Origin of the sequence: Variovorax soli NBRC 106424 (assembly GCF_001591385.1) — a bacterium.
GTDB classification, from domain to species: domain Bacteria; phylum Pseudomonadota; class Gammaproteobacteria; order Burkholderiales; family Burkholderiaceae_C; genus Variovorax; species Variovorax soli.
Genome location: NZ_BCUU01000012.1, coordinates 1 through 55,869, shown reverse-complemented (window position 1 = coordinate 55,869; position 55,869 = coordinate 1). Strand labels below are relative to the sequence as shown.

52 protein-coding genes, 2 tRNA genes and 1 pseudogene (1 of these 55 only partly in view) are annotated in these 55,869 nt (G+C 66.2%); 28 read left to right on the top strand and 27 right to left on the bottom strand.

The window, feature by feature from the left end:
- Nucleotides 1-364 carry the 3' end of an SDR family oxidoreductase gene (locus tag VSO01S_RS06055; protein ID WP_068640900.1) on the top strand. Its footprint begins 425 nt before the window's first position, so only the last 364 of its 789 coding nucleotides appear in the window; its start codon lies off the left edge, out of view; its stop codon occupies nt 362-364.
- Nucleotides 365-431: 67 nt separating this feature from the next.
- Here VSO01S_RS06055 and VSO01S_RS06050 read toward each other — a convergent pair whose 3' ends face one another.
- A complete protein-coding gene (locus VSO01S_RS06050; protein WP_068640899.1) occupies nt 432-1,937 on the bottom strand; it encodes an alpha/beta hydrolase family protein in 1,506 nt (501 codons plus the stop codon).
- 247 nt (nt 1,938-2,184) lie between these two features.
- Between VSO01S_RS06050 and VSO01S_RS06045 the strand changes: the two genes are divergently transcribed.
- From VSO01S_RS06045 to VSO01S_RS06035, 3 genes are all read left to right on the top strand, one after another.
- The gene (locus VSO01S_RS06045; RefSeq protein ID WP_068640919.1) at nt 2,185-3,174 is read left to right on the top strand and encodes a quinone oxidoreductase family protein; all 990 of its coding nucleotides are present in this window, start codon (nt 2,185-2,187) and stop codon (nt 3,172-3,174) included.
- Nucleotides 3,175-3,208: 34 nt separating this feature from the next.
- Complete coding sequence (locus VSO01S_RS06040; protein ID WP_068640898.1) at nt 3,209-4,138, top strand: LysR family transcriptional regulator; 930 nt, start codon at nt 3,209-3,211, stop codon at nt 4,136-4,138.
- Nucleotides 4,139-4,196: 58 nt separating this feature from the next.
- Nucleotides 4,197-4,272 (top strand) — tRNA-Gly (locus VSO01S_RS06035).
- Between the two features lie 112 nt (nt 4,273-4,384).
- On the opposite strand, the gene VSO01S_RS06030 is transcribed toward VSO01S_RS06035, so the two are convergent.
- From VSO01S_RS06030 to oxc, 7 genes are all read right to left on the bottom strand, one after another.
- The gene (locus VSO01S_RS06030) at nt 4,385-5,395 is read right to left on the bottom strand and encodes a 2-dehydropantoate 2-reductase (protein ID WP_068640897.1); all 1,011 of its coding nucleotides are present in this window, start codon (nt 5,393-5,395) and stop codon (nt 4,385-4,387) included.
- Between the two features lie 25 nt (nt 5,396-5,420).
- A complete protein-coding gene (locus VSO01S_RS06025; protein WP_068640918.1) occupies nt 5,421-6,218 on the bottom strand; it encodes a fumarylacetoacetate hydrolase family protein in 798 nt (265 codons plus the stop codon).
- A gap of 84 nt (nt 6,219-6,302) precedes the next feature.
- A complete protein-coding gene (locus VSO01S_RS06020; protein WP_068640896.1) occupies nt 6,303-6,632 on the bottom strand; it encodes an HAD family hydrolase in 330 nt (109 codons plus the stop codon).
- Between the two features lie 204 nt (nt 6,633-6,836).
- Nucleotides 6,837-8,084, bottom strand: a complete 1,248-nt coding sequence (gene frc / locus VSO01S_RS06015; RefSeq protein WP_068640895.1) for a formyl-CoA transferase — start codon at nt 8,082-8,084, stop codon at nt 6,837-6,839.
- Entirely contained in the window at nt 8,081-8,557 is a 477-nt protein-coding gene (locus VSO01S_RS06010; RefSeq protein ID WP_068640894.1) for a PAS domain-containing protein, read from the bottom strand. The genes frc (VSO01S_RS06015) and VSO01S_RS06010 overlap by 4 nt, the downstream gene beginning before the upstream one ends.
- 145 nt (nt 8,558-8,702) lie before the next feature.
- A complete protein-coding gene (gene frc / locus VSO01S_RS06005; protein ID WP_068640893.1) occupies nt 8,703-9,974 on the bottom strand; it encodes a formyl-CoA transferase in 1,272 nt (423 codons plus the stop codon).
- Nucleotides 9,975-10,001: 27 nt separating this feature from the next.
- Nucleotides 10,002-11,786: an oxalyl-CoA decarboxylase gene (oxc, locus tag VSO01S_RS06000; protein WP_068640892.1), complete on the bottom strand. Its 1,785-nt coding sequence runs from the start codon at nt 11,784-11,786 to the stop codon at nt 10,002-10,004.
- 139 nt (nt 11,787-11,925) lie between these two features.
- Here oxc and VSO01S_RS05995 point away from each other — a divergent pair, with 139 nt between their 5' ends.
- Complete coding sequence (locus VSO01S_RS05995; protein WP_068640891.1) at nt 11,926-12,534, top strand: Crp/Fnr family transcriptional regulator; 609 nt, start codon at nt 11,926-11,928, stop codon at nt 12,532-12,534.
- Nucleotides 12,535-12,591: 57 nt separating this feature from the next.
- Here the strand turns inward: VSO01S_RS05995 and VSO01S_RS05990 are convergent, their stop codons facing one another.
- The 4 genes from VSO01S_RS05990 to VSO01S_RS05975 form a co-directional block, all read right to left on the bottom strand.
- Nucleotides 12,592-14,121: a tripartite tricarboxylate transporter permease gene (locus VSO01S_RS05990; RefSeq protein WP_068640890.1), complete on the bottom strand. Its 1,530-nt coding sequence runs from the start codon at nt 14,119-14,121 to the stop codon at nt 12,592-12,594.
- 21 nt (nt 14,122-14,142) lie between these two features.
- Entirely contained in the window at nt 14,143-14,652 is a 510-nt protein-coding gene (locus tag VSO01S_RS05985; RefSeq protein WP_068640889.1) for a tripartite tricarboxylate transporter TctB family protein, read from the bottom strand.
- 126 nt (nt 14,653-14,778) lie between these two features.
- Nucleotides 14,779-15,801, bottom strand: coding sequence for a Bug family tripartite tricarboxylate transporter substrate binding protein (locus VSO01S_RS05980; RefSeq protein ID WP_068640888.1), 1,023 nt, complete (start codon nt 15,799-15,801; stop codon nt 14,779-14,781).
- 191 nt (nt 15,802-15,992) lie between these two features.
- Nucleotides 15,993-16,925, bottom strand: coding sequence for a histone deacetylase family protein (locus VSO01S_RS05975; protein WP_068640887.1), 933 nt, complete (start codon nt 16,923-16,925; stop codon nt 15,993-15,995).
- A 173-nt stretch (nt 16,926-17,098) separates the two neighbouring features.
- Between VSO01S_RS05975 and VSO01S_RS05970 the strand changes: the two genes are divergently transcribed.
- Nucleotides 17,099-17,335, top strand: coding sequence for a hypothetical protein (locus VSO01S_RS05970; protein ID WP_068640886.1), 237 nt, complete (start codon nt 17,099-17,101; stop codon nt 17,333-17,335).
- Between the two features lie 100 nt (nt 17,336-17,435).
- On the opposite strand, the gene VSO01S_RS05965 is transcribed toward VSO01S_RS05970, so the two are convergent.
- Nucleotides 17,436-18,323 carry a LysR family transcriptional regulator gene (locus tag VSO01S_RS05965; RefSeq protein WP_068640885.1) on the bottom strand — a complete coding sequence of 296 codons (888 nt, stop codon included), beginning with the start codon at nt 18,321-18,323 and terminating at the stop codon, nt 17,436-17,438.
- Between the two features lie 113 nt (nt 18,324-18,436).
- Between VSO01S_RS05965 and VSO01S_RS05960 the strand changes: the two genes are divergently transcribed.
- A complete protein-coding gene (locus VSO01S_RS05960; protein ID WP_153305145.1) occupies nt 18,437-18,676 on the top strand; it encodes a hypothetical protein in 240 nt (79 codons plus the stop codon).
- A gap of 141 nt (nt 18,677-18,817) precedes the next feature.
- On the top strand, nt 18,818-19,063 hold the full coding sequence (locus VSO01S_RS05955) for a hypothetical protein (RefSeq protein ID WP_153305144.1): 246 nt from the start codon (nt 18,818-18,820) through the stop codon (nt 19,061-19,063).
- Between the two features lie 12 nt (nt 19,064-19,075).
- Here VSO01S_RS05955 and VSO01S_RS05950 read toward each other — a convergent pair whose 3' ends face one another.
- The 4 genes from VSO01S_RS05950 to VSO01S_RS05935 all read right to left on the bottom strand — a co-directional run bounded on the left by VSO01S_RS05950 (nt 19,076) and on the right by VSO01S_RS05935 (nt 25,396).
- Nucleotides 19,076-20,734 carry a Na/Pi cotransporter family protein gene (locus tag VSO01S_RS05950; RefSeq protein ID WP_068640882.1) on the bottom strand — a complete coding sequence of 553 codons (1,659 nt, stop codon included), beginning with the start codon at nt 20,732-20,734 and terminating at the stop codon, nt 19,076-19,078.
- Nucleotides 20,735-20,785: 51 nt separating this feature from the next.
- Nucleotides 20,786-21,295, bottom strand: a complete 510-nt coding sequence (lspA, locus tag VSO01S_RS05945) for a signal peptidase II (protein ID WP_068640917.1) — start codon at nt 21,293-21,295, stop codon at nt 20,786-20,788.
- Nucleotides 21,295-24,171, bottom strand: coding sequence for an isoleucine--tRNA ligase (ileS, locus tag VSO01S_RS05940; protein WP_068640881.1), 2,877 nt, complete (start codon nt 24,169-24,171; stop codon nt 21,295-21,297). The genes lspA and ileS overlap by 1 nt, the downstream gene beginning before the upstream one ends.
- 199 nt (nt 24,172-24,370) lie before the next feature.
- Nucleotides 24,371-25,396 carry a bifunctional riboflavin kinase/FAD synthetase gene (locus VSO01S_RS05935; protein ID WP_068640880.1) on the bottom strand — a complete coding sequence of 342 codons (1,026 nt, stop codon included), beginning with the start codon at nt 25,394-25,396 and terminating at the stop codon, nt 24,371-24,373.
- Nucleotides 25,397-25,536: 140 nt separating this feature from the next.
- Here VSO01S_RS05935 and VSO01S_RS05930 point away from each other — a divergent pair, with 140 nt between their 5' ends.
- Nucleotides 25,537-26,094 carry an HNH endonuclease gene (locus VSO01S_RS05930; protein ID WP_068640916.1) on the top strand — a complete coding sequence of 186 codons (558 nt, stop codon included), beginning with the start codon at nt 25,537-25,539 and terminating at the stop codon, nt 26,092-26,094.
- A 174-nt stretch (nt 26,095-26,268) separates the two neighbouring features.
- Here the strand turns inward: VSO01S_RS05930 and VSO01S_RS05925 are convergent, their stop codons facing one another.
- A complete protein-coding gene (locus tag VSO01S_RS05925) occupies nt 26,269-27,384 on the bottom strand; it encodes an acyl-CoA dehydrogenase family protein (protein ID WP_068640879.1) in 1,116 nt (371 codons plus the stop codon).
- Nucleotides 27,385-27,396: 12 nt separating this feature from the next.
- The gene (locus VSO01S_RS05920) at nt 27,397-28,578 is read right to left on the bottom strand and encodes an acyl-CoA dehydrogenase family protein (RefSeq protein WP_068640878.1); all 1,182 of its coding nucleotides are present in this window, start codon (nt 28,576-28,578) and stop codon (nt 27,397-27,399) included.
- An 86-nt stretch (nt 28,579-28,664) separates the two neighbouring features.
- Between VSO01S_RS05920 and purN the strand changes: the two genes are divergently transcribed.
- The 4 genes from purN to VSO01S_RS05900 all read left to right on the top strand — a co-directional run bounded on the left by purN (nt 28,665) and on the right by VSO01S_RS05900 (nt 33,907).
- The gene (gene purN / locus VSO01S_RS05915; RefSeq protein WP_068640877.1) at nt 28,665-29,258 is read left to right on the top strand and encodes a phosphoribosylglycinamide formyltransferase; all 594 of its coding nucleotides are present in this window, start codon (nt 28,665-28,667) and stop codon (nt 29,256-29,258) included.
- Nucleotides 29,259-29,366: 108 nt separating this feature from the next.
- Nucleotides 29,367-31,223: a M48 family metallopeptidase gene (locus tag VSO01S_RS05910; RefSeq protein ID WP_068640876.1), complete on the top strand. Its 1,857-nt coding sequence runs from the start codon at nt 29,367-29,369 to the stop codon at nt 31,221-31,223.
- A 58-nt stretch (nt 31,224-31,281) separates the two neighbouring features.
- On the top strand, nt 31,282-32,553 hold the full coding sequence (locus tag VSO01S_RS05905) for an RsmB/NOP family class I SAM-dependent RNA methyltransferase (RefSeq protein WP_068640875.1): 1,272 nt from the start codon (nt 31,282-31,284) through the stop codon (nt 32,551-32,553).
- Nucleotides 32,554-32,692: 139 nt separating this feature from the next.
- On the top strand, nt 32,693-33,907 hold the full coding sequence (locus VSO01S_RS05900) for a DesA family fatty acid desaturase (protein ID WP_068640874.1): 1,215 nt from the start codon (nt 32,693-32,695) through the stop codon (nt 33,905-33,907).
- Between the two features lie 182 nt (nt 33,908-34,089).
- Here the strand turns inward: VSO01S_RS05900 and rpmG are convergent, their stop codons facing one another.
- The 3 genes from rpmG to trxB form a co-directional block, all read right to left on the bottom strand.
- The gene (gene rpmG, locus VSO01S_RS05895; RefSeq protein WP_007830291.1) at nt 34,090-34,263 is read right to left on the bottom strand and encodes a 50S ribosomal protein L33; all 174 of its coding nucleotides are present in this window, start codon (nt 34,261-34,263) and stop codon (nt 34,090-34,092) included.
- 11 nt (nt 34,264-34,274) lie between these two features.
- Nucleotides 34,275-34,508 (bottom strand): 50S ribosomal protein L28, encoded by a 234-nt coding sequence (gene rpmB, locus VSO01S_RS05890; protein ID WP_068640873.1) that lies wholly within the window; start codon nt 34,506-34,508, stop codon nt 34,275-34,277.
- A 184-nt stretch (nt 34,509-34,692) separates the two neighbouring features.
- Nucleotides 34,693-35,643, bottom strand: coding sequence for a thioredoxin-disulfide reductase (gene trxB / locus VSO01S_RS05885; protein ID WP_068640872.1), 951 nt, complete (start codon nt 35,641-35,643; stop codon nt 34,693-34,695).
- A gap of 173 nt (nt 35,644-35,816) precedes the next feature.
- Between trxB and VSO01S_RS05880 the strand changes: the two genes are divergently transcribed.
- The 8 genes from VSO01S_RS05880 (at nt 35,817) to VSO01S_RS05845 (ending at nt 44,850) form a co-directional block, all read left to right on the top strand.
- Nucleotides 35,817-36,491 carry a Crp/Fnr family transcriptional regulator gene (locus tag VSO01S_RS05880; protein WP_068640871.1) on the top strand — a complete coding sequence of 225 codons (675 nt, stop codon included), beginning with the start codon at nt 35,817-35,819 and terminating at the stop codon, nt 36,489-36,491.
- Nucleotides 36,492-36,609: 118 nt separating this feature from the next.
- Nucleotides 36,610-39,003 (top strand): DNA translocase FtsK, encoded by a 2,394-nt coding sequence (locus VSO01S_RS05875; protein WP_068640870.1) that lies wholly within the window; start codon nt 36,610-36,612, stop codon nt 39,001-39,003.
- 36 nt (nt 39,004-39,039) lie between these two features.
- A complete protein-coding gene (gene lolA, locus VSO01S_RS05870; protein WP_068640869.1) occupies nt 39,040-39,675 on the top strand; it encodes an outer membrane lipoprotein periplasmic chaperone LolA in 636 nt (211 codons plus the stop codon).
- Nucleotides 39,676-39,684: 9 nt separating this feature from the next.
- Nucleotides 39,685-40,983 carry a replication-associated recombination protein A gene (locus VSO01S_RS05865; protein ID WP_068640868.1) on the top strand — a complete coding sequence of 433 codons (1,299 nt, stop codon included), beginning with the start codon at nt 39,685-39,687 and terminating at the stop codon, nt 40,981-40,983.
- A gap of 226 nt (nt 40,984-41,209) precedes the next feature.
- Nucleotides 41,210-42,139 carry a branched-chain amino acid ABC transporter permease gene (locus tag VSO01S_RS05860; RefSeq protein WP_068640867.1) on the top strand — a complete coding sequence of 310 codons (930 nt, stop codon included), beginning with the start codon at nt 41,210-41,212 and terminating at the stop codon, nt 42,137-42,139.
- Nucleotides 42,140-42,153: 14 nt separating this feature from the next.
- Entirely contained in the window at nt 42,154-43,344 is a 1,191-nt protein-coding gene (locus VSO01S_RS05855) for a branched-chain amino acid ABC transporter permease (RefSeq protein ID WP_068640866.1), read from the top strand.
- 14 nt (nt 43,345-43,358) lie between these two features.
- Nucleotides 43,359-44,129, top strand: a complete 771-nt coding sequence (locus VSO01S_RS05850) for an ABC transporter ATP-binding protein (RefSeq protein ID WP_068640865.1) — start codon at nt 43,359-43,361, stop codon at nt 44,127-44,129.
- Nucleotide 44,130: 1 nt separating this feature from the next.
- Nucleotides 44,131-44,850 carry an ABC transporter ATP-binding protein gene (locus VSO01S_RS05845; protein WP_068640864.1) on the top strand — a complete coding sequence of 240 codons (720 nt, stop codon included), beginning with the start codon at nt 44,131-44,133 and terminating at the stop codon, nt 44,848-44,850.
- Nucleotides 44,851-44,899: 49 nt separating this feature from the next.
- On the opposite strand, the gene VSO01S_RS05840 is transcribed toward VSO01S_RS05845, so the two are convergent.
- Both VSO01S_RS05840 and VSO01S_RS05835 read right to left on the bottom strand, forming a co-directional pair.
- The gene (locus VSO01S_RS05840; protein ID WP_068640863.1) at nt 44,900-45,874 is read right to left on the bottom strand and encodes a Bug family tripartite tricarboxylate transporter substrate binding protein; all 975 of its coding nucleotides are present in this window, start codon (nt 45,872-45,874) and stop codon (nt 44,900-44,902) included.
- A 52-nt stretch (nt 45,875-45,926) separates the two neighbouring features.
- A complete protein-coding gene (locus VSO01S_RS05835; protein WP_068640862.1) occupies nt 45,927-46,988 on the bottom strand; it encodes a CDP-6-deoxy-delta-3,4-glucoseen reductase in 1,062 nt (353 codons plus the stop codon).
- Between the two features lie 32 nt (nt 46,989-47,020).
- Between VSO01S_RS05835 and VSO01S_RS05830 the strand changes: the two genes are divergently transcribed.
- Nucleotides 47,021-47,950: an NAD-dependent epimerase/dehydratase family protein gene (locus tag VSO01S_RS05830; protein WP_068640861.1), complete on the top strand. Its 930-nt coding sequence runs from the start codon at nt 47,021-47,023 to the stop codon at nt 47,948-47,950.
- 11 nt (nt 47,951-47,961) lie between these two features.
- On the opposite strand, the gene VSO01S_RS05825 is transcribed toward VSO01S_RS05830, so the two are convergent.
- Nucleotides 47,962-48,046, bottom strand: a tRNA-Leu gene (locus VSO01S_RS05825).
- Between the two features lie 43 nt (nt 48,047-48,089).
- On the opposite strand from VSO01S_RS05825, the gene cysM reads away from it, so the two are divergent.
- The 4 genes from cysM to VSO01S_RS05805 all read left to right on the top strand — a co-directional run bounded on the left by cysM (nt 48,090) and on the right by VSO01S_RS05805 (nt 50,932).
- A complete protein-coding gene (cysM, locus tag VSO01S_RS05820) occupies nt 48,090-48,992 on the top strand; it encodes a cysteine synthase CysM (protein WP_068640860.1) in 903 nt (300 codons plus the stop codon).
- Between the two features lie 8 nt (nt 48,993-49,000).
- Nucleotides 49,001-49,579, top strand: coding sequence for an NUDIX domain-containing protein (locus tag VSO01S_RS05815; protein ID WP_068640859.1), 579 nt, complete (start codon nt 49,001-49,003; stop codon nt 49,577-49,579).
- A complete protein-coding gene (locus tag VSO01S_RS05810; protein WP_068640858.1) occupies nt 49,569-49,796 on the top strand; it encodes a sulfurtransferase TusA family protein in 228 nt (75 codons plus the stop codon). Before VSO01S_RS05815 ends, VSO01S_RS05810 begins: the two co-directional genes overlap by 11 nt.
- A gap of 146 nt (nt 49,797-49,942) precedes the next feature.
- Nucleotides 49,943-50,932 (top strand): SGNH/GDSL hydrolase family protein, encoded by a 990-nt coding sequence (locus VSO01S_RS05805; protein WP_068640857.1) that lies wholly within the window; start codon nt 49,943-49,945, stop codon nt 50,930-50,932.
- Here the strand turns inward: VSO01S_RS05805 and galU are convergent.
- Together galU and VSO01S_RS05795 are read right to left on the bottom strand one after the other, a co-directional pair.
- The gene (gene galU, locus VSO01S_RS05800; RefSeq protein WP_068640856.1) at nt 50,913-51,809 is read right to left on the bottom strand and encodes a UTP--glucose-1-phosphate uridylyltransferase GalU; all 897 of its coding nucleotides are present in this window, start codon (nt 51,807-51,809) and stop codon (nt 50,913-50,915) included. The two genes, VSO01S_RS05805 and galU, sit on opposite strands and share 20 nt — an antisense overlap.
- Nucleotides 51,810-51,869: 60 nt before the next feature.
- Nucleotides 51,870-54,740 carry a valine--tRNA ligase gene (locus VSO01S_RS05795; RefSeq protein WP_068640855.1) on the bottom strand — a complete coding sequence of 957 codons (2,871 nt, stop codon included), beginning with the start codon at nt 54,738-54,740 and terminating at the stop codon, nt 51,870-51,872.
- Nucleotides 54,741-54,856: 116 nt separating this feature from the next.
- On the opposite strand from VSO01S_RS05795, the gene yaaA reads away from it, so the two are divergent.
- Together yaaA and VSO01S_RS05785 are read left to right on the top strand one after the other, a co-directional pair.
- On the top strand, nt 54,857-55,675 hold the full coding sequence (yaaA, locus tag VSO01S_RS05790; protein WP_068640854.1) for a peroxide stress protein YaaA: 819 nt from the start codon (nt 54,857-54,859) through the stop codon (nt 55,673-55,675).
- Nucleotides 55,672-55,869: pseudogene (locus VSO01S_RS05785) on the top strand (hypothetical protein); the annotation flags it as partial. The gene yaaA and the pseudogene VSO01S_RS05785, both read left to right, overlap by 4 nt.

The following is a 55,869-nucleotide window of genomic DNA, read 5'->3' as shown; positions in this document are numbered from 1 at the left end:
CAGCTCGGTGAAGTCGCCCATCGACATCCTGGGCCTGTCCAACGGTGCGCGCAGCGGCCTCACCGGCTTTGTCGCGGGCGTGGCGCGCAGCAGTATTGCGGCCAAGGGCGTCACCATCAACAACCTGCTGCCCGGCAAGTTCGACACCGACCGCCTGGGCGGCACCATCAGCGCCGCGGCCAAGAAGAGCGGCAAGTCGGTCGACGAGGTGCGGCGCGTGCAGCAGGCGCAGATTCCGGCGGGCCGCTACGGAACGGCCGAGGAATTCGGCGCCATCTGCGCCTTCCTGTGCAGCGTGCAGGCGGGTTACCTGACGGGCCAGAACATCCTGCCGGACGGCGGGGCGTACCCTGGGACGTACTGATTCGATTCCAGTCTTCAAGGAAAAAGGGCCGGTCCTGGAACCGGCCCTTTCGTTTTCCGCGGGTGCGTTACGGGGCAGGGCACGCCTTGACCGAGGCCAGCAGGGCGCGCACGCCCTTGATCTGGTCGGTATCGTCCGGGCTGGCGGGAGCCACCTCGGAGAAGGTGCAGCCGTAGCCGTCGGCGGCCACTGTCGCGGGCGTCAGCACGTCGTCGCCGGCGGGCTTCACGTTGTTCTCCGCCCAGTTGATCATGTCGTCGAAGGCCCGGACCTGCTCGGCGATGGTGAAGTCGCAGTGCGTGATGCCGCGGATGGCCCGCTGCACCAGCATGCCGTCGCTGCCCTTGGCTTGCGCGCGCTTGCGGTAGATCTGCTCCATGCCGAAGGGCACGAACAGGTCGCCCAGGGTGTGCAGCGTCACCACCGGTACGCTGAACTCGCCGTTGACCTGCGGAATCCAGCGCAGGCCATCGGTGCGCAGGCGGTTGGCGTCCGGCGCGGCCGTGAGCTTCTGCACGATGGCATTGAGCTGCGCCGAAGAGGGCGCATCGCCGGTGTTGTAGACGATGCTGCTGGTGTCCAGCACGTTCTTGTTGAGGATGCCGTCCACCGTGCCGTCGCCGCCGAAGGCCAGTTGCATGGGCGCCAGGAAGGACTGCCCCTTGCCGAATCCGACGTCGAACAAGGGCCGCGGGCCGCCGGTGAGGTTCATGATCACGCCGGCATAGGCCAGGCCGAGCTGGCCGACAGGTGTGATCGAGCCATCCTGGCCGACCGTCATCAGCTGCGGAACGACATTCGCCTGGATGTTCTTCCACTCCGTCATGGCGGAGCCGGCATAGCCCGTCAGCGCCTGAGCGGCAAGTTGCGCGCCCGCGAAGTAGTCGAACAGCTGGGTGTCGCCCATCACACCGCACATGGGCACGGCGCCCGCATAGCTCACCTTGTGGTTGGCGGTGGCCAGCGTCTCCTTTTCCACCGCTGCGCCGGCGATGTGGCCGCCCATCGAGTGACCGATGATGAAGGTCTTGGTCGGCGCGGCCAGCGTGCGGCCGTTCTTCTTGGCGATATCGCCGAAGGCCAGCGCCAGGGCATTGGTGTCCTCGACGCCGGCGCGCACGTCGTAGTAGTTCTTGCTGTAGCTCGAAGCCGCCCAGGCATAGCCCTTCTGGATCAGGTGCCGGCGGATGGAAGGATCGGAAATGCCCAGCGTGCTGCCCTGGCCGGCGTAGCCGTGTGCGTACATCACCAGCTTGCCGTTCCAGTTCTGCGGCACTTCCACGTGATAGGCCGCGCCGTCGAGCATGCCGGCCCAGCGGCTGGTGGTGCTCATGTCCACCGTGTCGGACGGGGCGGAAGCCATAGCGTCGAAGGTGGTGGCCTGGGCGTCCTGGGGCGACGGCGCAAAGCTGCGGTCGTCTTGTGCGCGCTTTTCTTCAGGGGCCGGGGCGGGCGCCGGGGCTGGCGCAGGTGCCGGCGCGGGAGCGGGAGCAGGCGGCGGGGAACTACCTCCTCCGCACGCGGCGAGCGAGAGCAGGGCAGCGGCCATCCAGGCGTGGCGGGTCATTTGCATCAGTTGAGTCTCCGGGCGTTGTTGTGTTCTTGAAGAAAGCGCAAAGGCAGATCGGGAGCTCCTGCGAGCGCCGCATCCGCGGGGCCGAGCGTAGAGGTCGCAGGCCGCGGCCCCGGGCTGGGCTTTCCCGGATCCGGTATCGCCTATGTGACATCGCAGGTTCCGGCTGCTTGTGGCCCGCCGCCTGCGCGTGCTCGGCCTTCGTGGCAACATCCGGCGGTTTGCAAGCACTTTCCGAGGATCGATGATGAAGAGCAGAGCCATCCGCATCGACCGCAATGGCGGTCCTGAAGAACTGAAGCTGGTCGAGGTCGAGGTGGGCGAGCCCGGCCCGGGCGAGATCCGCATCCGCCACCATGCGGTGGGGCTGAACTTCATCGACACTTACCAGCGCAGCGGGCTCTACCCCTTTGCCATGCCCCTGCAACTGGGCATGGAAGCCGCCGGCGTGGTCGAGGCGGTGGGCGAGGGCGTGACGCACCTGAAGGCGGGCGATCGCGCTGCTTATGCCAGCCAGCCGCCCGGTGCCTACTGCGATCTGCGCGTGATGCCGGCCAGGAACGTGTGCAAGCTGCCTGATGCCATCTCCTTCGAGACGGGCGCGGCCATGATGCTCAAGGGCCTCACGGCGCAGTACCTGCTGAAGAAAACGCTGCCGGCCGAGGGCCTGCAGCCGGGCGACCACATCCTGTTCCACGCGGCCGCGGGCGGCGTGGGCCTCATCGCCTGCCAGTGGGCCAAGGCGCTGGGCCTGAAGCTGATCGGCACGGCCGGCACCGATGCCAAGTGCCAGCTGGCGCTGGACCATGGCGCGGCCCACTGCATCAACTACACCAAGGACAACTTTGCGCAGCGCGTGAAGGAGATCACCGGCGGCAAGGGCGTGAAGGTGGCCTACGACTCGGTGGGCAAGGACACCTGGGAAGGCTCGCTAGACTGCCTGCGCCCCTTCGGCCTGCTGGCGGTGTTTGGCAACGGCTCGGGGCCGGTGCCGCCGGTGAACATGGGGCTGCTGGCGTCCAAGGGGTCGCTGTACATGACGCGGCCCACGCTGTTCACCCACATGGCCACGCGCGAAAGCACGCAGGCCATGGCCGACGACCTGTTCGCGGTGGTGCAAAACGGCGCGGTGAAGATCCCGATCGACCAGCGCTACGCCCTGGCCGACGTGCAGCAGGCGCACCGTGACCTGGAGGCGCGCAAGACCACAGGCTGCACCATCCTGACTCTGCAATGAGACCGCGCTGCCCGCGCAGGGGGGTGGGCCCCCGGTGAAGAACGCCACCCTGCGCCAGCTGAAGGTGTTCGAGGCGGTGGCGCGCCACCTGAGCTTCTCGCGGGCGGCCGAAGAGTTGCACCTCACGCAGCCGGCCGTTTCCACGCAGGTGAGCAAGCTCGAGGAGCATGCGGGCAACGCGCTGTTCGAGCAGTTCGGCAAGAAGGTCTACCTGACGGCCGCGGGTGCGGAGCTCCTCACCATCAGCCGCAGCATCATCGGGCAGTTCGAAGCGGCCGAAGCCGCGATGACGCAGTTTCGGGGCGTGACGGGCGGGCGCCTGAACGTGGGCGTGATCAGCGCGGGCGACTACTTCCTGCCGCGCCTGCTGGTCGAGTTCGCCGGCCGCAACAAGGGCGTGACGCTCAACTTCACGGTGCACAACCGGGCCGAGCTTCTCGCGTGCATCAGCGAAAACCAGACCGACCTGGCGGTGATGGTGCGTCCGCCCACCGACATGGACACCGTGGCGCAGGCCTTCGCACCCCACCCGTATGTGATCGTGGCCGCGCCGCAGCACCCGCTGGTGGGGCGCAAGAAGATTCCGATGGCGCGCATCATGAAGGAGCCCTTCGTGCTGCGTGAAAAAGGCTCCGACACGCAGCATGCGCTGGAAGACGCTTTCGGCGAGCACTTGCCGCAGCTGCGCATGGCCATGGAGATCCGCAGCACCGAGACCATCAAGCAGGCGGTGATCGCCGGCATGGGCCTGGGCTTTTTGTCGGCACACACGCTCAGCCTGGAACTGCGCACGGGCACGCTGGCGGTGCTGGATGTGCAGGGCTTTCCGCTCATGCGCAACTGGTACGTGGTGCACCGGCGCACCAAGCGGCTGCCGCCGGTGGCGCAGGCCTTCAAGGACTTCCTGCTGTCCGATGGCGAAGCGTTGATCCAGAAGATCGTGCCGCTCGGGCCGGTGCGCTGACAAATTCGAAGGGCTCCGTCCGGAGAGCCCTTTTTTTTGTCATATAATCGATGTCTTCGCGGGAATAGCTCAGTTGGTAGAGCGCAACCTTGCCAAGGTTGAGGTCGCGAGTTCGAGTCTCGTTTCCCGCTCCAAGTTCTTCTTTCATTGCAAGCAAGAAGCAAAAAAGCCACCTTCGGGTGGCTTTTTTGTTTTCTGCCCTTCAGGGGCGCGCGGCCCCAGGTTCGAGGGGGCGTTTCGGGGGCTTCAGCCCGCAGACTGCATGCGCACACCGGCGCCGGCTTCTTCCATGCCGCGTGCCAGCAGCTTCACGAGTGCATACACCGTGTCGATGTGCGGCGTGGGCGTTTCGGTCAGCCGTGCCAGCTCGGCCACCGAACCCACCAGCGCATCGATCTCGGGGGCGCGGCCGGCTTCGACGTCCTGAAGCATCGATGTCTTGTGCTTGCCCACCTTCTCGGCGCCGGCAATGCGTTTTTCCAGCGGCACGCGGAACTCGATGCCCAGCTTGTTGGCGGCCGTCTGCGCCTCGCGCATCATGTTGGCGGCCAGTTCGCGCGACAGCGGGTACTGGCAGATGTCCACCAGCGTGGCATGCGACAGCGCGCTGATCGGGTTGAAGGTCAGGTTGCCCCACAGCTTGAGCCAGATCTCGGCGCGGATGTTGTCCAGCACCGGCGACTTGAAGCCGGCGCGGGTCAGCGCATCGGCCACGCGCTGGACGCGCTCGGTCGTGCTGCCGTCGAGTTCGCCCAGCGGGAAGCGCTCGCCCTCGATGTGCTGCACCACGCCCGGCGCCACCAGTTCGGACGCGGGGTAGACCACGCAGCCGAGGATGCGCGAGGCCGGGATGCCCGCCGCCACGGCGCCGTCGGGGTCGACGCTGCGCACCGTGTGGCCTTCCAGCGTGCCGCCATGCTTCTGGAAGTACCAGAAGGGAATGCCGTTCTGCATGGTGACCACCACCGTATCGGGGCCGAAGAGCCGGGGCAGGTCCTTGAGCACCGCCTCCAGCTGGTGGGCCTTCATGGCCAGGATCACCACGTCCTGCGGACCCGCTTCTTCATAGCGGTCGGTGGCCTTGACCTGCCGCGCGACTTCTTCCTGGCCTTCGGCGCTGATCAGCTTGAAGCCGTTGGCGCGTATGGTTTCCAGGTTCTTGCCGCGGACGATGAAAGTGACGTCCTCGCCAGCCAGGGCGAGCTTTGCGCCCACCAGGCCGCCGATGGCGCCGGCGCCGATCACTGCAATCTTCATGAGAGTCTTCCCGGGAGTTTTGAAATCAGGTCGGTGCGCTGCCGTACGGGTTGGACAGGCGGCCGATGCCGGCAATGTCCACCTCCACATGACTGCCCGGCTTCATCGAGCCCACGCCGATGGATGTGCCGCACAGGATCACGTCGCCGGGGTAGAGCGTCATGTCCATGGAGATGAGGCTCACCAGCTGCGCCACCGAAAATCGCATGTCGCTCACGGGATAGTTCTGGCGGACCTGGCCGTCCAGCAGCGTCGTGACCGTGAGCGTGGCCGGATCGAGGCCGGTGGCGACCACCGGGCCCATCGGGCAGAAAGTGTCGAAGCCCTTGGCCCTCACCCACTGGGCGAAGGATGCGTCGCGGTTGAGGATGTCGGCCACCGTGACGTCGTTGGCGCAGGTGTAGCCGAACACATGGTCCAGCGCGTCCGCTTCGCTCACCGCGGTGGCGGTCTTGCCGATGACGATGCCCAGTTCGCCCTCGAACACCACCTTGCCGCCGCTGATCGGCGGGCGGATGGCGAGGCCGGGCGCGAGGTAGGAGTTGGGTGTCTTCACCAGATACAGCGGCTCGGCCGGCACCGCCAGCTGCAGCTTCTCGCCCAGCGCCTTGAAGTTGTTCCACAGCGCGATCACCTTGGTCGGCTGCGTGGGCGTGAGCAGTTCGATCTCGGCCACCGTGAAGATGGACCCGGTGGGCGAGCATTCGCCGAACATGTCGCCGTGCCACTCGTGCACCGTGTTGCCGTGCAGAACGCCGAAGCCGGTCTTGCCCGCGTGGCGAAAGCGCAGCCAGCGGCGCTGCGGCGCGGGAGGCGCGTCCACCGGTTGGTAGGCGCGGGCCGGCGCGGGGCCGGGGCTGGTGTTGTTGTCGATTCGCACGGTGTGTCCCTTCAGGCTGCGGGTTGCTCAGATGCCGAGTTCGCGTCCCAGCGTTTCGGCCCAGTTGAATGGCGCGGTGGCCAGGGGGCCGGACTGCGCCATGCGGCGCTTGTGCTCGGCCGTCTTTTCCAGGATGACGCCGCCCAGGAAGTCGACGTCGTAGGCGCGCAGCAGATGCGGCTGCTGCGACTCGAGGTAGTAGCGCACGCGTGCCGGTGCATCGGCACGTTCGCGCAGCAGCGCGACGTAGGTATCGCAGTCCCAGTACCAGCGAAGGCCCAGTTCATTGAATGCGGCGTTGAAGGCATTGCGATCGAGTTCTTCGTCGAGGTATTGGGTGGGCAGATCGTTGACCATGACCAGATTCCTTGTACTTGTGCCGCGGGTTGAGGATGAAAGGCGGAAAGCGGCGGCACTGGGTGAATCTTGGGCGGCTCGATCAATAAATAACAGTCAAAGTATTTAATTCAGATCATCAATGATCAGTTATGCATTTCGGCGAGCGGCTCTCCTGGGCCGCGCACGGCGGCCTTGGGATTGCAGCCGCTCGCGCGGCGGCGTTCAGACCACTTTGAGTTCGCGCAGCGCCGCGACTTCGTCGGCGCTGTAGCCCAGCTGGCCCAGCACCTCGTCGGTGTGCTCGCCCAGCAGGGGCGAGCGGGTCACCTCGGTCGGGCTGTCGCTCAGCTTGATCGGATTGCCCACCGTCAGGTACTTGCCGCGGGTGGGGTGGTCCACCTCCACCAGCGTGCCGGTGGCGCGCAGCGATTCGTCTTCGGCAATCTCCTTCATCGACAGGATCGGCCCGCAGGGAATGTCGTATTGGTTGAGGATGTCCATGGCCTCGAACTTGGTCTTGGTCATGGTCCACTGCTCGATGCGCTTGAAGATGGGCTTGAGGTGCAGCAGGCGGGCCTGCGGCGTGGCGTAGGCCTCGTCCTCGATCCAGCCTTCCTCGCCGATCACTCGGCAGATGGCGGGCCAGGCGGCCCCCTGGGTGATGAAGTAGATGTAGGCGTTGGGGTCGGTCTCCCAGCCCTTGCACTTGAGGATGGAGCCCGGCTGGCCGCCGCCCGATGCATTGCCGGCGCGCGGTACCGCGTCGCCGAACTTGCCGTCGGGATATTGCGGGTACTCGTGCATGGTGCCGGTGCGGTCCAGGCGCTGCTGGTCGCGCAGCTTCACGCGGCACAGGTTGAGCACCGCGTCCTGCATGGGCGCGAGCACCTTCTGGCCGCGGTTGGTCATGGTGCGCTGGTACAGCGCCGCGACGATGCCCAGCGCCAGGTGCAGGCCGGTGCCGCTGTCGCCGATCTGCGCGCCGGTCACCATCGGAATGCCGTCTTCCATGCCGGTGGTCGACGCCGCGCCGCCGGCGCACTGCGCCACGTTCTCGTAGACCTTGCAGTCCTCGTACTTGCCCGGGCCGAAGCCCTTGACCGAGGCCACGATCATGCGCGGGTTGAGCTCGTGGATGTGTTCCCACGTGATGCCCATGCGGTCGAGCGCGCCGGGCGCGAAATTCTCGACCAGCACGTCGCAGGTCTTGATCAGGCGGTCCAGCACCTTGCGCCCTTCGGGCTTCTTGGTGTCCAGCGTGATGGACCGCTTGTTGTGGTTGAGCATGGTGAAGTAGAGGCTGTCCACGCCGGGTATGTCCCGCAGTTGGCTGCGGGTGGCGTCGCCCTCACCGGCGCGTTCCACCTTGATCACATCGGCGCCGAACCAGGCCAGCAGTTGCGTGCAGGTCGGTCCGGACTGGACGTGCGTGAAATCGAGGATGCGAACACCCTCCAAAGCCTTGCTCATCGAGCATCTCCTGTGGAATTGATCATCCGTTCAGCCTCTGCGAGCCGGGCCCGCAGCTTGCGCTCCTCCTGGAAGCGCTCGGTTTCGTCGCGAACCATGGCGACGATGGCGTTGACCTTGCCGTCGCTGCCCTTGAGCAGCGACACGGTGAATGCGATGGAAATGGTGTGCCCGTCCTTGTGCAACGACGGTACCTTCAGCAAGGTGGTGCCGTAGCGGGTGATGCCCGTTTCCATCGTCTTTTCATATCCGTCCCAGTGGCGCTGGCGCTGCCGCTCGGGAATGATGAGATCGAGCGAGCGGCCCATGGCCTCTTCGCGCGAGAAACCAAAGATGCGTTCGCAGGCCGCGTTCCACAGGATGATGTTGCCGCGCGCATCGCACACGCAGATCCCGTCGCCTGCACCCTCCACCAGTTGCCCGAGGTCGATGGCCGGGGCATTCGTCTTGTTGTTGTCGTTCGTGTCGCTCATGTCTGTCTCCGTGGGGCAAAAGAAAGGCCGGTGCGCACGAAAGCTCGCCGCCCTCGCGCCACCGGCCACATTTCACCGCAAGTCCCTCTCGGGTTAACCCGCGCGGCCGGCCCTGCCGGGCCGCCGGGGGCCCGGCGGGTTCAGGTCAGACGACCTTGCTCTCGTGCATCTTGGCGATCTGGTCCTTGCTGTAGCCCAGTTCGGCCAGCACTTCGTCGGTGTGCTCGCCCAGCAGGGGCGAAGCGGTGATCTCGGGCTTGAGATCCGAGAACTTGATCGGGCTGCCGATCGTGAAGTAGCTGCCGCGCTCCTTGTGCTGCACTTCGACGATCGAGCCGCTCTTGCGCAGCGACTCGTCGCGCAGCAGCTCGGCCATCGACAGCACCGGGGCGCAGGGAATGTCGTACTTGCGGAAGATGTCCACCGCCTCGAACTTGGTCTTGTCCTTGATGAAATCCTCGATGGTGGCGAAGATCTGCTCGATGTGCGGCTGGCGTGCCTTGGCCGTGGTGTAGTCCGGGTCGGTCTTCCACTCGGGCTTGCCCAGCGCGTCGCAGATGGGTTCCCAGGCGTGGCCTTGCACCGTGAAGTAGATGTAGGCGTTGGGGTCGGTCTCCCAGCCCTTGCACTTCAGGATCCAGCCCGGCTGGCCGCCGCCGCCGGCATTGCCGCCGCGCGGCGTGACCTTGCTGGCGAAGGCTTCCATCTCGTGCGGGTACTGGGGGTACTCCTCGAGGTAGCCCACGCGCTCCAGGCGCTGCTGGTCGCGCATCTTCACGCGGCACAGGTTCAGCACGGCGTCCTGCATGGAGCAGGCCACCTTCTGGCCCTTGCCGGTCTTCTCGCGGCCGATGATGGCCGTCAGGATGCCGATGGCCAGGTGCATGCCGGTGTTGGAGTCGCCGAGGGCTGCAGCCGAGATGGTGGGCTCGGAGTTCTCGCCCTTCCACCAGCCGGTGGTCGAGGCTGCGCCGCCGGCACACTGCGCCACGTTCTCGTAGACCTTCAGGTCTTCGTAGTGGTGGCCTTCGGAGAAGCCCTTGACCGATGCGTGGATCAGGCGCGGGTTCAGCTCCTGGATGCGGGCCCACGAGAAGCCCATGCGGTCGAGTGCGCCGGGGCCGAAGTTCTCCACCAGCACGTCCGATTCCTTCACCAGCTTCTCCAGCACGGCCTTGCCTTCGGCCGTCTTGGTGTCCAGCGTGATGGAGCGCTTGTTGCTGTTGAGCATGGTGAAGTACAGCGCGTCCACGTTGGGAATGTCGCGCAGCTGCGAGCGCGTGACGTCGCCGGCGCCGGGGCGCTCGACCTTGATCACGTCGGCGCCGAACCAGGCCAGCATCTGGGTACAGGCCGGGCCGGCCTGCACGTGCGTGAAGTCGATGATCTTGATGCCGTCGAGAGGTTTGTTGCTCATGTTCGTTCTCCTTGAACTTTGCCTGGGTTACTTCTTCTTGGCCGTGGCCGGGTTGAGACTGGTGATGCGACCGCTTTCGGTGCCGGCGGTCTCGTCGATGACTGCGTTGATGAGGGTGGGGCGGCCGGAGGCGACGGCTTCGGCCAGCGCCTTCTGCAGTTCGTCGGCGGTGGTGGCATGCACGCCCACGCCGCCGAAGGCTTCCATCAGCTTGTCGTAGCGTGCGTTCTTCACGAACACGGTGGGCGCCACGTCAGGCGTGCCGCTGGGGTTCACGTCGGTGCCGCGGTACACGCCGTTGTTGTTGAACACGATCACGCACACCGGCAGGTTGTAGCGGCAGATGGTTTCCACCTCCATGCCCGAGAAGCCGAACGCGCTGTCGCCCTCGACCGCGATCACCGGCTTGCCCGTGATCACTGCGGCGGCCACGGAGAAGCCCATGCCGATGCCCATGATCCCCCAGGTGCCCACGTCCAGGCGCTTGCGCGGCTCGTACATGTCGACGATGGAGCGGGCGAAGTCCAGCGTGTTGGCGCCTTCGTTGACGAAGATCGCGTCCGGGCGCTGGCGCACCTGCTCGCGGATCACCGACAGCGCGCTGTGGAAGTTCATCGGCGACGGACGCGCAGCCAGCGTCTGGGCCATCTTCGACAGGTTCTTGTCCTTGCGCTCGGCGATGGCGCCGGTCCATTCGGCCGGCGGCTTGGCCCAGTTGCTGCCCAGGCCCGCCACGAGGGCCGAGACGCAGGAGCCGATGTCGCCGATCACCGGGGCCTCGATGGCCACGTTGCTGTCGATCTCGGTGGGGGCGATGTCGATCTGGATGAACTTCTTCGGACCCTTCTCGGCGCCCCAGGTCTTGCCCTTGCCGTGCGAGAGCAGCCAGTTCAGGCGCGCGCCCACCAGCAGCACCACGTCGGCTTCCTGCAGCACGTACGAGCGTGCGGCGGCCGCCGACTGCTCATGCGTGTCGGGCAGCAGGCCCTTGGCCATCGACATGGGCAGGTAGGGGATGCCGGTCTTCTCGACCAGGGCGCGGATGTCGGCGTCGGCCTGCGCGTATGCAGCGCCCTTGCCCAGCAGGATCAGGGGACGCTTGGCGCCCTTGAGCAGGTCCAGTGCGCGCTTGACCGATTCGGCCGAGGGGATCTGGCGCGGTGCCGGATCGACCACCTTGATCAGCGATGCCTTGCCGGCCTTCGCTTCCATGGTCTGCGAGAACAGCTTGGCCGGCAGGTCCAGGTACACGCCGCCGGGGCGGCCCGACAGCGCGGCGCGGATGGCGCGTGCGATGCCCACGCCGATGTCCTGCGCATGCAGCACGCGGAAGGCGGCCTTGCACAGCGGCTTGGCGATGGCCAGCTGGTCCATCTCCTCGTAGTCGCCTTGCTGCAGGTCGACGATCTCGCGCTCCGAAGAGCCGCTGATCAGGATCATCGGGAAGCAGTTGGTGGTGGCATTGGCCAGCGCCGTCAGGCCGTTGAGGAAGCCGGGTGCCGACACCGTCAGGCAGATGCCGGGCTTTTGCGTCAGGAAGCCGGCCGCGGCGGCGGCGTTGCCCGCGTGCTGCTCGTGGCGGAAGGAGATCACGCGCATGCCCTCGGCCTGGGCCATGCGGGTCAGGTCGGTGATCGGAATGCCCGGCAGGCCGAAGATGGTGTCGATGCCGTTGAGCTTGAGTGCATCGATCACCAGGTGGAAACCGTCGGTGGTTTCTTGCTCCGGCGTCTCGTCGGCGATGCTCTTGATGGCACGCGCAATCGCTGGATCCAGCGCCGCTGCCTGCTTGTCGGTGGTGACTGAAGACATGTCTCTCCTTCTGCGTATTGCTTGAACGGTCAGACTATGATTCGCGCCATGCCTCGGGCGCGTTGACCAAGATCAACTTTCCAAAAAAGGACGCCGGCAAGCAGCGTTGCGGCGACAGGCGAAGCGAAGAAAACACCCCATGACCTTGTTGGAAAACCACCCGGAGAAAAACATCATTCGTCTCCAGCTCCGGGAGAACGTGGTGCTCAAGGACCTGAGCGACAGCGAACGAACCGAACTGGAAAGCCACCTCGTGGTGGTGGACGGCAACAAGGGCGACTTTCTGCTGCACCAGGGCGTGCGCGAGATGGCCCAGTACTTCATCCTCGAGGGCATCCTCAAGCGCGTGGTGAGCAATGCGGAGGGCAAGGAGATGATCCTGCGCTTTGCAGACGAGCACGAGATGGAGACGAGCTACGCGGCGCTGCGCTTGGGCACGCCCACACCCTACGGCATCGTGTGCGTGACCAAGGCGCGGGTGGCCACGCTGCCGCTGAAGGAGTGGATCGCGTTTCTCAACCGGCACCCCGAAGCCAAGGAGCATTTCGAGTACGCGGTGATGAAGGGCATGAGCGAGATCATGGCCCACACCATCACGCTGCACCTGCTGGATGCGCCGGGGCGCGTGCATCGCTTCATGCGCAAGCATCCGGAGCTGATCGACCGCATTCCGCGCAAGGAACTCGCGTCGTACCTGAACCTCTCCGCGGAAACCTTGAGCCGCTTGCGAGCCAAGGGAAAGATCTGAGGTCTTTCCAAAAAGCAAGAGGCGCCCGAAGGCGCCTTTTTTTGCGGCCGGCCGGACTCAGTCCACCGGCCGCTCCTTATGGAACTCGTCCGCCTTCGGCGCCTTGACCAGGGCCAGCAGCTTTCCCAGCAGCGGCCACACCAGCATCAGCAGCGCCAGCGTCGTGATGCTGCCCACCAGCGGGTTGGAGAACATGATCATCACGTCGCCCTGCGACACCAGCATGGCCTGGCGGAACGAGTCCTCGGCCTTGTCGCCCAGCACCAGGGCCAGCACCAGCGGCGCGAGCGGATAGTCGAGCTTCTTGAACAGGTAGCCGACCACGCCGAAGCCCAGCATGAACCAGATGTCGAGCATCGCGTTGTGCACCGTGTAGGCCCCGATGGCGCAGATCACGATGATCACCGGCGCGATGATCGAGAACGGAATGCGCAGGATCGATGCGAACAGCGGCACCGTGCTGAGCACCACGATCAGGCCCACGATGTTGCCCAGGTACATGGAGGCGATCAGGCCCCACACGAAGTCCTTCTGCTCGACGAACAGCAGCGGCCCAGGCTGCAGGCCCCAGATCAGCAGGCCGCCCAGCAGCACGGCCGCGGTGGGCGAGCCTGGAATGCCCAGCGCCAGCATGGGCAGCAGGGCGCTGGTGCCGGCGGCGTGCGCGGCGGTCTCGGGGGCCACCACGCCTTCCATCTCGCCCTGGCCGAAGTTCTTGCCGTTGCGCGACATCTTCTTGGCCAGGCCGTAGCTCATGAACGACGCCGGCGTGGCACCGCCGGGGGTGATGCCCATCCAGATGCCGATCAGCGAGCTGCGCACCGAGGTGACCCAGTACCTGGGCAGCTGGGCCCAGGTCTTGAGCACCACCTTCGGGTCGATCTTGGCCGTCTTGCCCTGGAAGCTCAGGCCTTCCTCCATCGACTGCAGGATTTCGCCGATGCCGAACAGGCCGATCACCGCGATCAGGAAGTCGAAGCCGCGCATGAGTTCGGGCTGGCCGAAGGTCAGGCGCAGCTGGCCGGTGACGGTGTCCATGCCGACGGCCGCCAGGGCGAAGCCCAGCGCCATCGATGCGAGGATCTTGAAGGGCGAGCCCTTGCCCATGCCCACGAAGCTGCAGAAGGTGAGCAGGTAGACCGAGAAGAACTCGGGCGAGCCGAACTTGAGCGCGAACTTCGCCACCAGCGGCGCGAGGAAGGTGATCATGACCACCGCCACCAGCGCGCCGATGAACGACGAGGTGAAGGCACTGGTGAGCGCCTCGCCCGCGCGTCCTTGCTGCGCCATGGGATAGCCGTCGAAGGTGGTGGCCACCGACCACGGCTCGCCCGGGATGTTGAAGAGCACCGAGGTGATGGCGCCGCCGAAGAGGGCGCCCCAGTAGATGCACGACAGCATGATGATCGCCGAGGTCGGCGACATGGTGAAGGTCAGCGGCAGCAGGATGGCCACGCCGTTGGCGCCGCCCAGGCCCGGCAGCACGCCGATGAGTACGCCCAGGATGATGCCCACGAACATCAGCAGGACGTTCATGGGAGTGATGACCACCGCAAAGCCCGACATCAGGGCATTGATCTCGTCCATTTCTTGTCGCTCCGCTTGTGCTTAGTAGCCGAGGAAGGCGAGCGGGTCGAGCGAGCCCTTGTACAGGGGCACCTTGAACCACACTTCGAACATGCAGAACAGCACGACGTTGATCGCCAGCGCGGCAACCACGCTCTTGATCCACGAGTACTTGCCCAGCACGATCATGAACAGGGCGATGTAGATGGCCGACGCCACATAGATGCCCGCCAGCGCAATGGCGCCGACATACACCGCCGCCGGCAGCAGCACGCTGAGCACGCGGCCCAGTTGCTCGCGGTCGACGAACACCTCGGTGTTGCGCTCCTTGCCCAGCACGGTCTGGTACAGGGTGCCGAGCGCCGAGATGGTGATGATCAGCCCGATGTAGAACGGGAAGTAGCCCGACCCCGGTCCGTCGCTGGTCCAGCCGGCACCCAGGCGCCGGCTCTCGAATATCACCACGATGCCGACCACCAGCAGTACCGCTGCGACCGCCGCTTCCACCACCCAGGTGGCGATGCCCGTTCGGGCTGACTCCTCATGCTCCATGGATCTTCCCCATCGTAGGTCTCAAGAACAAAACAGGCAGCACCGCCCCGCCCACTGCCCCGCGAGCGGAGGTGGAGGCGTCCGGCCGAGCCGGCACGTCGGGGCGGTGGAGGGTTGCTTGTGCGCTTACTTGGCCGCAATGAAGCCGGCTTCGGTCATCAGCGTCTTGTGGGTGGCTTCGGCGTCGGTCAGCCACTTCTTGAAGGGTTCGCCCGTCATGTAGGTCTGGTTGAAGGCACCCTTTTCCATGTACTCGGCCCAGTCCGGCGTGGCCTTCACCTTGGCCAGCAGGTCCACGTAGAAGGCCAGCTCTTCGGGCTTCACGCCGGGGGGCATGAAGATGCCGCGCAGCATCGTGTAGGCCGTGGGCACGCCTGATTCCTTGCAGGTGGGAATGTCGTTCCAGGACTGGGTCTCGGTCACCTTGGCCTTGTAGGGCATGCGATGGTCGTCGAACACGCACTGCGCGCGCAGCTTGCCAGCGCGCCACTGGGCGACGGCCTCGATGGGGTTGTTCACGGTGGAGTTGATGTGGCCGCCCACCAGTTGCACCGCCACTTCGCCGCCGCCCTTGAAGGGCACGTAGATGAACTTGGTGCCGGTCGCCTTTTCCAGCGCCACCGTGATGATCTGGTCTTCCTGCTTGGAGCCGGTGCCGCCCATCTTCATCTTGCTCGGGCCTGCAGCCTTCACGGCCGCGATGTATTCGTTGGCCGTCTTGTAGGGCTCGTCCGCATTGGTCCACAGCACGAACTGGTCGAGCGCCATCATCGCCACGGGCGTCATGTCCTTCCAGTTGAAGGGCACGCCGGTGGCCATGGGGGTGGTGAAGAGGTTCGAGAGGGTCACCACGATCTTGTGCGGATCGCCCTTGGCTTCCTTGATCGCGAGAAAGCCCTCGGCACCCGCGCCGCCCGACTTGTTGACGACGATCAGCGGCTCCTTCATCAGCTTGTGCTTGACGACGATGCCCTGGATCAGGCGCGCCATCTGGTCGGCGCCGCCACCGGTGCCGGCGGGCACCACGAATTCGACAGGCTTGGTGGGCTCCCATGCATGGGCGGGCACTGCGGCGGCGAGGGCCAGCACGGCAGCGGCGCAGACTTTCGTACGACAGGACCGAACACGGGACGCGAGGCTCTTGATCATGTTGTCTCCTAAAAGTTGGTGCAGCTCTTCTTCTCGATGCTTGAGCTTTCGTTCGCACGCACGGCACGAACGAAAGCCCAACGAAGGCAGATGCTGCGCGCCGCGAGACATTCGCGGATTGACCGTGGTCAACTTTTCGAGCAATCCCTATGCGGGTCAACCCGCGCCCGAGCCGGCGCCTTTGCGCCGCTTCATGCGTGCATCAGCGCACGCACATGTGCGGCCGTGCCGCTCGCCAATGCCTGCAGGCTGTAGCCGCCTTCGAGGACGGAGACGATGCGCCCCTGCGCGGTGGCGTCCGCCACCTTCACCAGTTCGGTGGTGATCCAGTGGAAGTCGTCGTCGGTGAGGCTCAGGCCGCCCAGCGGGTCCTTGAAATGCGCGTCGATGCCGGCCGAGATGATCAGCAGCTCGGGCTCGAAACGGCGCAGCGCCGGCAGCAGGTCCTGGTTGATGCGTGCGCGGAAGGTCGGGGAGTCGCAGGCCATCGACAGCGGTACGTTCACGATGTTGTGCGCCACGCCGCTTTCCTGCCGCGCGCCCGTGCCCGGATAGAAGGGCGATTGGTGCGAGGAGCCGTAGAAGAGCTCCGGGTCCGACCAGAAGGCGTGCTGGGTGCCGTTGCCATGGTGCACGTCGAAGTCCACCACCGCGATGCGCCTGATGCCGTGTGCATGCCGTGCATGCAGCGCGGCAATCGCCGCCTGGTTGTAGACGCAGAAGCCCATGGCGCGGTCGGCCTCGGCATGGTGGCCGCACGGCCGCGTGGCGCAGAAGGCGTTGCGCGCTTCCTTGGCGACCACGGCGTCCACGGCCGCGCACGCAGCGCCGACGCATCGCATCACGGCCTGCAGTGTGCCGGGCGACATGATCGTGTCGCCTGCATCGAGCAGCTGGTAGCCCTCCATCGGTGCCATGGCTTCGACGCTGGCCACGTAGTCGGCGGTGTGCACCAGCAGCACCTGCTCGCGGGTGCCCAGCGGCGCCTCGCGCCAGCGCGCCTTGGCGAACTCCGGCGCCTCGAGCGCGGCCAGCACGGCGCGCAGCCGCTCGGGCGACTCGGGGTGGTGCGGTCCGGGACGGTGCTCCAGGCAGTCTTCGTGGGTGTAGATCAGGGTCGTCATGCGTGCGGCCTGTTGAAGTGTTTGTCGGCTTGGCCGTCTGTGGAGGTGAAGGCGTGCGAAACCGCCGGTTCCCGCTGAAAGCAGTTCGGAATTCGAGGGTTTTCCCTGAAATGCGGGAAAACCCTATAAAATGGAGTCAATCCGTAGATTCCACATCCGAGGAGTTCCGTTCCATGTCCACGCTGACCCCGTCCTCCGCAACCGCTGTTTCCGGTGGCTTCACCGGCGCGCTGAAGACTTTCGTCGACGAAGCCTCCGTCCTCATCGGGGCGCTGCTCAACCCCGGCAAGATCCTGGGCGAAGTGGAGCAAATGCGTGCCCTGCTGGTGGCCGCCAATGCGGTGCAGGCCACCGATCCGGCGCGCGCCGCAGCGCTGCGCACGCGCGCTTCGCGCATCGGCCTGAACTAAGGCTTGTCTCTTGTTCACACGAGTCCGCTTTCTTGGCGGATTCTGTGTGCCGGGTCGCCGCGTCGCGCTTGACCCGCGTCAAGTTTCCGGCGCGCGCACCCTAGGCTTTTTCCGGATACCCGGCTGAGAGGCTGCCCGGCGGTGGCAGGTTGCCCGCCATCTCGCGCAAGCCCTCGAGGGCTTCGTGCAACGCCGGCGGCTCCGCGCCCGCCGCATAGACCACATAGGCCGGATACAGGAACTCCGGGGTATCCGGCACCCGGTGCAGCCGGCCGGCTTCAATGTGGGACCGAGCGACCTCCAGCCGGAAGTAGCCGGTGCCGCCGGCCGCCAGCACGTATTCCAGCCCGAGCGGCCCGAGGCCCGTCTGTACCGGCGCATTGGACAGCTGCGGAAAGGCGAGGCCGTGCTGCATCTCGAACTCCGGGCCCCAATCCACGTTCACGTAGTCGGCCGCCCGCGGCACGCGGGTTTCCGGATCGGTGCTGACCATGACCAGCCGTTCTTCGATCAGCAGTTCGACGCGCAGGCCCGGGCGCTGTTGCGGCGCATAGGCAATGGCCGCATCCAGCACGCCGCCGGCCACCTGGTCGAGCAACTCGCGCGCAGGGCCCACGGTGCAGCGCAGTGCCAGGTCGGGCGCCCGCTCGCGCATGCGCACCAGCCAGCGCGGCAGCAGCGGATGCCACAGGCTGGTTTCGCAGCCCAGTGCCAGCACCGCCCGCCGGCCTTCTGGCACGGCCACCTGCTGCCGCGCCCGCTCCCAGACCTGGACCAGGGTGCGCGCATGCGGCATGAACTGTTCGCCGGCAGAGGTGAGCACGGCCCCGGCCTTGTTGCGCACGAACAAGGGGCGCCCCAACTGGTCCTCCAGTGCCCGCACGCGTGCGCTGATGGCGGTCTGCGTGACGTGCAGCCGCTCCGCCGCGCGCTGGAAGCTGCGGGTCTCGGCAATGGCGAGAAAGGTGCGCGCAAGGCCGATGTCCATGGGCTTGTCTCCAAGATCAATGCAGAAATATTGCATTGATCTGGCAATAAAACTCGTTGTACTTATATCGGTGCGGACCCTAGGATCGATGCACACCCACCAAGGAGTCAGTCATGTCGACCGCCGAAAGGACCCTTTCCACCCCTACCCTGCCCAGCCGCCTTCAGGCCGCGATGAGCGTCCTGGCCCGCGAGGCATCCGCGCTGCTGGATGCGCTGCTGCAGCCGGGCAAGGTGCTGACGGAGGTGGAGCAGATGGGCAAGCTGCTGGTGGCGGCCAATGCACTGGACGAGCGTGACCCTGGGCGGGCGACGCTGTTGCGCCGGCGCGCCTCGACCATCGGCCTGAACTGAGGATCGCCACACGAGCTGAAAACTCTCCGTAGGGAAGCTGCTAGGTTGCCGCTTCCCGAAGGCGCATGGTAAGAAGCGGTCAGGGAGCCTAGCCATGACTGCGGAGAGGCCATGCACAACAACGGAGACGAGCGCGCCACGATGCGCGCCAAAAAAGAGGGGCGTGACAATTCCCTGGATGCGCGTGCCGCGTTTTGCGGACGGGCGCTGAAGGCCGTGATCGCGCTCATTGCGCTGGTTGCGGTTGTCGTTTCGGTACCTGCGCTTTCGCGCGCGGACTTCCCGCTCGCCAGCCTTCTCATCTACTGCATCGGCATGGGCTTCATCGCCATGCCGCTGTGCCTGTACCACGAGCTGCTGCTCCAGCGCCGCATGCACGGCGCCTGAAACCCGCCCGACCTACGAACCCAGTTCGCCCAGCCGCGAGGCGCGCAGGCGGCTGGGTGCCAGCGCGCCGGCCGAATCCAGGATGGGGTAGGCGATCGAGCAGATGTGCGAGTTGATCCGCTTGAGGTCGCTGATCAGGTCGATGTGCAGAGAACTGGTCTCGATGCTCGAGGCGGTCTGCTCCGACAGCCGCACCAGGTGCGTGCTCGCGTAGTGGTGCTCCAGTTCGCGAAAGCGCACCTTCTCTTCCAGCAGACGCTGCGCGTCGTGCAGGTTGCCGTTGAGGAACACGCTCATGCCCAGCCGCAGGTTGGCCACCAGCCGCTCGTGCAGCTCGACAATCTCGTTCATGCCCGCTTCGGAGAAATTGCGGTGTAGGCGGATCTTCTTGTCCTCGATGTCGATGATCACGCGCTCGATGATGTCGCCGATCTGCTCCATGTTGATGGTGAAGCTGATGATGTCGGTCCAGCGCCGGCTTTCCGACTCGCCCAAGGCCTCGCGCGAGATCTTGGTCAGGTAGTACTTGATGTCCGAGTAGAGGCGGTCGACGTCGTCGTCCATCTTTCGCAACTCGGCCGCCAGGCGCAGGTCGTTGCGCCGGATCACGTCCAGCATGCCGATCAGCATGCTCTCCACCAGGTCGGCCTGGTGCATGGCTTCGCGCGCGGCGTTGGAAATTGCCAGGCTCGGCGTGGAAAGGGCGGAGGGGTCCAGATGCTGCGGGCGGCGGCTCGAGGGCGGCAGCGGCGGCTCGGGCAGCAGCCGGGTCATGGCCTTGGCCACCCAGTCGGTCAGCCCGATGAACAGCAGACTCATCGCCACATTGAGCGCCAGGTGGAACATGACCACCAGCTGCGGCGCAACCAGGTGCGGGCGCATGTACTGCAGCCAGAGGCCGACAAAAGGCGCCGCCATGGCGACGCCCAGCACCTTGAACACCAGATTGCCCATCGTGACCTGGCGCACCGCCGCCGCCGACTTCGCCGTGGTGAGCACCGCCAGCAGCCCGCTGCCCAAATTGGCGCCGAGGACCAGGCCCAGCGCCACATCGAGCGGCACCACGTTCGAGCTGGCCATGGCGGCCACCAGCAGCACCACGGCCAGGCTGGAGTAGGCCAGTACGGCCAGTGCCGCGCCCAGCGTGATCTCCAGCAGCACGTCGCTGGTCAGCGATGCCAGCAGTGCGCGCACCGGTGGCGCTTCGAACAGCGGACCCGTGGCCTCGACCACCATCTGCAGCGCCAGCAGCATCAGGCCCAGCCCGATGAGGATGCGCCCGAAGCGCCCGGCGGGCGTCGCCTGGCGCGAGATGTACAGCACCACGCCGATGAAGATGAACAGCGGCGACAGCCAGGACAGGTCGACGGAGAACAGCACCGACATCAGCGCGGTGCCGATGTCCGCGCCCCGCATCACGGCCAGCGCGGCCGGCAGCGCCACCAGGCCCTGGCCGACGAAGGACGAGGTCATGAGCGAGGTGGCGGTACTCGACTGCACCAGCGCCGTGACCCCGATGCCCGACAGCGCCGCCGCGAAGCGATTGCGCATGCTGCGGGCAAGGAACTCGCGCAGGTCTGCACCGAACACCCCCATGACGCCGGTTCTGACGAGATGGGTCCCCCATACCAGCAGCGCGATCGCTGCCAGCAAGTTCAAGAGATGTTTCATGGATCCGGGCAACTATACGCGCGGGCCCCGGCCCCGCGCGTGGCGCGCCGGCTACGGTTGCGGCTTGCGCATGCGGCGCAGCTCGTCCAGCACGAGCAGGACCGCGCCCAGCGTGATGGCGCTGTCGGCCAGGTTGAATGCGGGGAAGTGCCGGCCGGCCCAGTGGAAGTCCAGGAAGTCGACCACGTAGCCGTGCATCATCCGGTCGATCACGTTGCCGATGGCGCCGCCCAGGATCAGCGTCATGGACAGCGAGAACAGCGTCTGGCCGGCGTGGGACTTGAGCATCCAGGTGATGAACACTGCGGCCGCCACGCCGATGCCGGTGAACGCCCAGCGCTGCCAGCCGTCCGCGTCGGCCAGGAAGGAAAAGGCAGCGCCGGTGTTGTGCGCCCGCACGATGTTGAAGAAGCTGGTGACCACCGTCTGGTCGGCGTAGCGGTAGTTCGCCAGGATCACCGCCTTGGTGAACTGGTCGGCCACCACGATGAGCAGCGCGGCCAGCAGCCAGGGCCAGATGGCGGGCCGGGTGCCGCCGGCCACGGGAGGAGCGCTCGACATCATGCGACTTGGCGCTGTTCGCCCGCGCCCCACAGGTTGCTGGTGCAGCGGCCGCACAGGGTGGGGTGGTCCACGTCGTGGCCCACGTCGGCGCGCCAGTGCCAGCAGCGCTCGCACTTCAGGGCCGTGCTCGGCACCACCTGCACGGCCAGCTCGGCGCCTGCCAGCAGTTCGACCGCCGAGGTGATCAGCACGAACTTCAGGTCGTCGCCGAGGCTGGCGAGCAGGGCGTGGTCCTGCTCGTTGGCCGCCAGCCGCACGTTGGCCTGCAGCGATGAGCCGACCTTGCCTTCGGTGCGAACGTTCTCGATCTCCTTGTTGACCGCGTCGCGCACTTCGCGGATGCGCGACCACTTGGTCAGCAGCGCCTCGTCCGGCTCGCCCAGGTCGAGGTAGGTCTGCGTGAAGATCGACTGGCCCTTGTCGGCATCGGCAGCCACGATGGCCCAGGCCTCTTCCGCGGTGAAGCTGAGGAAGGGAGCCATCCAGCGCAGCATGGCCTGGGTGATGTGCCACAGGGCCGTCTGCGCGCTGCGCCGCGCCTTGGAGTTGGCGGCCGTGGTGTAGAGGCGGTCCTTGAGCACGTCGAGGTAGAAGGCGCCGAGGTCTTCGCTGCAGTAGACCTGCAGCTTGGCCACCACGGGGTGGAACTCGTAGACCTTGTAGTGCGCCAGGATCTCGGCCTGGAACTGGGCCGCGCGGCTGAGCGCGAAGCGGTCGATCTCCAGCATCTCGTCCAGCGGCACCAGGTCCTTCTCGATGTCGAAGTCGCTGGTGTTGGCCATCAGGAAGCGCAGCGTGTTGCGGATGCGGCGGTACGCATCCACCACGCGGGCCAGGATCTTGTCGTCACCGGCGATGTCGCCGGAGTAGTCGCTGGCCGCCACCCACAGGCGGATGATCTCGGCGCCCAGCTTCTTGCTGACCTCTTGCGGGTCGATGCCATTGCCCAGCGACTTGCTCATCTTGCGGCCCTGGCTGTCGACGGTGAAGCCGTGCGTCAGCAGACCCTTGTACGGCGCACGGCCGTACAGCGCGCAGGCCAGCAGCAGCGACGAGTGGAACCAGCCGCGGTGCTGGTCGTGGCCTTCCAGGTACAGGTCGGCCTCGGGGCCGCTTTCATGGAATTGGGGCGCATGCGTGCCGCGCAGCACGTGCTGGAAGGTGGAGCCGGAGTCGAACCACACCTCCAGGATGTCGGTGCTCTTGGTGTAGCTCGGCGCGTCTTGCGCGCCGAGAATCTCCTCGGTCGTGACGCGGCTCCAGGCCTCGATGCCGCCCTTTTCGACGATGTCTGCCGCCTGGTCGAGGATCTCCATGGTGCGCGGGTGCAGCTCGCCCGAATCCTTGTGCAGGAAGAAGGGGATCGGCACGCCCCAGCTGCGCTGGCGCGAGATGCACCAGTCGGGCCGGTTGGCGATCATGTCGTGCAGCCGGGCCTTGCCGTTCTCGGGGTAGAAGCTGGTCTGCTCGATGGCGTCCAGCGCCATCTGGCGCAGCGTCTTGCCGGCCTTGTCCTTGGTGAACACGCCTTCGCCCTCGTCCATGCGGATGAACCACTGCGCAGCCGCGCGGTAGATCACCGGCGACTTGTGGCGCCAGCAGTGCGGGTAGCTGTGCGTGATGACTTCGGTCGTCAGCAGGCGGTTGGCATCGCGCAGCGCGCCGATGATGACCGGCACGGCCTTCCAGATGTTCTGGCCGCCGAAGAGCGGAAAGTCGGGCGCGTAGCTGCCGTTGCCCTGGACCGGGTTCAGGATGTCCTCGTACTTCACGCCGTGCGAGATGCAGGAGTTGAAGTCGTCCACGCCGTAGGCCGGCGACGAGTGCACGATACCGGTGCCGTCGGTGGCGGTGGCGTAGTCGGCCAGGTACACCGGGGACAGGCGCCGGTAGCCGTGGGTGCCGTCCTCGCTCTTCACGTCGTACAGCGGATGCTCGAACTCCAGGCCGCCGAGCTTCTCACCCTTGACCGTGGCCAGCACCTTGCCGTCCAGCGCGTAGCGGTTCATGCACATCTCGACCAGCGAGGCGGCCAGCACCAGCAGGCCCCGCTCGGTGTCGACCAGCGAGTAATCCAGCTCCGGGTTCAGGTTGAGCGCCTGGTTGGCCGGGATGGTCCAGGCGGTGGTGGTCCAGATGACGATGAAGGCGTCTTTCTCGAGCTTGGGCAGGCCGAAGGCGGCGGCGAGCCTGGCCGGGTCGTGCGCCTTGAACGCGACGTCGAGCGTCTGGCTCTTCTTGTCCTGGTATTCGATCTCGAACTCGGCCAGCGAGGAGCCGCAGTCGAAGCACCAGTACACCGGCTTGAGGCCGCGGTACACGAAGCCGCGCTCGATCACCCGCTTGAAGGCGCGGATCTCGCCGGCCTCGTTGGCGTAGTCCATGGTCTTGTACGGATGCGTCCACTCGCCCAGCACGCCCAGGCGCTGGAAGTCGGTCATCTGCTGTGCGATCTGCTCGGTGGCGTAGGCGCGGCTCTTGGCCTGCATCTCGTCGCGGCTGAGGTTGCGGCCGTGCTTCTTCTCGATGGCGTTCTCGATCGGCAGGCCGTGGCAGTCCCAGCCGGGCACGTACAGCGCGTCGTAGCCTTCGAGCTGGCGCGCCTTGGTGATCATGTCCTTCAGGATCTTGTTCACCGCGTGGCCCATGTGGATCTGGCCGTTGGCGTAGGGCGGGCCGTCGTGCAGGATGAACTTCGGCGCGCCGTGGCGGGCGTCGCGCAGGCGCTGGTAGCGACCTTCGTGGTTCCATTCCTTGACCCAGCCCGGCTCGCGCTTGGGCAGGTCGCCACGCATGGGGAAGGGCGTGTCGGGCAGGTTCAGCGTGGCGCGGTAGTCGGTGGCGGCAGCGCTGTCGGTGGGGGTGTCAGCCATGGTGTGTCCGTAGGAATTCCGAGGTGTCCGGGGGAAGGCGCCGCCCTGCGGCGTCTTCATTCAATGGTTCTTGATGAAGGACGCGGCCGATGCCGGCGGGCGTCCTCGTCGTCTGGGCGGGACAGGCGGAAAGATTCTTGGCAGCAGCTTGGGCGTTGAAATTCAGGCCCTGCGGAAGCGAAGTAAGACCTTCCGCCGCTCAAATTCGGTCGCGCGTGGTCTGCCGATGGGTGGAACCGAAGAACGCACGTGCGTCGTCCCGGTCCTTGGCGATACCCGCCGTCAGGGCCTCGAGGCTGTTGTAGCGCAGCTCGTCGTGCAGTTTGTGCAGGAGTTCCACGCGCACGATTTTACCGTAGGCCCCTTCGGCGCCCAGGTGGGACGGCCATTCGAGGCAATGCGTTTCCAGCAGCACGCGCCCGCCGTTGACGTCATTGGCGTCCAGGGACGGGCGCACGCCCAGGTTGGCCACGCCCGGCAAGGGCGTTTCGTGCAGCCCATGCACCAGCACCGCGAAGATGCCGCTGGCGGCCGGCTTCCAGTGCTTGAAGCGCAGGTTGAGCGTGCGAAAACCGTCGTCGCGCCCGGGCTCGGAGGCGCCCAGTCCGCGGCCCAGCTTGCGCCCGTGCACCACATGGCCCGAGATGGCGTAGGGCCGGCCCAGCAGGTTCTGGGCGTGGGCCATGTCGCCGGCGGCCAGCGCCTCCCGCACGGCGGAGCTGGACACGCGCTGGCCGTGCACCTCGTAGCTCATCATGCGCGCCACGTCGAAGCCGCGTGCAGCCCCGGCGGCGTCGAGCATGGCGTAGTCGCCGGCCCGCTTGGCGCCAAAGCGGAAGTCGTCGCCCACCAGGACGTAGCGGGCGCCCAGGCCCTCGATCAGCACCTGCTCGATGAACTCGTCGGGCGTCCGGCTGGCCAGCCGGGCGTCGAAGGGCAGCACCACTGTCTGGTCGACGCCGCAGGCGGCCAGCTCGCTGAGCTTGTCGCGCAGGGTGCCGATGCGCGCGGGGGCCAGCTCGGGCTTGCGCGCCACCTGCGCGAAATAGTCGCGCGGATGCGGCTCGAAGGTCAGGACGCAGCTGGGCACGCCGCGGTGCCGGGCTTCGGTGGTCAGCAGGGCCAGCATCGCCTGGTGGCCCCGGTGCACCCCGTCGAAATTGCCGATGGTCAGGGCACAGGCCCGCGCCACGCCGGGATGACGGAAACCACGGAAGATCTGCATGAGTCGAGTATCTTTTTGATAGCACGCTGCGCCCGGCCAATGGCCCCCAGCAGGCTATTTGTCATGAAAGCGGTATATATTGTGACGCGTTGATCGGAATCAATTGCCCGTTCCTGTTTTGAAACGAGGAGGCGTAGGTGGTGAAGGTCTTGAAGCTGTCGGCCCAAGGGCTGCCGCAATCGTGGATATCGCTGGAGCAGGCGGTCACCCACTACGCGGCGGATGAAGTGCGCTGGGAAGTCGGTGCCCAGGTGGCGCTGTTTCGCGGCGGCACCAACGCCATCACGGGCCAGCAGTCGCAGATTGCCGTCAACAGCATCATCGGCACCAAGGGCGTGCCCAAGATCAACCCCTTCACGCAGCGCCCGGGCCTGACCAACAGCAAGCTCTTCGCGCGCGACCGCAACATCTGCGCCTACTGCGGCGGCCACTTCCATGACGAGGACCTGACGCGGGAGCACATCCGGCCCTTTGCCCAGAACGGGCAGGACACCTGGATGAACGTGGTCACGGCCTGCCGCGCCTGCAACCACCGCAAGAGCAGCCGCACGCCGGAGCAGGCGGGCATGTCGCTGCTGTACACCCCGTACGTGCCGAGCCTGTGGGAAGACTTCATCCTGCGCAACCGCCGCATCCTGGCCGACCAGATGGAGTTCCTGATGGCTCACCTGCCGCGCGACTCGCGGCTGCACGGGTAGCGGCCAGAAGCTCCAATTGAAAACGCCCGTCGGCGCGAGTCGGCGGGCGTTTCAATTTTGGAGGCCAGCCCCACACCGCGGAACCGGCTTTGCCGGGCCGCTGGTGAGGCCCCCTCCCCGGGAGGTGGCGAATTACACGCAGCGAAGCGGAGTGAAAAGCCGGGAGGCTTCAGGTCAAGCAAAGACGCCGGCCGTGTCCTGCATGCGCGCCGACACTTCGCACAGGTGGTGCAGGCTGTCGCCGAAGGTCATTTCCAGCTGCGTGAGCTTGCGGAAGTAGTGGCTCACGATGTACTCGTCGGTCACGCCGATGCCGCCGTGCAACTGCACTGCCTGCTGGCTGATGTAGCGCATGGACTGGCCCAGCTGGTACTTGGCACGTGCGATGGCCTGGCGGCGCTCGGCGGCCGGGGCATTGAGCTTGAGGCTGGCGTAGTAGCTCATGGAGCGGGCCAGTTCCAACTGCATCTTCATGTCGGCCGCGCGGTGGCGCAGGGCCTGGAAGCTGCCGATGAGCACGCCGAACTGCTTGCGCGTGTTGAGGTACTCGACGGTGATGGCCAGGGTCTTGTCCATCACGCCCACCGCCTCGGCGCACAGTGCGGCAATGCCGATGTCCACCGCGTGCTCGAGCACCGGCAGGCCATCGGCCGCGATCAGGGTGGCGGCGGCGTTGCTGAACACCACCTCGGCGGCGCGGCTGCCATCCTGCGTGCCGTAGCCCTTGGTCTCGACGCCGCTGGCCGCGCGCTCGACCAGGAAGAGTGCGATCTTGCCGCCGGCCTGTGCCGGCACCAGGAAGGCGTCGGCCTCGTCGCCCGCGGGCACCACGCTCTTGGTGCCCGTCACGGTCCAGCCACCACCGGCTTGCGCCGCCTTGGCCTCGCACACGTCGAGCTTGTAGCGCGCCTTGCGCTCCTGGTAGGCCAGCACCACCAGCGCCTGGCCGCCGGCGATGCGCGGCAGCCAGTTGTCCTTGGTGTCCTGGTCGGCATGGCCGGCCAGCACGGCGCCGGCAATGAAGGCTTGTGCCAGCGGCTCGAGCACGATGCCGCGGCCCAGCTCTTCCATCACCACCATGCCTTCGACGGCACCCATGCCCAGGCCGCCTTCGTCTTCGGGAATGTAGAGGCCGCCCAGGCCCAGCTCGGCCAGTTCGTCCCAGGCCTCGCGCGAGAAGCCGCCGGCCTTTTCGATTTCACGGCGGCGCTCGAAGCCGTAGCCCTTTTCAACCCACTTGGCGACGGCGTCGCGCAGCTGCTGCTGGTCGTCGGAAAAATTGAAGTCCATGTCGATGTCTCCTCAGCCCAGCAGGGTTTGCGCCACGATGTTTCGCTGCACTTCGTTGGAACCGCCGTAGATGGTGGTCTTGCGCATGTTGAAGTAGGTGCTGGCCAGCGGGGCCAGTTCGGGGTGGCCGCCGGGGAAGTTGCCCTGCCAGCCGGCTTCCATCGCTTCGCGGATGAGCGGCAGCGCGTAGGGGCCGCCGGCCAGCATCATCAGCTCGCTGTAGCGCTGCTGGATCTCGCTGCCGCGGATCTTGAGCAGGCCCGCGATGTCCAGCGAGTTCTTGCCCGACTTCTCGGCCGAGAGCACACGCAGCACCAGCATCTCGAGGGCGACCACGTCGACCTCGAGCTTGGCGATCTCGTCGCGGAAGCGCGGGTCGTCCCACACGCCTTCCTTCCTGGCGATGCGCTTGAGGCGCTCCAGCTCGCGCTTGGCGCGGTTCACGTCGGCGATGTTGGTGCGCTCGTGGCTGAGCAGGTGCTTGGCGTAGGTCCAGCCCTTGTTCTCTTCGCCGATGAGGTTCTCGGCCGGCACCTCGACGTTGTCGAAGAACACGTCGTTGACCTCGAAGCCGCCGTCCATCAGCTTGATGGGGCGCACGGTGACGCCGGGCGACTTCATGTCCAGCACGATGAAGCTGATGCCGGTCTGCGGCTTGCCCTCGTTGCTGGTGCGAACCAGGTTGAACATCCAGTCGCCGTGCTGGCCGAGCGTGGTCCAGGTCTTCTGGCCGTTGATGATGTACTTGTCGCCCTTGCGCTCTGCACGGGTGCGCACGGACGCCAGGTCGGAGCCCGAACCCGGCTCGCTGTAGCCCTGGCTCCACCAGACTTCGCCGCTGGCAATGCCGGGCAGGAAGCGCTTGTGCTGCTCGGGCGTGCCGAAGGCCATGATCACCGGGGCCACCATCACGGGGCCGAAGGGGATGATGCGCGGCGCGCCGGCCAGTGCGGTTTCTTCCTCGAACAGGTGCTTTTGCACGGCGGTCCAGCCGGGGCCGCCGAATTCCTTGGGCCAGCCATAGCCGAGCCAGCCCTTCTTGCCCAGGATCTTGGCCCAGCGCTGCATATCGTCGCGCGAGAGCTCAAGGGCGTTGTGCACTTTGTGCGAGAGGTCCTTGGGCAGGTTTTCTGCAACCCAGGCACGGATGTCTTCGCGGAACTTCAGTTCCTCGGGGGTAAAGGCCAAATCCATGGGATGTCTCCAGAGAATCCAAGTTTTTAGCACGCTCGTTCGTGCCGCCCAGTCCGAAACGCGACACTAGGATAATCCGTGCCGGCATGACGAAGAACATCGTGATCTTGATATCGGGAGGCGGCTCCAACATGGCTGCCATCGTGAATGCGGCGGCATCGAATGACTGGGCACAAAGGTTCGGCGCGCGGGTGGCGGCCGTCATCAGCAACAAGGAGGAGGCGCAGGGGCTGGCCTTCGCGCGCGAGCGCGGCATTGCCACGGCCGTGGTGAAGCACCGCGACTTCGCCTCGCGCGAAGACTTCGATGCGGCGCTGGCCGCAGCCATCGACAGCCATCGGCCGGCGCTGGTGGTGCTGGCCGGATTCATGCGCATCCTCACCCCCGGCTTCGTGGCGCACTATGCGGGGCGACTGCTGAACATCCATCCTTCGCTGCTGCCGCACTTCCCAGGGCTCAACACGCATCAACGCGCCATCGATGCGGGCCATTCGGTGGCGGGCGCCACGGTGCACGAGGTCACGGCCGAACTGGACCACGGGCCGATCCTGGCCCGCGCCGAGGTTCCCTTACTGCCGGGCGACACCGCTCAAAGCCTGGCCGCCCGCGTGCTGGCGCAGGAGCACGTGATTTATCCGCAGGCCATCGAGACCTTCCTGGCGGGCCGAAAGGCCGACTGAAGCAATTTCGCCACGGGCTTAATTCACGGAAGCGGCTCGCCTGTTGCCCCGGCGGCTTGGCCGCCAAACTTGACGTTTAACATTCCCTTAAACATCTAAGGGATTGATTTGGATCGGGCCGACTTCGTCCACCTGGTGCGGTTGAGCGAGCACGACAGTGCCGATGACAGTGCGCGCTATCGGCGCAGCGTCGCCCTTTTCGCGGCGCTGGGCTACGCCTGGGTGCTGGCCTGCCTGCTGCTGGCTGTCGGGCTGCTGGTCTGGGTGGCCGGCTCCTTCGGCCGCCAGGGCACGGGCCACTTCGGCCGTGTCTGGGTGGGGCTGTTTGCGCTGGGCCTGCTGTGGGCGACCCTGCGCGCCCTGTGGGTGAGCTTCGACCGGCCGGAGGGCGTCCGCCTGGAGCGCGAGGACGCGCCGCGCCTGTTCGACGCGCTGGACCGCATCCGCGACCGCATCGACGGTCCGCCCGTCCACCATGTCTACCTGGACAGCGACTTCAACGCCAGCATCCGCCAGCTGCCGCGTTTCGGCCTGCTGGGCGGCGCCGTCAATTACCTGAGCGTGGGCCTGCCGCTCCTGATGGCGCTGGACCGCCGCCGGCTGCTGTCGGTGCTGGCGCATGAATACGGGCACCTACGCGGCAACCACGGCCGGCTGAGTGCCTGGATCTACCGCACCCGCCTGTCCTGGCTCAAGCTGGACGAGAGCCTGCAGCGCAACGAGGGGCTGATGGCCGCGGTGTCGCAGGCCTTTTTCCGTTGGTACTTCCCCCGCTTTGCTGCCAAGACATTCGCACTGGCCCGCCAGGACGAATACGAGGCCGACCGCATCTCGGCCAGGCTGCTGGGCACCTCCGTGGCGGCTGCCGCGTTGACAGAGATTGCCGTGAAGGGCGCCTGGTATGCCCAGAGCTTCTGGCCCGCGCATTGGGCGCGCGCCGCGAGCGAAGCCGTGCCGGTCGGCCCGTTCACCGCGCTGCGCACGCAGTTGCGGGCCGCACCCGAAACCGCGTTTGCCCGCGAGGCGCTGCGTGGCGCCATGCGCCGGGTGAGCGATGTCGACGACACGCATCCGGTGCTGCGCGACCGGCTGGAGGCCTTCGAGGAAAAGGCGGTGCTTCCGGAATGGTCGGCCAAGCCGGCGCTGGACATGCTGGCGGACCGGGGCGAGAAGTGGGTCGAGCACTTCGATCGCGAATGGTGCCGCGAGCATGTCAACGACTGGAAGCAGCACCACGGCTACCTCAAGCGAGTGCGGGAGCGTGTCGATGCGCTGGCGGCCAGCGCCGGCCGCAACAACGCCGATGAAATGGTCGAGTGGGCCGATCTCGAACGCCGCCTGGACATCCACGCCGATGTGCGCAGCCGCTACGAGCGCGCGCTGGAACTCACGCCCGAGCATGCCGGCGCCCTGCGCGGCTATGTGCAGATGCTGCCGGCCCTGGACCGCGAGGCGCGGCTGCCGGTCCTGGCGCGCCTGTACCTGTCGGGAACGGCCAGCCGCTGGTGGGCGGCCAAGACCGCCGTCGCCCTGCTGGAGAACCCGGACGCCGGCGCGCACGACGAAGCCGCCCTCAAGCAATGGCGCGCCCGCCTGAAGGAAGCGGAAGAGGCCGAGCACCGGGCCTGGGAGGAAATTGCCGGCACGCCTTATTTCAGCCAGATCACGATGCACGACCTGAGCGACTTCGAGATGGGGGAACTGCAGGCCGACCTGGTGCGCTGCCATCCGATCGCGCGGGCCTGGCTGGTGCGCAAGAACCTGCGCGAATTTCCGTGGCGGCGTGCGTACATCCTGTTCGTGGAGTTGCCCGGCTTGGCAGACGAGGAACGCTACCAGCTCTGCCGCCATCTGGAGCAGACGCTGAGCCTGCCCGGTGCCACCCTGGTGCTGTGGGCCGGCCATTCGCCGACGCTGCACGATATCCAGCGCGAGGCGCGCGGGCCGATCTGGACCAGGACGTAACAGCCTCCCGGGCCGTCATTCCGCCGCGGTCGATGTAGACCGGGGACAATCGACCGCTATGCATCCCAAAGCCTTGTTGGACGCCACCGCCGAACTGGTGGGCCTCGTCCTGAAATTCGATCACCCGGCGGACGCCGTCGTTTCGCGCTACTTCCGCGAGCACCGCGAACTCGGGCCGCGCGAGCGCGCGACCCTGGCGGAGACCGTCTACAACGTCCTGCGCAACAAGCTGCGCTACGACCACTTCGCGCCCTCGGGCAGCGGGCCCAAGGAGCGGCGCATGGCCATCCTGGGCTTCCACGGGCCGCGCGACTTCCTGCACAGCGCCCTGAACGACACGGAATCGGCCTGGCTGAAGGCCTGCGACGCCGTCAAGCCCGCGGACCTGCTGGAGCGGCATCGCCACAACCTGCCCGAATGGCTGGTGGCGCCGCTCAAGGCGCAGCTGGGCGACGCGTTCTGGCCGCTGGCCGAGTCGCTGCTGCGCCCGGCACCGCTGGATCTGCGGGTCAACGCCCTGAGCGACAAGCGGGTGGACGTGCAGAAGGAACTCAAGCTGGCCGGCATCCAGGCCGCGCCGACGGCGTATTCGCCCTGGGGGCTGCGCATCGAAGGCAAGCCGGCGCTGACCCGGCTGGACGCCTTTGCCCGCGGCGCCATCGAAGTGCAGGACGAGGGCTCCCAATTGCTGGCCTTGCTGCTCGATGCCAAGCGCGGCGAGATGGTGGTCGACTTCTGCGCCGGCGCCGGCGGCAAGACCCTGGCCATCGGCGCCTCCATGCGCAGCACCGGGCGCCTGTACGCATTCGATGTCTCGGCACATCGGCTGGATGCCCTCAAGCCGCGGCTGGCCCGCAGCAAGCTGTCGAACGTGCACCCGGCAGCCATTGCGCACGAGCGCGACGACCGGGTGAAGCGGCTGGCCGGGAAGATCGACCGGGTGCTGGTCGACGCCCCGTGTTCGGGCCTGGGCACGCTGCGCCGCAACCCCGACCTGAAATGGCGTCAGTCGCCCCAATCCGTGGCAGAGCTGACGGTCAAGCAGGCCGCCATCCTCCAAAGCGCCGCGCGGCTGGTGAAGTCGGGCGGGCGGCTGGTTTACGCCACCTGCAGCGTGCTGCCGGAGGAGAATGAGGCCATCGCCGAGGCGTTCGGCGCCGCCAACCCCGATTTCGAGCCGCAGGACGCCGGGACGCTTCTGGAGGGGCTCAAGGTCCAGGACGCAGCCGGGCTGTGCGCCGGCGGGGAGAACGGCATGCGCTATTTGCGCCTCTGGCCGCACCGGCAGGACACCGACGGCTTCTTTGCCGCCGTCTGGAAGCGCAAGTAGCTGGAAATCCCGCGAAACGCCCCGATCTTTGAATTCGCGTCATTTCTTGAGGGAAATCAAAGGTCTTTTTTGGGGCCCTCCGGTAAAATGACGGCTTCAACTGAGAGCCGTGCCTTCGCGCGGCCATGGAGAACCAAAGTTGTTTTTTACTGATTCTGCTGTTGTGAGCTCTGCCATCGACTGGCTCGCCAACGGCTTGTGGGATCTCAGCTGGTGGCAGATCGTGCTGTACACGCTGGCGACCACGCACATCACCATCGCGGCCGTCACGATCTTCCTGCACCGCACCCAGGCGCACCGCGCCATGGACCTGGGCCCCATTCCATCGCATTTCTTCCGTTTCTGGCTGTGGATCGGCACCGGCATGGTCACCCGCGAGTGGGTCGCCATCCACCGCAAGCACCACGCCAAGTGCGAAACCGAAGACGATCCGCACAGCCCGCAGACGCGCGGCATCGAAACCGTGTTGTGGCGTGGCGCCGAGCTCTACCGTGCGGAAGCCAAGAACGCCGAGACCATCGCCAAGTTCAGCCATGGCGTGCCTGACGACTGGATCGAGCGCAACCTGTACAGCCGCTACAGCTGGCAGGGCGTGGGCCTCATGCTGATCCTGAACCTGGCCCTGTTCGGCGCCATCGGCGCGACCGTGTGGGCGGTGCAGATGCTCTGGATCCCCATCACGGCCGCCGGCATCATCAACGGCATCGGCCACTACTGGGGCTATCGCAACTTCGAGGCGCCCGACGCCAGCACCAACATCTCGCCGTGGGGCATCATCATCGGCGGCGAGGAACTGCACAACAACCACCACACCTACCCGACGTCGGCCAAGTTCTCGGTCAAGAAGTACGAGTTCGACATCGGCTGGGTCTACATCCGCATGATGCAGGCCGTGGGCTGGGCCAAGGTCAAGAAGGTTCCGCCGAAGCTGCAAATGGGGACCGTCCAGGCCGTGGCAGACGAGAAGACGCTCGAGGCCGTCATCGCCAACCGCTACGAAGTCATGGCCCGCTACGCCCGCGAGATGCGCCGTGCCTGCAAGGCCGAGATTGAGGCGCTCCAGGCCAAGGGCGCCGACCTGTCGGTGCTCAAGGGCGCCAAGCGCTGGCTGCACCGTGACGACGACAAGGTGCCGGCCTCCGCCCGCCAGAACCTGGCCCAGGCGCGCGCCGCCCACCCGGTGCTGGACAAGATGGTCACCATGCGCGAAGAACTGCGCCAGATGTGGCTCAATACCTCGCAGTCGCGAGAGCAACTCACCGCCGACCTGGCCGCCTGGTGCCATCGCGCGGAAGCCAGCGGCATTGCGGCGCTGAGGGACTTCTCGGTGCGCCTGCGCGCTGCCCGGGCCTGATCGGGCCATCCCTCCAAGAAAAACCGACCCGAAAGGGTCGGTTTTTTTATGCCTGAGCCGAGGGTGGCAGGCGCCCTGGGGAGGGTGGGGCCTGCTGGCCGGCGCGCCTCTCCGCCCAGAAGAAGCGGGCAACAAAAAACCCGCTGGATCGCAGCGGGTTTCTTGCGGGGAAGAAAGCCGAATTACTTCAGCTTGATTTCCTTGTATTCGACGTGCTTGCGCGCCTTGGGGTCGAACTTCATGATCGACATCTTTTCAGGCATCGTCTTCTTGTTCTTGCTGGTCGTGTAGAAGTGGCCGGTACCCGCGGTGGATTCCAGCTTGATCTTTTCGCGTCCGCCTTTGCTCGTTGCCATGATCGTGCTCCTTAGGCTTGGCCACGTGCACGCAGGTCTGCGAGCACGGCGTCGATGCCGTTCTTGTCGATCAGGCGCAGGGCTGCGCTGGAAACGCGCAGACGGACCCAGCGGTTTTCGCTTTCGACCCAGAAACGACGGTATTGCAGGTTCGGCATGAACCGGCGCTTGGTTTTGTTGTTGGCGTGGGAAACGTTGTTCCCGACCATCGGGCCCTTGCCCGTGACTTCACATACGCGTGCCATGAGGACACTCTTTCATGAACAGCTGGCACCTGACGGGGGTGGCCCCGATTCGGTGGGTTTCAGCTTGACCTCGCCAGTAAACGGGTGGCGGTAACCCGGCTTTGCCTGTGCGCCGATTCATTGCAAATCGTGCGCGCCAAATTTGGCAAAGCCATGGATTATAGCCTGACCCGGCGGATGGCGCTTATTCCTGCTCGAGGAAGCGCTGCGCGTCCAGCGCCGCCATGCAGCCGGTACCGGCGCTGGTGATGGCCTGGCGGTAGACATGGTCCTGCACGTCGCCCGCCGCGAACACGCCCGGCACGCTGGTCATGGTGGCCATGCCTTGAAGACCCGACTTGGTCAGGATGTAGCCGTCCTTCATCTCGAGCTGGCCCTGGAAGATGTCGGTGTTGGGGTGGTGGCCGATGGCGATGAAGCAGCCCTTGAGCTGCAGGTCCTCGGTGCCGCCCGTCTGCGTGTTCTTCAGCCGGATGCCGGTCACGCCCGAATCGTCGCCCAGCACCTCGTCCAGCGTGTTGTGCAGCTTGAGTTCGATCTTGCCTTCGGCGACCTTCTCATGGAGCTTGTCCACCAGGATCGGCTCGGCCTTGAACTTGTCGCGGCGATGCACCAGCGTGACCTTGCTGGCGATGTTGGAGAGGTACAGCGCTTCTTCCACGGCGGTGTTGCCGCCACCGATGACGCAGACTTCCTGCTCGCGGTAGAAGAAGCCGTCGCACGTGGCGCAGCCCGACACGCCGCGGCCCATGAAGTTCTGCTCGGACGGAAGGCCGAGGTACTTGGCCGAGGCGCCGGTCGCGATGATCAACGCATCGCAGGTATAGGTGCCGCTGTCGCCGGTCAGGGTGAACGGGCGCTTGCTGAAGTCGACCTTGTTGATGTGATCGAACACGATCTGCGTCTTGAACCGCTCCGCATGCTCCAGGAAGCGCTGCATCAGGTCCGGGCCCTGGACACCGTGCACGTCGGCTGGCCAGTTGTCCACCTCGGTCGTGGTCATCAACTGGCCGCCTTGTGCGATGCCGGTGATCAGCATGGGCTGCAGGTTGGCGCGCGCAGCATAGACTGCGGCGGTATAGCCCGCGGGGCCGGAGCCGAGAATGAGTACCTTGGCATGCTGGGTAGTGGACATTGGGGAAAGCCTGTAAAAGATGTAAATACACGCCCGGTGCGTGTACATTTTCAAGAAATTGATGGATACGAAGTATCCGTGCCCGGTTCCAAATGGGCGTCACGATGTTTTCAATGCGCGCGATTGTATGAATCCATGAAAAGCCGCGCGCCTTTAGAGAGGGATCCTGAAGAATGTCGATGCTTTCCAACCTCGAACTCCTTCGGCGTGTGCCGCTCTTTTCGGCATTGACTGCGGCGCAGTCGGCGAGCATCGCCGACGCCATCGTCAAGAAGCGCTTCAAGCGAGCCGAGGTGGTGGTGGAGCAGGGCAAGAAGTCCGATGCGCTCTACATCATCCTGACGGGCCGCGCCCGCGTGATGAGCACCGACAACCGGGGCCGGGAAGTCATCCTGGCGACGCTGCAGCCGGGCGACTACATCGGCGAGATGAGCCTCATCGACGACGAGCCGCATTCGGCCACCGTGCGCACCGAGGTGCAGACCGACGTGCTCATGCTCGGGCGCGAGGCCTTCTCGCGCGTGCTGCCCGAGAACAATTCCATGTCCTTCAATATCCTGCGCGGCCTGGTGGCGCGCCTGCGCCATGCCGATCGCAAGATCGAGTCGCTGGCGCTGATGGACGTCTATGGCCGCGTGGCGCGCTCGCTGCTTGAATTCGCGGTGGACGACGGCCAGGGCAACAAGAAGATCCGCGAGAAGATTTCCCGCCAGGACCTCGCCAAGATGGTCGGCGCCTCGCGCGAAATGGTGAGCCGCGTGATGAAGGACCTGGAGGAGCGCGGCTTCGTGGACACGCAGCCCGACGGCTCCATGCTCGTCAAGGACCGGCTCTCATCGCTCGCCTGAAGTCGCTGCATCGCGACCCGTCCTTTTGTGACAATGGGGCACCTGCCGGGTGCCCTGCCAAACATTTGACTGCAAGGGCGCCCTCGCGCATTCGCGCGGGCAGGCCGCTGCTTTTGCCATGACCTATTCGCTCAACACGCTCCAATCGACCGGCGGCACCGCGGCGCAGCCGGCGCGTGCGCGCGCATTGCGCTTCGCGCACGAGATCTCGCTCATTGCCGGTTTCGTCCTGCTCCTGTTCTGGCTGCTGGCCATGCTGAGCTACACGCCATCGGACGCGGCCTGGTCCACTTCCGGCACCGGCGGCGAGGTCAAGAACTGGGGCGGGCGCATCGGCGCCTGGCTGGCCGATGGCAGCTACTACCTGGCCGGCTATTCGGTCTGGTGGGGCGTGGCCGCCAGCTGGCGGGCCTGGATGTCTTCCTTGGCCGGCTGGCTGCGCGGGGCCGAAGGCCAGGTCGAGCAGCCGCCGCGCGGGCGCTTCAACCGCAGCCGCCTGGCGTTCTGGGGTGGCCTCGTCCTCCTGCTGTGCGCGAGCGCCGTCCTCGAATGGTCGCGGCTGTATCGGCTGGAATTCCGCCTGCCTGGCCACGGCGGCGGTGTGCTGGGGTACCTGGTCGGGCCGCCGAGCGTGAAGTGGCTGGGCTTCACCGGCTCGGCGCTGGTGGCCATCGCTGCCGGCGTGATCGGCTCCGCCCTGGTGTTCCGCTTTTCCTGGACGCAGATTGCCGAACGCATCGGCGCACGGCTGTACCAGCTGTTCGAATGGCGCCGTGAAAAGCGCGAGATCGCGCAGGACATCGCCATGGGCAAGCGCGCGGTGCGCGAACGCGAGCGCGAAGACAGCGTGCTGGGCGGCGAGCGCGACATGGAGGAACTCGAAGGGCCGGATGAGGAATTGCGGATCGAGCCCCGTCCCAAGCGCCGACCCGCCGCGCCGCCCGTGCAGATCGAACCCGCGCTGGCCGAAGTGCCCAAGAGCGAGCGGGTGGTCAAGGAGCGGCAGAAGCCCCTGTTCAAGGAACTGCCCGACAGCAAGCTGCCGCAGGTCGACCTGCTCGACGCTGCGCAGGCGCGCCAGGAAACCGTGTCCGCCGACACGCTGGAGATGACCAGCCGGCTGATCGAGAAGAAGCTCAAGGACTTCGGCGTGGAAGTGCGCGTGGTGCTGGCCTCGCCCGGTCCCGTCATCACCCGCTACGAGATCGAGCCGGCCACGGGCGTCAAGGGCTCGCAGATCGTCAACCTGGCCAAGGACCTGGCGCGCTCGCTGTCGCTGGTCTCCATCCGCGTGATCGAGACGATTCCGGGCAAGAACTACATGGCGCTGGAACTGCCCAATGCCAAGCGGCAGTCGATCAAGCTGAGCGAAATCCTGGGCTCGCAGGTCTACAACGAAGCCAAGTCCATGCTCACCATGGGCCTGGGCAAGGACATCGTCGGCAACCCGGTGGTGGCCGACCTGGCCAAGATGCCGCACGTGCTGGTGGCCGGTACCACCGGCTCGGGCAAGTCGGTGGGCATCAACGCCATGATCCTGAGCCTCTTGTACAAGGCCGAGGCGAACGATGTGCGCCTGCTCATGATCGACCCGAAGATGCTCGAAATGTCGGTCTACGAAGGCATTCCGCATCTGCTGGCGCCGGTGGTCACCGACATGAAGCAGGCGGCCCACGGCCTGAACTGGTGCGTGGCCGAGATGGAGCGCCGCTACAAGATCATGAGCAAGGTGGGCGTGCGCAACCTGGCCGGTTACAACGCGAAGATCGACGAGGCCAAGGCCCGGGGCGAGTTCATCTACAACCCGTTCAGCCTCACGCCGGACGACCCGGAGCCGCTCAAGCGCGAGCCGCATATCGTGGTCATCATCGACGAGCTGGCCGACCTGATGATGGTGGTGGGCAAGAAGATCGAAGAGCTCATCGCCCGCCTGGCGCAGAAGGCCCGCGCCGCCGGCATCCACCTGATCCTGGCGACGCAGCGGCCCAGCGTGGACGTGATCACCGGCCTGATCAAGGCCAACATTCCCACGCGCATCGCCTTCCAGGTCTCCAGCAAGATCGACAGCCGCACCATCCTCGACCAGATGGGCGCCGAGGCGCTGCTGGGCATGGGCGACATGCTCTACATGGCCAGCGGCACCGGCCTGCCGGTGCGGGTGCACGGCGCCTTCGTGTCGGACGATGAAGTACACCGCGTCGTCGCCTACCTCAAGTCGCAAGGGGAGCCGGACTACATCGAGGGCGTGCTCGAGGGCGGAACCGTGGACGGCGAAGGCGATCTACTGGGTGAAGGCGGCGGCGAAGGCGGCGAGAAGGACCCGATGTACGACCAGGCCGTGGAAGTGGTGCTCAAGCACCGCAAGGCCAGCATCTCGCTGGTACAGCGCCACCTGAAGATCGGCTACAACCGCGCGGCGCGGCTGGTCGAGGACATGGAAAATGCCGGCCTGGTCAGCGCCATGAGCGGCAGCGGGCAGCGCGAGATCCTCGTGCCGTCGCGCGCCGAGTAGGCCACGGATAGGCCACGGATAAGGACGATCGAATCGATGAAGCGTTTGTTGTTGTCAGGGATGACGCTCCTGCTGGTGGCCGGGCAGGCCTGGGCCGGCGGCATGGAAAGCCTGGAGAGCTTCGTGAAGAACGTGCGCTCGGGCCGTGCGCAGTTCACGCAGACCGTCACGCCCCCGGCCAAGGAAGGCGAGCCGGCGCGCAACCGCGTCTCCACGGGCAGCTTCGAATTCCAGCGGCCGGGCAAGTTCAGGTTCGACTACAAGAAGCCTTTTGCCCAGCAGATCGTGGCCGACGGCGAATCGCTGTGGCTCTACGACGCCGACCTCAACCAGGTGACGCAGCGCAAGCAGGCCCAGGCCCTGGGTTCGACTCCCGCAGCGCTGATCGCCTCGGCTTCCGACCTGCGCGCCCTGCAGGCTGATTTCCAACTCGAGGCCGCGCCCGACAAGGACGGCCTGCAATGGGTCAAGGCCAGCCCCAAGGCCAAGGACGGGCAACTGCAGCATGTGCTGGTAGGGTTTGCCGGCGAATCGCTGGCGGCGCTCGAGATCCTGGACAGCTTCGGCCAGCGCTCGGTGCTCAGGTTCGACAAGGTCGAAGTCAACCCCGCCTTGCCGGCCAGCACCTTTGCCTTCAAGGCGCCGGCGGGCGCCGACCTGATCCGGCAGTAGGCGTTTCGCTTGGCCTCCACAGCTTCCAGCGGCGCGCATCAGCCGCTTGCCGAACGCCTTCGTCCGCGCAAGCTGGACGAGGTGATCGGGCAGCAGCACCTGCTCGGGCCTGGCATGCCGCTGCGCATCGCCTTCGAATCGGGGCAACCGCATTCCTTCATCCTCTGGGGCCCGCCGGGCACCGGCAAGACCACCATCGCGCGGCTGATGGCGGATGCCTTCGATGCGCAGTTCATCGCCATCAGTGCGGTGCTCGGCGGCGTGAAGGACATCCGCGATGCCGTCGAGCGTGCACAGCTGGCGCGCGATGGCCTCACGCAGCAGCGCACCATCGTCTTCGTGGACGAAGTGCACCGCTTCAACAAGAGCCAGCAGGATGCCTTCCTGCCGCATGTGGAAAGCGGCTTGTTCACCTTCATTGGCGCGACCACCGAGAACCCGTCCTTCGAGGTCAATTCCGCGCTGCTGTCCAGGGCGGCCGTTTATGTGCTGCAGCCGCTGGCCGAGGCCGACCTCAAGCAGATCGTCGCCAAGGCGCAGGACCTGGGCGCCTTGCCGCCCATCGAGCCGGCGGCGCTCGATCGCCTGATTGCCTACGCCGACGGCGATGCCCGGCGCCTGCTCAACACGCTCGAGACCCTGGCCGTGGCGGCCCGCACCGAGAAGCTGGACGAGATCGCCGATGCCTGGCTGCTGCGCGTGCTGGGCGAGCGCATGCGCCGCTACGACAAGGGCGGGGAGCAGTTCTACGACACCATCTCCGCCCTGCACAAGTCGGTGCGCGGCAGCGACCCGGACGCGGCGCTGTACTGGTTCGTGCGCATGCTCGACGGCGGCGCCGACCCGCGCTACATGGCGCGCCGCCTGGTGCGCATGGCCAGCGAGGACATCGGCCTGGCCGACCCGCGCGCGCTGCGCCTGGCGCTGGACGCCTCCGAGGTCTACGAGCGCCTGGGCTCGCCCGAAGGCGAGTTGGCGCTGGCCGAATGCGTGGTCTACCTGGCGGTGGCGCCCAAGTCCAACGCCGTCTACAAGGCGTACAACGAGGCCCGCGCCTTCGTCCAGAAGGACGGCACCCGGCCCGTGCCCATGCATCTTCGCAACGCGCCCACCAAGCTCATGAAGCAACTGGACTACGGCAAGGGCTACCGCTACGCGCACGACGAGGAGGGCGGTTTCGCCGCCGGCGAGAACTACCTGCCCGAGGGCATGGAGCCGCCGGGCTTCTACCGGCCGGTGGAACGGGGGCTGGAAATCCGCATCGCCGAGAAGCTGCGCGAGTTGCGAAAGCGAAACGAAAGTGTCTGAAATACGGGACGGGAAGACCCCGTTCCGAGGCACTTCGTGTAGCGGGAAAACCCCGCCCAGATTGGCCCGATTTGGCCCTTTCGTTTGACTACAATCCCGCCCACTAACCCGCAGCCAACCCGTCGCTGGCGGGTTTTTTGCTAAGTAAAAGGCCTCTGCGCCGACCGGGCGTCAATGGTCAATGGAAGCAGCTCCCAAGGCTGCAACGAAAAAAGGGAACCCTGTTATGGACATCTTGCTGCAACAGATCATCAACGGTCTGGTCCTCGGCAGCATGTACGCCCTCATAGCCCTAGGCTATACGATGGTGTACGGCATTATCAATCTCATCAACTTTGCCCACGGCGAGGTCCTCATGGTCGGGGCACTGACCAGTTGGACCATCATCGGCTGGATGCGTGAAGCCATGCCCAACTCGCCCGGGTGGCTCATCCTCATCCTGGCGCTCATCATCGCCTGCGTCGTCGCGGCGGTACTCAACTTCGTGATCGAAAAAGTGGCCTACCGGCCGCTGCGCAACAGTCCCAAGCTGGCGCCCCTGATCACCGCCATCGGCATGTCGATCCTGCTGCAGACCATCGCCATGATCATCTGGCGGCCCACCAACAAGGCGTATCCCACGCTGCTGCCGTCCGAGTCGATCCATATCGCAGGCGCGTCGATTTCGCCCACGCAGATCATGATCCTGGGATTGACGGCCGTCTCCCTGGCCGTGCTGATGTGGATCGTCAACTTCACCAAGCTCGGCCGGGCCATGCGCGCCACGGCCGAGAACCCGCGCGTTGCCGCACTGATGGGCATCCGCCCCGACATGGTGATTTCCGCCACCTTCATCATCGGCGCGGTGCTCGCCGCCATTGCCGGCGTGATGTATGCGTCCAACTACGGCATTGCGCAGCATGCGATGGGCTTCATCCCCGGCCTCAAGGCCTTCACCGCAGCCGTGTTCGGCGGCATCGGCAACCTGGCCGGCGCGGTGGTCGGCGGCATCCTGCTGGGTGTGATCGAAGCGGTGGGCGCGGGCTACCTCGGCACCATCACCGGGGGCGTGCTGGGCAGCCAGCACAGCGACATCTTCGCGTTCATCATCCTGATCCTGACGCTCACCGTGCGCCCCTCGGGCCTGCTGGGTGAGCGTGTGGCCGATCGCGCTTGAGGAGGGTCATAAACATGAACGATTCCTTCAAGAAGATCGCGGTCTTCCTCGTCTCGGCCGTGCTGCTCGTGGCACTGCCGCTGGTGCTGCAGACCCAGGGCAATGCCTGGGTGCGCATCGTCGACATCGCCCTGCTGTACGTCATGCTGGCACTGGGCCTGAACATCGTGGTGGGCTACGCCGGCCTGCTCGACCTGGGCTACGTGGCTTTCTTCGCCATCGGCGCCTACCTGTTCGCGCTGCTCGAGTCGCCGCACCTGACCGAGACGTTTCCGGCCATCAAGGCGATGTTCCCGAACGGCCTGCATATCTCGATCTTCATCGTGATACCGATGGCCTTCCTGCTGGCAGCGGTCTTCGGGGTGATCCTCGGCGCGCCAACGCTGAAGCTTCGGGGCGACTACCTGGCCATCGTGACGCTGGGTTTCGGTGAAATCATCCGCGTGTTCCTCAACACGCTGGACCACCCCTACAACATCACCAACGGCCCGAAGGGCATCCTGGCCATCGATCCCGTGCACATCGGCGGCATCAACTTCGGCAAGACGCTCAAGCTCGACGGCTTCTCGATTCCTTCGGTCACGCTGTACTACTACCTGTTCCTGGCGCTGGTGATCATCACCGTGATCATCTCGCACCGCCTGCAGCTGTCCCGCGTGGGCCGCGCCTGGATGGCCATCCGCGAGGACGAAATTGCAGCCAAGGCCATGGGTATCAACACCCGCAACATGAAGTTGCTGGCCTTCGGCATGGGCGCGAGCTTCGGCGGCGTGTCCGGCGCCATGTTCGCCTCGTTCCAGAGCTTCGTGTCGCCCGAGTCCTTCAGCCTGATGGAATCGGTGATGATCGTCGCCATGGTGGTGCTGGGCGGCCTTGGCCATCTGCCGGGCGTCATTCTTGGCGCGGTGCTGCTGGCGGCACTGCCTGAAGTGCTGCGCTACGTGGCTGGTCCGCTGCAGGCCATGACGGACGGGCGCCTGGACGCGTCCATCCTGCGCCAGCTCTTCATTGCGCTGGCCATGATCGTGATCATGCTGGTGCGTCCGCGCGGCCTGTGGCCGTCGCCGGAGCATGGCAAGTCGCTCAACCGGCGCAAGGCGCCGGACCCGGTGCCGGGTTCCACGCAAGCCGTCACGCCCGGCGTGGACAACCCGGCGGACGAAGTCCCCGGCGATTCCTCGCGCCCGATGTCGATCAATCCCTGAGCGAGGAGCCATTCATGACTGAAACGATCCTCGACGTCCGGGGCATTTCCAAGCGCTTCGGCGGGCTGCAAGCCCTGTCCGACGTGGGCATTTCCATTTCTCGCGGCCAGGTGTATGGCCTCATCGGCCCCAACGGTGCCGGCAAGACCACCTTCTTCAACGTCATCACCGGCCTGTACACACCCGACAGCGGCACCTTCCAGCTGGCCGGCAAGCCGTACCAGCCCACCGCCGTTCATGAAGTGGCCAAGGCCGGTATTGCACGCACCTTCCAGAACATTCGCCTGTTCGCCGACATGACGGCACTGGAGAACGTGATGGTGGGACGGCACATCCGAACTCACTCGGGTGTCATGGGCGCCATCCTGCGCACCCGGGGCTTCAAGAACGAAGAGGCCGAAATCGCAGAGCGTGCACACCAGCTGCTCGACTATGTCGGCATCGGCAAGTACGCCGACTTCAAGGCCCGCACCCTGAGCTACGGCGACCAGCGTCGCCTGGAAATCGCGCGCGCGCTGGCCACCGACCCGCAGCTCATCGCACTGGACGAGCCGGCCGCCGGCATGAATGCCACCGAGAAGGTGCAGCTGCGCGAACTGATCGATCGCATTCGTCGCGATAACCGCACCATCTTGCTGATCGAACACGACGTCAAGCTGGTGATGGGCCTGTGCGACCGCGTCACCGTGCTCGACTATGGCAAGCAGATCGCCGAAGGAACCCCGGCAGAAGTGCAGAAGAACGAAAAGGTGATCGAGGCCTACCTCGGCACCGGAGGACATTGAAATGAGCGCAAAGACTCTGCTGAAAGTCAGCGGCCTGAAGGTCGCGTACGGCGGCATCCAGGCCGTGAAGGGCGTGGACTTCGAAGTGCGCGAGGGCGAGCTGGTGTCGCTCATCGGCTCCAACGGCGCCGGCAAGACCACCACCATGAAGGCCATCACCGGCACGCTGCCGCCGCTGGCCGGCGACATCGAATTCCTGGGCAAGAGCATCAAGGGCCGGGGCGCCTGGGACCTGGTGTCCGAAGGCCTGGTCATGGTGCCCGAGGGCCGCGGCGTGTTCACCCGCATGACGATCACCGAGAACCTGCAGATCGGCGCCTTCATCCGCAACGACAAGGACGGCATCGCGCAGGACATCGAGCGTGTGTTCACCACCTTCCCGCGCCTGAAGGAGCGCGCCACGCAGCTGGCCGGCACCATGTCGGGCGGCGAGCAGCAGATGCTGGCCATGGGCCGCGCGCTCATGGCGCGCCCCAAGGTGCTGCTGCTGGACGAGCCCTCGATGGGCCTGTCGCCCATCATGGTCGACAAGATCTTCGAGGTGGTGCAGGAGGTGTACAAGCAGGGCGTCACGATCCTGCTGGTGGAACAGAACGCCAGCCGCGCGCTGCAGCTGGCCGACCGCGGCTACGTCATGGAGTCGGGCCTGATCACCATGACCGGCGAGGCCAAGGTGATGCTCAGCGACCCGAAGGTCAGAGCCGCCTACCTGGGCGAATAAGAAAAAAGCCGGCGAAAGCCGGCTTTTTCATTCGGGCGCGCAAGGAGCGTCAATCCACCCGCGCACCGGTGGCCTTCACCACCTTCTCGTATTTCGCCAGCTCGCTCTTCATGAAGGCGCCGAACTGCGCGGGCGTGTTGCCCACGGGCTCGGCCATCAGGTTGGCGAACCGGGTCTTGGTCTCCGGCGCGGAGAGCGCAGCCACGAAGGCCTTGCTCATCTTGTCGAGCGTGTCCTGCGGCGTGCCGGCGGGCGCCACCAGGCCCCACCAGGTGTCGATGGAAAAGCCCTTGAGGGTGTCCGCCACCGGCGGCGCCTCGGGCAGCATGGGGCTGCGCGCCAGCGTGGTCACGGCCAGGGCCTTGAGCTTGCCCGAGCGGATGTTGGGCGCGGCGGTGGCCAGGTTGTCGAAGTTGAAGTCCACCTGCTGCGACAGCAGGGCCAGCTGCGCCGGATTGCCGCCGTTGTAGGGAATGTGCGTGGCGAAGATGCCCGCTTCCTTCTTGAACATCTCGCCCGCCAGGTGGCCCGCGCTGCCGTTGCCGCCGCTGCCGTAGTTGAGCTTGCCGGGATTGGCCTTGGCGTAGGCGATGAGGTCGGCCAGCGTGTTGATCTTCAGCCGCTGCGCCGCTTGCGCGTTCATCACCAGCACATTGGGCACCCGCACCATCTGCGTGATGGGCGCGAAATCGGTGGCGGCGTTGAAGGGCATCTTGGCGAACAGCCACGGGTTGACCGCATTCGTGGCGGTGGCGGCAATGCCGATGGTCAGGCCGTCGGGGGCGGCCTTGGCCACCGCGTCGGCACCGATGTTCCCGCCCGCGCCCGGCTTGTTGTCGATGATCACGGTGCCAAGCGAATCCTTCACGCCCTCGGCCAGCACGCGCGCGGTCACGTCGATGGGGCCGCCGGCGGCGTATGGAACGATCAGATGGATGGGCTTGCCCTGCTGCGCCCAGGTGGGCAGGGCGGCGGTGGCCAGCGCCGCGGCGGCGGTGGCGATGAGGATTCGGCGTGAATTCATTGTCTCTTGTGGCTGCTGTGCGTGTTGCGAAAACTGGCCCGCGAAGCGCCCCTCAGGGCACGGCCTTGTCGGCTTCGGTGGTGAAGGCGTCGGCGAAGAACTCTTCCTCGGGCAGGCCAGCGCGTGACACATAGTCCTTGCGCGCCGAATCCACCACGATCGGGGCGCCGCAGGCATACACCTGGTGGCCCGAGAGGTCGGGAATGTCCTCGAGGACGGCCAGGTGGACGAAGCCCGTGCGTCCCGTCCAGTTGTCCTCGGGCACCGCGTTCGACACCACCGGCACGTAGCGCAGGTTGGGCATGCGGGCCACGCGCCCCTGCAGCCAGTCGTCCATGTACAGGTCTTCCGGGCGCCGGCCACCCCAGTACAGCACCGCCGGACGCGTGATGCCCTTGTGCTCCATGTGCTCGATCAGCGCCTTGATCGGCGCGAAGCCGGTGCCCGATGCGAGCAGCACGATGGGCTTGTCGGAGTCCTCGCGAAGAAAGAAGCTGCCGTAGGGCCCTTCGATTCGAAGGATTTCCTTTTCCTTCATGGCGCCGAACACATGGTCGGTGAAGCGCCCGCCCGGCATGTGTCGCACGTGCAGTTCGACCCCATGGCCGGGCTGCGCCAGCGTATGCGGCGCATTGGCCATCGAATAACTGCGGCGCACGCCGCCTTGCAGGATGAACTCGATGTACTGGCCGGCATGGAACTGCAGCGGCTCGCCGGCGGGCATCTGCAGCCGGATCGACATCACGTCGTGCGACAGCCGGGTGAGCGCCTGCACCCGCACCGGCATCTTGCGAATCGGAAAGGCGCCGGCCTCTGTGACCTGGCGCGACTCCAGCACCACGTCGGTCTTAGGCCTCGCGCAGCATGTCAGCACATAGCCGTTGATCTGTTCCTCGGCGCTCAGTGCCTTGCTCTGATGCGGGCCGATCTCGACGTCGCCCGAGAGCTTTCTGCATTTGCACGAGCCGCAGGCGCCGTCCTTGCAACCGTAGGGCAGGCCGATGCCTTGGCGAATGGCCGCAGCCAGGATGGTTTCGTCGCCGTGCGCGACGAAATTGCGTCCGCTCGGCTCGACGGTAATGGAAAAGCCCGCCTCGGGCACCCCTGAACTCATGGGTATTCTTCGTCTCCAGTAAAGGATGAATTTTGCCTGCAATCCATAGTCCCCTCGGCGCGCTGCCCGCGCGCTTCCGCCGCGAGCGGGTGCTCATCGTCGGCTGCGGCGACGTCGGTCTCCGCGCGGCCCGGATGCTGTCCGGGCGGGTGCGCCTGCTGGCGCTGACTTCTTCGCCTGCGCGCGTCCCGCAATTGCGCGCCGCGGGCCTGACGCCCATCGTGGCCGACCTGGATCGGCCCGCCACCCTGCGGCGCCTGGCCGGCATGGCCGACCGGGTCCTTCACCTGGCGCCGCCGGCACGGATGGAATCCGGCCCCTGGTGGCGCGATCTGCGCACCATGTCGCTTGTGCGGACGCTGCGGCGCCGCAGCGCCCCCCGCTCGCTGGTCTACGGGTCGACCAGCGGCGTGTACGGAAACTGCGATGGCGCGCGGATCGACGAAACGCGTGCCCTGCGGCCGGACACGCCGCGCGCCCATCGGCGCGTGGATGCCGAGCGCGCCGTGCGCTGGCTGGGCCGATCGGGCGTGAAGGCGCACGTGCTGCGCATTCCCGGCATCTATGCGGCCGACCGCGAGGGCGGCACGCCGCGCGAGCGCCTTGCCCGCGGCACACCGGTGCTGCGGCGCGAGGACGACGTCTACACCAATCACATTCAGGCCGACGACCTGGCCCGCGCCTGCGTCCTGGCCCTGTGGCGCGGCCGCCCGCAACGCATCTACCACGTGAGCGACGACAGCGAACTGCTGATGGGCGACTACTTCGACCTGGCGGCCGACCTGTACGGCATGGCGCGTGCACCACGGCTGGCGCGCGACGAGGCGCAAGGCCAACTGCCGCTGCAGTTGCTGAGTTTCATGGGGGAATCCCGGCGGCTGGACAACACACGCATGAAGCGCGAGTTGCGGCTGCGCCTTCGCTATCCCACTGTCAGGCAGGGGCTGCAAGCCCTGGGATAGTCCAGCAGCGCTGGTGCCCGAGGCCGGAATCGAACCGGCACGCCTTGCGGCGGGGGATTTTGAGTCCCCTGCGTCTACCAATTTCACCACTCGGGCTATGAGAGCGAAGAGAGCCGGAAATTATGGCACAGTGCTTGGCATGAAGTACCCGACGATCGAAGACGCCATCGGCAAGACGCCCCTGGTGGCGCTGCAAAGAATCGAGGCGGCGGACAATGCCCGGCGCGGCAATGTCATCCTGGCCAAGCTGGAAGGCAACAACCCCGCGGGCTCGGTCAAGGACCGTCCCGCCCTGTCCATGATCAAGCGTGCGGAAGAGCGCGGCGAGATCAAGCCCGGCGACACGCTCATCGAAGCCACCTCCGGCAACACAGGCATCGCGCTGGCCATGGCGGCGGCCATTCGCGGCTACCGCATGGTGCTGATCATGCCGGAAGACCTCTCGGTGGAGCGCGCCCAGACCATGAAGGCCTTCGGTGCCGAACTGGTGCTCACGCCCAAGAGCGGCGGCATGGAATACGCGCGCGACCTGGCAGAGCAGATGGTGGCGCAGGGCAAGGGCCGCGTGCTCGACCAGTTCGCCAACCCCGACAACCCGCGCATCCACTACGAGACCACCGGCCCGGAGCTGTGGGAGCAGACGGGCGGGCGCATCACCCACTTCGTGAGCGCCATGGGCACCACCGGCACCATCACCGGCGTGTCGCACTTCCTGAAGGAAAAGAACCCGGCGATCCGCATCGTGGGCGCACAGCCCGACGAAGGCTCGCGAATTCCGGGCATTCGAAAGTGGCCGCAGGAATACCTGCCCAAGATCTACGAGCCCAGCCGCGTCGACGAAACCATCAACGTGAGCCAGGACCATGCCGAGGACATGTGCCGCCGGCTCGCGCGCGAAGAGGGCATCTTCTCCGGCATTTCGGCGGCCGGCGCGCTGTGGGTGGCCCTGCAGGTGGCCAAGACCGTGGAGAACGCGACCATCGTCTTCGTGGTGTGCGACCGCGGCGACCGCTACCTTTCCACCGGCGTGTTTCCGGCCTGAGACCGACGATGCCCCATCCCCAGTTCTGCCAGGCGTGCGCCACGCCGCTCGAATGGATCGCGATGATGGAAGACGGCGGACCCAAGGAGCGCCTGCGCTGCCCCGCCTGCGGCCACACGCACTGGAACAATCCCACGCCGGTGCTGGCTGCCATCGTCGAATACCGCGGCAAGGTGCTGCTGGCGCGCAATGCGGCCTGGCCGGGCAAGATGTTCGCGCTCATCACCGGCTTCATGGAGGCTGGCGAGACGCCGCAAGAGGGCATTGCGCGTGAGGTGAAGGAAGAAACCAACCTCGACGTGAGCTTCACGAAGATCGTCGGCGCCTACGACTTCCAGCGCATGAACCAGGTCATCATCGCCTACCACGTGGTGGCCGATGGCGAGGTGCGGCTCTCGCCCGAGCTGGTGGACTACAGGCTGTACGACCTGCCTGATCTCAAGTGCTGGCCCGCGGGCACCGGCTATGCGCTGGCCGACTGGCTGCGCACGCGTGGACACGAGCCGGTGTTTTTCACCCAAGAAGAAAATGAAGAGCGGCGCAGGGGACTGAACCTGCCGCCCGAGGAGCCCCAACGTGCAAGTTGACCGCGAAATCGACACCCGAGGGCTCAATTGCCCGCTGCCTATCCTGAAGGCGAAGAAGTCGCTCAACGACATGCAAAGCGGCCAGCTGCTGCGCGTGGTGGCCACCGATCCTGGCTCGGTGCGCGACTTCCAGGCCTTCTCGCGCCAGACCGGCAACGAGCTGGTCGAGCAGCAGACCTCGGGCTCCGACTACATCCACATTCTTCGCCGGAGATAGGCGTGCGGCCCAGGAACAGGGCATTGGCATGCGCTTTCCTTGGTCTGATTCTTCTCGCGGCTGTAGCGGGTGTCTGGGCTGTGCGGGCCGCCGGCGACGTCGGCCCGCCGGCGCAAGTCCTTTGGCAGAATCGACCGATCGGTGCCGTGCCGCTGGCCGTGCTGGGCGACTCCAACAGCCACTCGTTTCAGGACGGACTGGTGTTTCGTCCGGGCGACGGCTCGCGCGGCGGCGATTTTCATGCGCGCACCCTGGGCTGGGTCGACGGACTGGCGCGCCTGCGGGGCCACGAACTGGACCCGGGCCCGCGCCTTGTCTGGGGAAGCTCCGGGCGCATTTCCTCGGCGCGCCGCGCCCTGGGGCTGCCGGTGGGGCGCATTCCCATCAAGGAAGACTACCTCTACAACTTCGCCAATTCCGGCGCCGACTGCAACAGCCTGACCTCGGGTCCATTTCGCCAGGCGCCGCGCCTGGCCGCGCTCATGGACAAGGAGCCCGAGCGCTGGCGCGACGGCGTGGTCGTCATCTTCATCGGCGTCAACGACTGGATGCGCACGCTGGATCTTCAGGTGCGCAATCCCGCCGCGCCCGAACTGGATGCCGTGATCGCTCGCTGCACCCGCCGGATCGCCGAAGCGATGTCGATGCTGCGCGAGCGGCAACCGGCCCTGCGGTTCCTGGTCATCGGCATGGGCAACGTAGCGAATGACCCTGGCAATTCCGACAAATTCCGTTCTGCGCTGCAGATGCGCAACCTTCGCATCGCGCTGGAGCGATTCAACGCATCGATGCGCGGCCTGGTCGACGAAACGCTCCGAACGGCGTTCCTCGATCAGGAGGCCTGGTTCCATGGGCTGTGGGGCGACAGAGACGCCAACGGGCAGCCTCGATACAAGACCGTCACGATCGGCGACGGCTTCAAGGTCACCAATACCACCGGCGACGATCCGCACAACGCCATGCTGGTGGATGGCCATGCCGGAACCGTCGCGAATGCGCTGCTGCTGCAGGCGATCGTCGGGCGCCTGCGGGAGGCCTTCGACCTCCCCGTGACGCCTGTGGGCGACGACGAGCTGTGGCGCTACCTGCAGCCGCTGGTCGCGCCGAACGGCGGCGTCAAAGGCTCAGGCTCTTGAGGTAGTCGCGGAACGAGCCGCCCACCTCGGGGTGCTGCAGCGCCAGTTCGACCGTGGCCTGCAGGAAGCCTTCCTTGCTGCCGCAGTCGTAGCGGGTGCCCTGATAGGGATAGGCGTAGACCGATTCCTTGTCCAGCAGCGCCGCGATGCCGTCGGTGAGCTGGATCTCGCCGCCCGCGCCCTTGGGCTGGTTGCGGATTTGCGCGAACACCGAGGGCGAGAGAATGTAGCGGCCGGCAACGCCCAGGCGCGAGGGCGCGGCTTCGGGGCTGGGCTTTTCCACCATGCGGCGCACGCGGGTGAGGCCGTCCTCGACCGCGTCGCCGGCCACGATGCCGTAGCGCTTGACGTGTTCCAGCGGCACTTCCTGCACCGCGAGGATGGAGCCGCCCAGGCGCGCGTGCGCACGCACCATCTGCCCCAGGACGCCTTCGCCGCCGGTGGGCCCGACCATCAGGTCATCGGCCAGCAGCACGGCGAAGGGTTCATTGCCGACCAGGTGCTCGGCGCACAGCACCGCATGGCCCAGGCCCAGCATGCGCGGCTGGCGCACGTAGGAGCAGGTCATGTCCTCCGGCGCGACCGAGCGGGCGATGTTCAGCAGCGCGTCCTTGCCGCTGGCTTCGAGCTGGCTCTCCAGTTCGTAGGCGGTGTCGTAATGGTCTTCGATGGCGCGCTTGTTGCGGCCGGTGACGAAGATCATGTCGCGGATGCCGGCTGCGTAGGCCTCTTCGACGGCGTACTGGATGAGCGGCTTGTCGACCACCGGCAGCATTTCCTTGGGCTGCGCCTTGGTGGCCGGAAGAAATCGGGTGCCGAATCCCGCCACGGGGAAAACGGCCTTGCGGATACGCGTCGTCGTTGTCGAATTGGGCATGCTGGGGGTGCTTGGGATGACTCAAAGTCCTATCGTAGTCGCCGCTGGCCGCGTTCGACGTCAGCCAAGACGCACTAACTGGTCTTTCAGCCGGGTCAACATGGCCGAAAAGTCCGCCACGCGCTGTTTTTCCTGCTCGATGACGGCCGGCGGCGCCTTGGCCACGAAGGCCTCGTTGCCCAGCTTGCCGTTGGCCTTGGCGATCTCGCCTTCGATGCGCGCCAGTTCCTTGGCAATGCGGGCCTTCTCGGCGGCCTTGTCGATTTCCATGTGCAGGCACAGGCGCGCCGGGCCGACCACGGCCACGGGGGCTGCCTCGGCGGCGGCCGTCCAGGCGGCCTCGTTGTCGAACACCTTCACTTCGCTGAGCTTGCCCAGCGCCTGGAGCACCGGCGCGGCGCTGCGCAGGAATTCGGCGCTGGCCGCGTCGTCGGCCACCGCATACAGGGGCAGGCGGGTGGCGGGCGAGACCTTCATCTCGCCGCGCAAGGTGCGGCAGGCGTCGACCAGCGCCTTCAGGCGCGCCACATGTGCCTCGGCCGCCTCGTCAATCTTCTCGGCCTGGCTTTCGGGATAGGCCGCGACCATGATCGACTCGCCGTGCCGGCCGGCGACCGGCGCCACCTTCTGCCACAGCTCCTCGGTGATGAAGGGGATGAGCGGATGCGCCAGGCGCAGCAGCGCCTCCAGCGTGCGGATCAGCGTGCGGCGCGTGGCGCGCTGCTGCGCCTCGCTGCCGGTCTGGATCTGCACCTTGGCGATTTCCAGGTACCAGTCGCAGAACTCGTCCCAGGCGAACTGGTAGATCGCGTTGGCCACGTTGTCCAGGCGCAGGTCGGCAAAGCCCTGGGCCACCTCGGCCTCGACGCGCTGCAGCTTGGAAGCGATCCAGCGGTCGGCCTGCGAGAAGCTCATGTAGCCGTGGAATTCGCCGCCGGGCTGGCATTCTTCCTTGGTGTGCTCCTTCAGGCCGCAGTCGTAGCCCTCGCAGTTCATCAGCACGAAGCGCGTGGCGTTCCAGAGCTTGTTGCAGAAGTTGCGGTAGCCCTCGCAGCGCTTGCTGTCGAAGTTGATGCTGCGGCCCAGCGACGCCAGCGCCGCGAAGGTGAAGCGCAATGCATCGGCGCCGTATGCCGGAATGCCTTCGGGGAATTCCTTCTGCGTGTTCTTGCGCACCGTGGGGGCGGTTTCCGGCTTGCGCAGGCCCTGGGTACGCTTCTCGAGCAGCGTGGGCAGGTCGATGCCGTCGATGAGGTCGACCGGGTCGAGCACGTTGCCCTCGGACTTGCTCATCTTGTGGCCGTGCGAATCGCGCACCAGGCCGTGGATGTAGACCTCGCGGAACGGCACCTTGCCGGTGAAGTGCTTGGTCATCATGATCATCCGGGCGACCCAGAAGAAGATGATGTCGTAGCCGGTGACCAGCACGCTGGAGGGCAGGTACAGCGCCAGGTCTTCGGTCTGCTCGGGCCAGCCAAGCGTGGAGAAGGGCACCAGCGCCGACGAGTACCAGGTGTCCAGCACGTCCTCGTCGCGGCGCAGCTGCCTGCCCGGCGCCTGGGCCTGGGCCTCGGCCTCGTCATGGGCCACGTACACATTGCCTTGCTCGTCGTACCAGGCGGGAATCTGGTGGCCCCACCACAGCTGGCGTGAAATCGTCCAGTCCTGGATGTTCTCCATCCAGTGGTTGTAGGTGTTGACCCAGTTCTCGGGCACGAACTTCACCTCGCCCGAACGCACCGCCTCGATGGCCTTGTGCGCGATGGAGGTGCCGTCGGCGCCCGGCTTGGTCATGGCCACGAACCACTGGTCGGTGAGCATGGGCTCGACCACCGCGCCGGTGCGCGCGCAGCGCGGCACCATCAGCCTGTGCTTCTTGGTTTCGACCAGCAGGCCCAGCGCTTCCAGGTCGGCCAGCACCGACTTGCGGGCCACGAAGCGGTCCTGCCCGCGGTATTTTTCGGGCGCGTTCTCGTTGATGGCGGCATCGAGCGTGAGCACGCCGACGATGGGCAGGTGGTGGCGCAGGCCCACGGCATAGTCGTTGTGGTCGTGCGCGGGCGTCACCTTGACCACGCCGGTGCCGAATTCCTTGTCGACGTAATCGTCGGCAATGATCGGGATCAGGCGGTCCACCAGCGGCAGGCGCACCTGCTTGCCGATGAGGTGCCTGTAGCGCTCGTCCTCGGGGTGGACCATGACGGCGGTGTCGCCCAGCATGGTCTCGGGGCGCGTGGTGGCCACGGTGAGCGAGCCGCTGCCGTCGGCCAAGGGGTAGCTGATGTGCCAGAGGAAGCCTTCTTCCTCCTCGCTTTCCACCTCCAGGTCGCTCACCGCGGTCTTGAGCACCGGGTCCCAGTTGACCAGGCGCTTGCCGCGGTAGATGAGGCCCTCGTTGTAGAGCATCACGAAGGTCTGCGTGACGATCTTCGAAAGCCGCTCGTCCATGGTGAAGTACTCGCGGCTCCAGTCCACCGTGTCGCCCATGCGGCGCATCTGGCTGGTGATGGTGTTGCCGGACTTTTCCTTCCATTCCCACACGCGGGCGACGAAGTTCTTGCGGCCCAGGTCGTGGCGGCTCTGGCCCTGCTCCTGCAGTTGGCGCTCCACCACGATCTGGGTGGCGATGCCGGCATGGTCCGAGCCCGGCACCCACAGCGTGTTGTCGCCCTTCATCCGGTGGTAGCGGGTGAGGCTGTCCATGATGGTCTGGTTGAAGGCATGGCCCATGTGCAGCGTGCCGGTCACGTTGGGCGGCGGCAGCTGGATGGAGAAGGCCGGCTGCCCCTGCTTGGGCTTCCTGGTGCCGCGATAGCCGGCCTGGGCGTAGCCGCGGCGCTCCCACTCCGGGCCCCAGTGCGCTTCCAGCGCTGCGGGTTCGAAGGACTTGGACAGGCTCTGGAGGCCGGGCTGGTTCGGGGTGTCGCTCATGGCAAATGGGGCTGGTGGGGCGGGCAGCGGAGCAAACCTGAAGGATGCCGGCTGCCGCAGGTGGCCCGAAGGCCGGGGAAGCCGTCGATTTTAAGGCGACACGGGATAATCCCTCGATGCTCTTCCTGCTGTCTCCCGCCAAGTCGCTCGACTACGAAAACCCGCTCCCTTCCCACCTTGGCGCCGACCTTCCCGCCACCACGCCGCATTTCGAGAGCCCGCGCGGACCGTCCACCGAACTCATCCGCATCCTGCGCCAGAAGTCGCCGCAGGACATTGCGCAGCTGATGGACCTGTCGGACAAGCTGTCGCTGCTCAACGTGGGCCGCTACGCCGCCTGGCGCGCCAAGAGCACCCCCGAGAATTCGCGCCAGGCCGCCATGGCCTTCGACGGCGACGTGTACGGCGGCCTCGACGCCAGGAGCCTGACGCGCGCGCAGCTCGACTGGGCGCAGGAGCACATCGTGATCCTGAGCGGCCTGTACGGCGTGCTGCGCCCGCTCGACCGCCTGCAGCCCTACCGCCTGGAAATGGGCACGCAGCTGGCCAATCCGCGCGGCAACAACCTGTACGACTTCTGGGGCCGGCGCATTTCGGACTACCTGAACACGCGGGCCGCGGCCGACGCCACGCCGGTGGTGATCAACCTCGCGTCGCAGGAGTACTTCCGCTCGGTGGACCTCAAGGCGCTCAAGGCCCGGGTGGTCGAATGCGTGTTCGAGGAATGGAAGCCCGCGCCGGGCAAGCCTGGCGGCGGGCAGTACAAGATCATCAGCTTCTTCGCCAAGCGTGCGCGCGGCCTCATGGCCCGCTGGGCCGTACTGCACAAGGCCGCGACGCCTCAGGCGCTGGAGCGATTCGACCTCGAAGGCTATGCTTTCGATGCCGCCGCCTCCCGACCCGACCGCATGGTATTTCGCAGGAAGAGCCCATGACAGACACGCAGCAAGCATCCTCCTCCAGCCACTCCGCCCACGCCAGCCAGCCCATCAGCCCCGAGCTGCGCCGCTGGGTGGCCGAGCAGATGGCCGCCGGCCACAGCAACACCGCCTTGCGCCAGTCGATGCGCGATGCAGGCTGGATGCAGGACGCCATCGACGCCGCCCTCGGCCCGGCCGCCGTGGCCGCC

Bases quoted from the DNA above. Each gene is read 5' to 3' on its own strand.
- cysM (WP_068640860.1), top strand. From the start codon at position 48,090: ATGAAGTACCCGACGATCGAAGACGCCATCGGCAAGACGCCCCTGGTG.
- VSO01S_RS06020 (WP_068640896.1), bottom strand. From the start codon at position 6,632: ATGGTCAACGATCTGCCCACCCAATACCTCGACGAAGAACTCGATCGC.
- VSO01S_RS05850 (WP_068640865.1), top strand. From the start codon at position 43,359: ATGACTGAAACGATCCTCGACGTCCGGGGCATTTCCAAGCGCTTCGGC.
- VSO01S_RS05845 (WP_068640864.1), top strand. From the start codon at position 44,131: ATGAGCGCAAAGACTCTGCTGAAAGTCAGCGGCCTGAAGGTCGCGTAC.
- VSO01S_RS05935 (WP_068640880.1), bottom strand. From the start codon at position 25,396: ATGCAGATCTTCCGTGGTTTCCGTCATCCCGGCGTGGCGCGGGCCTGT.
- ileS (WP_068640881.1), bottom strand. From the start codon at position 24,171: ATGGCTGACACCCCCACCGACAGCGCTGCCGCCACCGACTACCGCGCC.
- VSO01S_RS05955 (WP_153305144.1), top strand. From the start codon at position 18,818: ATGCGCGCCAAAAAAGAGGGGCGTGACAATTCCCTGGATGCGCGTGCC.
- VSO01S_RS05815 (WP_068640859.1), top strand. From the start codon at position 49,001: ATGCCCCATCCCCAGTTCTGCCAGGCGTGCGCCACGCCGCTCGAATGG.
- frc (WP_068640893.1), bottom strand. From the start codon at position 9,974: ATGAGCAACAAACCTCTCGACGGCATCAAGATCATCGACTTCACGCAC.
- lspA (WP_068640917.1), bottom strand. From the start codon at position 21,295: ATGTCGAGCGCTCCTCCCGTGGCCGGCGGCACCCGGCCCGCCATCTGG.
- oxc (WP_068640892.1), bottom strand. From the start codon at position 11,786: ATGTCTTCAGTCACCACCGACAAGCAGGCAGCGGCGCTGGATCCAGCG.
- VSO01S_RS05840 (WP_068640863.1), bottom strand. From the start codon at position 45,874: ATGAATTCACGCCGAATCCTCATCGCCACCGCCGCCGCGGCGCTGGCC.
- VSO01S_RS05925 (WP_068640879.1), bottom strand. From the start codon at position 27,384: ATGGACTTCAATTTTTCCGACGACCAGCAGCAGCTGCGCGACGCCGTC.
- trxB (WP_068640872.1), bottom strand. From the start codon at position 35,643: ATGTCCACTACCCAGCATGCCAAGGTACTCATTCTCGGCTCCGGCCCC.
- VSO01S_RS05855 (WP_068640866.1), top strand. From the start codon at position 42,154: ATGAACGATTCCTTCAAGAAGATCGCGGTCTTCCTCGTCTCGGCCGTG.
- VSO01S_RS06050 (WP_068640899.1), bottom strand. From the start codon at position 1,937: ATGCAAATGACCCGCCACGCCTGGATGGCCGCTGCCCTGCTCTCGCTC.
- VSO01S_RS05875 (WP_068640870.1), top strand. From the start codon at position 36,610: ATGACCTATTCGCTCAACACGCTCCAATCGACCGGCGGCACCGCGGCG.
- frc (WP_068640895.1), bottom strand. From the start codon at position 8,084: ATGAGCAAGGCTTTGGAGGGTGTTCGCATCCTCGATTTCACGCACGTC.
- VSO01S_RS06030 (WP_068640897.1), bottom strand. From the start codon at position 5,395: ATGAAGATTGCAGTGATCGGCGCCGGCGCCATCGGCGGCCTGGTGGGC.
- purN (WP_068640877.1), top strand. From the start codon at position 28,665: ATGACGAAGAACATCGTGATCTTGATATCGGGAGGCGGCTCCAACATG.
- yaaA (WP_068640854.1), top strand. From the start codon at position 54,857: ATGCTCTTCCTGCTGTCTCCCGCCAAGTCGCTCGACTACGAAAACCCG.
- VSO01S_RS05970 (WP_068640886.1), top strand. From the start codon at position 17,099: ATGTCCACGCTGACCCCGTCCTCCGCAACCGCTGTTTCCGGTGGCTTC.
- lolA (WP_068640869.1), top strand. From the start codon at position 39,040: ATGAAGCGTTTGTTGTTGTCAGGGATGACGCTCCTGCTGGTGGCCGGG.
- galU (WP_068640856.1), bottom strand. From the start codon at position 51,809: ATGCCCAATTCGACAACGACGACGCGTATCCGCAAGGCCGTTTTCCCC.
- VSO01S_RS05920 (WP_068640878.1), bottom strand. From the start codon at position 28,578: ATGGATTTGGCCTTTACCCCCGAGGAACTGAAGTTCCGCGAAGACATC.
- VSO01S_RS05950 (WP_068640882.1), bottom strand. From the start codon at position 20,734: ATGAAACATCTCTTGAACTTGCTGGCAGCGATCGCGCTGCTGGTATGG.
- VSO01S_RS05995 (WP_068640891.1), top strand. From the start codon at position 11,926: ATGACCTTGTTGGAAAACCACCCGGAGAAAAACATCATTCGTCTCCAG.
- VSO01S_RS05880 (WP_068640871.1), top strand. From the start codon at position 35,817: ATGTCGATGCTTTCCAACCTCGAACTCCTTCGGCGTGTGCCGCTCTTT.
- rpmG (WP_007830291.1), bottom strand. From the start codon at position 34,263: ATGGCAACGAGCAAAGGCGGACGCGAAAAGATCAAGCTGGAATCCACC.
- VSO01S_RS06010 (WP_068640894.1), bottom strand. From the start codon at position 8,557: ATGAGCGACACGAACGACAACAACAAGACGAATGCCCCGGCCATCGAC.
- VSO01S_RS05965 (WP_068640885.1), bottom strand. From the start codon at position 18,323: ATGGACATCGGCCTTGCGCGCACCTTTCTCGCCATTGCCGAGACCCGC.
- VSO01S_RS05860 (WP_068640867.1), top strand. From the start codon at position 41,210: ATGGACATCTTGCTGCAACAGATCATCAACGGTCTGGTCCTCGGCAGC.
- VSO01S_RS05980 (WP_068640888.1), bottom strand. From the start codon at position 15,801: ATGATCAAGAGCCTCGCGTCCCGTGTTCGGTCCTGTCGTACGAAAGTC.
- VSO01S_RS05905 (WP_068640875.1), top strand. From the start codon at position 31,282: ATGCATCCCAAAGCCTTGTTGGACGCCACCGCCGAACTGGTGGGCCTC.
- VSO01S_RS05835 (WP_068640862.1), bottom strand. From the start codon at position 46,988: ATGAGTTCAGGGGTGCCCGAGGCGGGCTTTTCCATTACCGTCGAGCCG.
- VSO01S_RS05985 (WP_068640889.1), bottom strand. From the start codon at position 14,652: ATGGAGCATGAGGAGTCAGCCCGAACGGGCATCGCCACCTGGGTGGTG.
- VSO01S_RS05975 (WP_068640887.1), bottom strand. From the start codon at position 16,925: ATGACGACCCTGATCTACACCCACGAAGACTGCCTGGAGCACCGTCCC.
- rpmB (WP_068640873.1), bottom strand. From the start codon at position 34,508: ATGGCACGCGTATGTGAAGTCACGGGCAAGGGCCCGATGGTCGGGAAC.
- VSO01S_RS05990 (WP_068640890.1), bottom strand. From the start codon at position 14,121: ATGGACGAGATCAATGCCCTGATGTCGGGCTTTGCGGTGGTCATCACT.
- VSO01S_RS05795 (WP_068640855.1), bottom strand. From the start codon at position 54,740: ATGAGCGACACCCCGAACCAGCCCGGCCTCCAGAGCCTGTCCAAGTCC.
- VSO01S_RS05960 (WP_153305145.1), top strand. From the start codon at position 18,437: ATGTCGACCGCCGAAAGGACCCTTTCCACCCCTACCCTGCCCAGCCGC.
- VSO01S_RS06045 (WP_068640919.1), top strand. From the start codon at position 2,185: ATGAAGAGCAGAGCCATCCGCATCGACCGCAATGGCGGTCCTGAAGAA.